This is a genomic window from Aeromicrobium sp. P2_G6, from assembly GCF_056403535.1.
Map to the genome: position 1 here is coordinate 277,530 of NZ_JBFUFH010000002.1, position 54,319 is coordinate 331,848.

Annotated in this window: 61 protein-coding genes (2 of these 61 only partly in view); 45 read left to right on the top strand and 16 right to left on the bottom strand. The window is 68.2% G+C overall.

Going from position 1 to position 54,319, the window contains the following annotated elements; genetic code table 11:
• The 14 genes from prmC to AC1DVU_RS07855 all read left to right on the top strand — a co-directional run.
• On the top strand, positions 1-543 hold the 3' portion of the coding sequence (gene prmC, locus AC1DVU_RS07790) for a peptide chain release factor N(5)-glutamine methyltransferase (protein ID WP_476921868.1). Its footprint begins 309 nt before the window's first position; the window shows 543 of its 852 coding nt (coding positions 310-852); its start codon lies off the left edge, out of view; the stop codon is at positions 541-543.
• Between the two features lie 13 nt (positions 544-556).
• Positions 557-1,099 (top strand): VTT domain-containing protein, encoded by a 543-nt coding sequence (locus AC1DVU_RS07795; RefSeq protein ID WP_476921869.1) that lies wholly within the window; start codon positions 557-559, stop codon positions 1,097-1,099.
• A gap of 41 nt (positions 1,100-1,140) precedes the next feature.
• Positions 1,141-1,803 carry an L-threonylcarbamoyladenylate synthase gene (locus AC1DVU_RS07800; RefSeq protein ID WP_476921870.1) on the top strand — a complete coding sequence of 221 codons (663 nt, stop codon included), beginning with the start codon at positions 1,141-1,143 and terminating at the stop codon, positions 1,801-1,803.
• 79 nt (positions 1,804-1,882) lie between these two features.
• The gene (locus AC1DVU_RS07805; protein ID WP_476921871.1) at positions 1,883-3,007 is read left to right on the top strand and encodes a glycosyltransferase family 4 protein; all 1,125 of its coding nucleotides are present in this window, start codon (positions 1,883-1,885) and stop codon (positions 3,005-3,007) included.
• Entirely contained in the window at positions 3,004-3,399 is a 396-nt protein-coding gene (locus AC1DVU_RS07810; RefSeq protein ID WP_476921872.1) for a hypothetical protein, read from the top strand. Before AC1DVU_RS07805 ends, AC1DVU_RS07810 begins: the two co-directional genes overlap by 4 nt.
• A gap of 137 nt (positions 3,400-3,536) precedes the next feature.
• Positions 3,537-4,340: a F0F1 ATP synthase subunit A gene (gene atpB / locus AC1DVU_RS07815; RefSeq protein ID WP_476921873.1), complete on the top strand. Its 804-nt coding sequence runs from the start codon at positions 3,537-3,539 to the stop codon at positions 4,338-4,340.
• A 74-nt stretch (positions 4,341-4,414) separates the two neighbouring features.
• A complete protein-coding gene (locus AC1DVU_RS07820) occupies positions 4,415-4,624 on the top strand; it encodes a F0F1 ATP synthase subunit C (protein WP_476921874.1) in 210 nt (69 codons plus the stop codon).
• Positions 4,625-4,645: 21 nt separating this feature from the next.
• Positions 4,646-5,191 (top strand): F0F1 ATP synthase subunit B, encoded by a 546-nt coding sequence (locus AC1DVU_RS07825; RefSeq protein WP_476921875.1) that lies wholly within the window; start codon positions 4,646-4,648, stop codon positions 5,189-5,191.
• Positions 5,191-5,991 carry a F0F1 ATP synthase subunit delta gene (locus AC1DVU_RS07830; RefSeq protein WP_476921876.1) on the top strand — a complete coding sequence of 267 codons (801 nt, stop codon included), beginning with the start codon at positions 5,191-5,193 and terminating at the stop codon, positions 5,989-5,991. Before AC1DVU_RS07825 ends, AC1DVU_RS07830 begins: the two co-directional genes overlap by 1 nt.
• A 32-nt stretch (positions 5,992-6,023) precedes the next feature.
• A complete protein-coding gene (atpA, locus tag AC1DVU_RS07835; protein ID WP_476921877.1) occupies positions 6,024-7,670 on the top strand; it encodes a F0F1 ATP synthase subunit alpha in 1,647 nt (548 codons plus the stop codon).
• Between the two features lie 2 nt (positions 7,671-7,672).
• Positions 7,673-8,605: a F0F1 ATP synthase subunit gamma gene (locus AC1DVU_RS07840; RefSeq protein ID WP_476921878.1), complete on the top strand. Its 933-nt coding sequence runs from the start codon at positions 7,673-7,675 to the stop codon at positions 8,603-8,605.
• Positions 8,606-8,610: 5 nt separating this feature from the next.
• A complete protein-coding gene (gene atpD / locus AC1DVU_RS07845; protein ID WP_476921879.1) occupies positions 8,611-10,083 on the top strand; it encodes a F0F1 ATP synthase subunit beta in 1,473 nt (490 codons plus the stop codon).
• Positions 10,083-10,460: a F0F1 ATP synthase subunit epsilon gene (locus AC1DVU_RS07850; protein WP_476921880.1), complete on the top strand. Its 378-nt coding sequence runs from the start codon at positions 10,083-10,085 to the stop codon at positions 10,458-10,460. The genes atpD and AC1DVU_RS07850 overlap by 1 nt, the downstream gene beginning before the upstream one ends.
• A gap of 19 nt (positions 10,461-10,479) precedes the next feature.
• A complete protein-coding gene (locus AC1DVU_RS07855; protein WP_476921881.1) occupies positions 10,480-10,926 on the top strand; it encodes a DUF2550 domain-containing protein in 447 nt (148 codons plus the stop codon).
• A 284-nt stretch (positions 10,927-11,210) separates the two neighbouring features.
• Here AC1DVU_RS07855 and AC1DVU_RS07860 read toward each other — a convergent pair whose 3' ends face one another.
• Entirely contained in the window at positions 11,211-11,786 is a 576-nt protein-coding gene (locus AC1DVU_RS07860; protein ID WP_476921882.1) for a cob(I)yrinic acid a,c-diamide adenosyltransferase, read from the bottom strand.
• 80 nt (positions 11,787-11,866) lie between these two features.
• Here AC1DVU_RS07860 and AC1DVU_RS07865 point away from each other — a divergent pair, with 80 nt between their 5' ends.
• Complete coding sequence (locus AC1DVU_RS07865; RefSeq protein WP_476921883.1) at positions 11,867-13,855, top strand: protein meaA; 1,989 nt, start codon at positions 11,867-11,869, stop codon at positions 13,853-13,855.
• Between the two features lie 105 nt (positions 13,856-13,960).
• On the opposite strand, the gene AC1DVU_RS07870 is transcribed toward AC1DVU_RS07865, so the two are convergent.
• On the bottom strand, positions 13,961-14,737 hold the full coding sequence (locus AC1DVU_RS07870) for an isocitrate lyase/PEP mutase family protein (protein WP_476921884.1): 777 nt from the start codon (positions 14,735-14,737) through the stop codon (positions 13,961-13,963).
• The gene (locus AC1DVU_RS07875) at positions 14,734-15,933 is read right to left on the bottom strand and encodes a YbfB/YjiJ family MFS transporter (protein WP_476921885.1); all 1,200 of its coding nucleotides are present in this window, start codon (positions 15,931-15,933) and stop codon (positions 14,734-14,736) included. The genes AC1DVU_RS07870 and AC1DVU_RS07875 overlap by 4 nt, the downstream gene beginning before the upstream one ends.
• A gap of 70 nt (positions 15,934-16,003) precedes the next feature.
• On the opposite strand from AC1DVU_RS07875, the gene AC1DVU_RS07880 reads away from it, so the two are divergent.
• Positions 16,004-16,999, top strand: coding sequence for a GlxA family transcriptional regulator (locus tag AC1DVU_RS07880; RefSeq protein WP_476921886.1), 996 nt, complete (start codon positions 16,004-16,006; stop codon positions 16,997-16,999).
• Positions 17,000-17,060: 61 nt separating this feature from the next.
• Here the strand turns inward: AC1DVU_RS07880 and AC1DVU_RS07885 are convergent, their stop codons facing one another.
• Positions 17,061-17,228 (bottom strand): hypothetical protein, encoded by a 168-nt coding sequence (locus tag AC1DVU_RS07885; RefSeq protein ID WP_476921887.1) that lies wholly within the window; start codon positions 17,226-17,228, stop codon positions 17,061-17,063.
• A gap of 62 nt (positions 17,229-17,290) precedes the next feature.
• On the opposite strand from AC1DVU_RS07885, the gene AC1DVU_RS07890 reads away from it, so the two are divergent.
• On the top strand, positions 17,291-17,815 hold the full coding sequence (locus AC1DVU_RS07890) for a ferritin (protein ID WP_476921888.1): 525 nt from the start codon (positions 17,291-17,293) through the stop codon (positions 17,813-17,815).
• Entirely contained in the window at positions 17,808-18,215 is a 408-nt protein-coding gene (locus AC1DVU_RS07895) for an SSI family serine proteinase inhibitor (protein ID WP_476921889.1), read from the top strand. The genes AC1DVU_RS07890 and AC1DVU_RS07895 overlap by 8 nt, the downstream gene beginning before the upstream one ends.
• Before the next feature lie 11 nt (positions 18,216-18,226).
• On the opposite strand, the gene nucS is transcribed toward AC1DVU_RS07895, so the two are convergent.
• Both nucS and AC1DVU_RS07905 read right to left on the bottom strand, forming a co-directional pair.
• Positions 18,227-18,904: an endonuclease NucS gene (nucS, locus tag AC1DVU_RS07900; protein ID WP_476921890.1), complete on the bottom strand. Its 678-nt coding sequence runs from the start codon at positions 18,902-18,904 to the stop codon at positions 18,227-18,229.
• A 1-nt stretch (position 18,905) separates the two neighbouring features.
• Positions 18,906-19,283, bottom strand: a complete 378-nt coding sequence (locus AC1DVU_RS07905; RefSeq protein WP_476921891.1) for a hypothetical protein — start codon at positions 19,281-19,283, stop codon at positions 18,906-18,908.
• Positions 19,284-19,365: 82 nt separating this feature from the next.
• Between AC1DVU_RS07905 and AC1DVU_RS07910 the strand changes: the two genes are divergently transcribed.
• The 4 genes from AC1DVU_RS07910 (at position 19,366) to AC1DVU_RS07925 (ending at position 22,112) form a co-directional block, all read left to right on the top strand.
• Entirely contained in the window at positions 19,366-20,559 is a 1,194-nt protein-coding gene (locus AC1DVU_RS07910; protein WP_476921892.1) for a 3-hydroxyacyl-CoA dehydrogenase family protein, read from the top strand.
• A 112-nt stretch (positions 20,560-20,671) separates the two neighbouring features.
• Entirely contained in the window at positions 20,672-21,016 is a 345-nt protein-coding gene (locus tag AC1DVU_RS07915; protein ID WP_476921893.1) for a hypothetical protein, read from the top strand.
• Positions 21,017-21,045: 29 nt separating this feature from the next.
• On the top strand, positions 21,046-21,315 hold the full coding sequence (locus AC1DVU_RS07920) for a hypothetical protein (protein WP_476921894.1): 270 nt from the start codon (positions 21,046-21,048) through the stop codon (positions 21,313-21,315).
• Positions 21,316-21,329: 14 nt separating this feature from the next.
• The gene (locus AC1DVU_RS07925; protein WP_476921895.1) at positions 21,330-22,112 is read left to right on the top strand and encodes an alpha/beta hydrolase; all 783 of its coding nucleotides are present in this window, start codon (positions 21,330-21,332) and stop codon (positions 22,110-22,112) included.
• 10 nt (positions 22,113-22,122) lie between these two features.
• On the opposite strand, the gene AC1DVU_RS07930 is transcribed toward AC1DVU_RS07925, so the two are convergent.
• The 3 genes from AC1DVU_RS07930 to mce form a co-directional block, all read right to left on the bottom strand.
• On the bottom strand, positions 22,123-23,355 hold the full coding sequence (locus AC1DVU_RS07930; protein ID WP_476921896.1) for a prolipoprotein diacylglyceryl transferase: 1,233 nt from the start codon (positions 23,353-23,355) through the stop codon (positions 22,123-22,125).
• A gap of 172 nt (positions 23,356-23,527) precedes the next feature.
• Positions 23,528-24,865: a crotonyl-CoA carboxylase/reductase gene (gene ccrA, locus AC1DVU_RS07935; RefSeq protein ID WP_476921897.1), complete on the bottom strand. Its 1,338-nt coding sequence runs from the start codon at positions 24,863-24,865 to the stop codon at positions 23,528-23,530.
• Positions 24,866-24,942: 77 nt separating this feature from the next.
• Positions 24,943-25,389 (bottom strand): methylmalonyl-CoA epimerase, encoded by a 447-nt coding sequence (mce, locus tag AC1DVU_RS07940; RefSeq protein ID WP_476921898.1) that lies wholly within the window; start codon positions 25,387-25,389, stop codon positions 24,943-24,945.
• A gap of 132 nt (positions 25,390-25,521) precedes the next feature.
• Between mce and AC1DVU_RS07945 the strand changes: the two genes are divergently transcribed.
• From AC1DVU_RS07945 to AC1DVU_RS07980, 8 genes are all read left to right on the top strand, one after another.
• Positions 25,522-26,712, top strand: a complete 1,191-nt coding sequence (locus tag AC1DVU_RS07945; RefSeq protein WP_476921899.1) for an acetyl-CoA C-acetyltransferase — start codon at positions 25,522-25,524, stop codon at positions 26,710-26,712.
• A 10-nt stretch (positions 26,713-26,722) separates the two neighbouring features.
• Complete coding sequence (gene meaB / locus AC1DVU_RS07950; RefSeq protein WP_476921900.1) at positions 26,723-27,685, top strand: methylmalonyl Co-A mutase-associated GTPase MeaB; 963 nt, start codon at positions 26,723-26,725, stop codon at positions 27,683-27,685.
• Positions 27,686-27,761: 76 nt separating this feature from the next.
• Complete coding sequence (locus AC1DVU_RS07955) at positions 27,762-27,920, top strand: hypothetical protein (protein WP_476921901.1); 159 nt, start codon at positions 27,762-27,764, stop codon at positions 27,918-27,920.
• A gap of 7 nt (positions 27,921-27,927) precedes the next feature.
• Positions 27,928-28,476, top strand: a complete 549-nt coding sequence (locus AC1DVU_RS07960) for a PH domain-containing protein (RefSeq protein WP_476921902.1) — start codon at positions 27,928-27,930, stop codon at positions 28,474-28,476.
• A 46-nt stretch (positions 28,477-28,522) separates the two neighbouring features.
• Positions 28,523-29,431, top strand: a complete 909-nt coding sequence (locus tag AC1DVU_RS07965) for a co-chaperone YbbN (RefSeq protein ID WP_476921903.1) — start codon at positions 28,523-28,525, stop codon at positions 29,429-29,431.
• Between the two features lie 105 nt (positions 29,432-29,536).
• Entirely contained in the window at positions 29,537-30,586 is a 1,050-nt protein-coding gene (locus tag AC1DVU_RS07970; RefSeq protein WP_476921904.1) for a hypothetical protein, read from the top strand.
• Entirely contained in the window at positions 30,583-31,536 is a 954-nt protein-coding gene (locus AC1DVU_RS07975) for a DUF8094 domain-containing protein (RefSeq protein WP_476921905.1), read from the top strand. The genes AC1DVU_RS07970 and AC1DVU_RS07975 overlap by 4 nt, the downstream gene beginning before the upstream one ends.
• A 170-nt stretch (positions 31,537-31,706) precedes the next feature.
• Entirely contained in the window at positions 31,707-31,910 is a 204-nt protein-coding gene (locus tag AC1DVU_RS07980) for a cold-shock protein (protein ID WP_056208020.1), read from the top strand.
• Between the two features lie 81 nt (positions 31,911-31,991).
• On the opposite strand, the gene AC1DVU_RS07985 is transcribed toward AC1DVU_RS07980, so the two are convergent.
• Positions 31,992-32,852 carry an NUDIX hydrolase gene (locus AC1DVU_RS07985; protein WP_476921906.1) on the bottom strand — a complete coding sequence of 287 codons (861 nt, stop codon included), beginning with the start codon at positions 32,850-32,852 and terminating at the stop codon, positions 31,992-31,994.
• A 42-nt stretch (positions 32,853-32,894) separates the two neighbouring features.
• Positions 32,895-34,082, bottom strand: a complete 1,188-nt coding sequence (locus AC1DVU_RS07990; protein ID WP_476921907.1) for a S1C family serine protease — start codon at positions 34,080-34,082, stop codon at positions 32,895-32,897.
• 106 nt (positions 34,083-34,188) lie between these two features.
• On the opposite strand from AC1DVU_RS07990, the gene AC1DVU_RS07995 reads away from it, so the two are divergent.
• The 7 genes from AC1DVU_RS07995 to AC1DVU_RS08025 all read left to right on the top strand — a co-directional run bounded on the left by AC1DVU_RS07995 (position 34,189) and on the right by AC1DVU_RS08025 (position 39,294).
• On the top strand, positions 34,189-34,650 hold the full coding sequence (locus AC1DVU_RS07995) for an aminoacyl-tRNA deacylase (RefSeq protein ID WP_476921908.1): 462 nt from the start codon (positions 34,189-34,191) through the stop codon (positions 34,648-34,650).
• 49 nt (positions 34,651-34,699) lie between these two features.
• Positions 34,700-35,086: a nuclear transport factor 2 family protein gene (locus AC1DVU_RS08000; RefSeq protein ID WP_476921909.1), complete on the top strand. Its 387-nt coding sequence runs from the start codon at positions 34,700-34,702 to the stop codon at positions 35,084-35,086.
• A gap of 57 nt (positions 35,087-35,143) precedes the next feature.
• Positions 35,144-35,554, top strand: coding sequence for a hypothetical protein (locus AC1DVU_RS08005; protein ID WP_476921910.1), 411 nt, complete (start codon positions 35,144-35,146; stop codon positions 35,552-35,554).
• A 76-nt stretch (positions 35,555-35,630) separates the two neighbouring features.
• Positions 35,631-36,317: an SDR family NAD(P)-dependent oxidoreductase gene (locus tag AC1DVU_RS08010; protein WP_476921911.1), complete on the top strand. Its 687-nt coding sequence runs from the start codon at positions 35,631-35,633 to the stop codon at positions 36,315-36,317.
• A 1-nt stretch (position 36,318) separates the two neighbouring features.
• Positions 36,319-37,440 carry an S-adenosylmethionine:tRNA ribosyltransferase-isomerase gene (locus tag AC1DVU_RS08015; protein ID WP_476921912.1) on the top strand — a complete coding sequence of 374 codons (1,122 nt, stop codon included), beginning with the start codon at positions 36,319-36,321 and terminating at the stop codon, positions 37,438-37,440.
• 49 nt (positions 37,441-37,489) lie between these two features.
• Positions 37,490-38,032, top strand: coding sequence for a helix-turn-helix domain-containing protein (locus AC1DVU_RS08020; RefSeq protein WP_476921913.1), 543 nt, complete (start codon positions 37,490-37,492; stop codon positions 38,030-38,032).
• Positions 38,029-39,294: an MFS transporter gene (locus AC1DVU_RS08025; protein ID WP_476921914.1), complete on the top strand. Its 1,266-nt coding sequence runs from the start codon at positions 38,029-38,031 to the stop codon at positions 39,292-39,294. The genes AC1DVU_RS08020 and AC1DVU_RS08025 overlap by 4 nt, the downstream gene beginning before the upstream one ends.
• Here AC1DVU_RS08025 and AC1DVU_RS08030 read toward each other — a convergent pair.
• Both AC1DVU_RS08030 and AC1DVU_RS08035 read right to left on the bottom strand, forming a co-directional pair.
• Positions 39,242-39,442, bottom strand: coding sequence for a DUF6458 family protein (locus AC1DVU_RS08030; protein WP_476921915.1), 201 nt, complete (start codon positions 39,440-39,442; stop codon positions 39,242-39,244). The genes AC1DVU_RS08025 and AC1DVU_RS08030 overlap by 53 nt on opposite strands.
• A 73-nt stretch (positions 39,443-39,515) precedes the next feature.
• Positions 39,516-40,547: a LacI family DNA-binding transcriptional regulator gene (locus AC1DVU_RS08035; protein WP_476921916.1), complete on the bottom strand. Its 1,032-nt coding sequence runs from the start codon at positions 40,545-40,547 to the stop codon at positions 39,516-39,518.
• A 95-nt stretch (positions 40,548-40,642) separates the two neighbouring features.
• Here AC1DVU_RS08035 and AC1DVU_RS08040 point away from each other — a divergent pair, with 95 nt between their 5' ends.
• From AC1DVU_RS08040 to AC1DVU_RS08060, 5 genes are all read left to right on the top strand, one after another.
• Positions 40,643-41,728: a substrate-binding domain-containing protein gene (locus AC1DVU_RS08040; RefSeq protein ID WP_476921917.1), complete on the top strand. Its 1,086-nt coding sequence runs from the start codon at positions 40,643-40,645 to the stop codon at positions 41,726-41,728.
• Between the two features lie 73 nt (positions 41,729-41,801).
• Complete coding sequence (locus AC1DVU_RS08045; protein ID WP_476921918.1) at positions 41,802-42,854, top strand: ABC transporter permease; 1,053 nt, start codon at positions 41,802-41,804, stop codon at positions 42,852-42,854.
• Entirely contained in the window at positions 42,851-43,630 is a 780-nt protein-coding gene (locus tag AC1DVU_RS08050; RefSeq protein ID WP_476921919.1) for an ATP-binding cassette domain-containing protein, read from the top strand. Before AC1DVU_RS08045 ends, AC1DVU_RS08050 begins: the two co-directional genes overlap by 4 nt.
• On the top strand, positions 43,627-44,547 hold the full coding sequence (locus AC1DVU_RS08055) for a carbohydrate kinase family protein (protein ID WP_476921920.1): 921 nt from the start codon (positions 43,627-43,629) through the stop codon (positions 44,545-44,547). The genes AC1DVU_RS08050 and AC1DVU_RS08055 overlap by 4 nt, the downstream gene beginning before the upstream one ends.
• A gap of 97 nt (positions 44,548-44,644) precedes the next feature.
• The gene (locus tag AC1DVU_RS08060; RefSeq protein ID WP_476922465.1) at positions 44,645-47,083 is read left to right on the top strand and encodes a glycoside hydrolase family 32 protein; all 2,439 of its coding nucleotides are present in this window, start codon (positions 44,645-44,647) and stop codon (positions 47,081-47,083) included.
• Between the two features lie 20 nt (positions 47,084-47,103).
• Here the strand turns inward: AC1DVU_RS08060 and AC1DVU_RS08065 are convergent, their stop codons facing one another.
• Positions 47,104-47,361, bottom strand: a complete 258-nt coding sequence (locus AC1DVU_RS08065; protein WP_476921921.1) for an HPr family phosphocarrier protein — start codon at positions 47,359-47,361, stop codon at positions 47,104-47,106.
• Positions 47,362-47,478: 117 nt separating this feature from the next.
• On the opposite strand from AC1DVU_RS08065, the gene AC1DVU_RS08070 reads away from it, so the two are divergent.
• The 3 genes from AC1DVU_RS08070 (at position 47,479) to treY (ending at position 52,739) form a co-directional block, all read left to right on the top strand.
• Positions 47,479-48,297 (top strand): enoyl-CoA hydratase/isomerase family protein, encoded by an 819-nt coding sequence (locus tag AC1DVU_RS08070; RefSeq protein WP_476921922.1) that lies wholly within the window; start codon positions 47,479-47,481, stop codon positions 48,295-48,297.
• Positions 48,298-48,528: 231 nt separating this feature from the next.
• Positions 48,529-50,472: a 4-alpha-glucanotransferase gene (malQ, locus tag AC1DVU_RS08075; protein ID WP_476921923.1), complete on the top strand. Its 1,944-nt coding sequence runs from the start codon at positions 48,529-48,531 to the stop codon at positions 50,470-50,472.
• A complete protein-coding gene (gene treY / locus AC1DVU_RS08080) occupies positions 50,469-52,739 on the top strand; it encodes a malto-oligosyltrehalose synthase (protein ID WP_476921924.1) in 2,271 nt (756 codons plus the stop codon). The genes malQ and treY overlap by 4 nt, the downstream gene beginning before the upstream one ends.
• 3 nt (positions 52,740-52,742) lie before the next feature.
• Here treY and AC1DVU_RS08085 read toward each other — a convergent pair whose 3' ends face one another.
• Entirely contained in the window at positions 52,743-53,588 is an 846-nt protein-coding gene (locus AC1DVU_RS08085) for a carbohydrate ABC transporter permease (protein ID WP_476921925.1), read from the bottom strand.
• Positions 53,585-54,319, bottom strand: the 3' portion of a protein-coding gene (locus AC1DVU_RS08090; protein ID WP_476921926.1) for a carbohydrate ABC transporter permease. 228 nt of this gene lie beyond the right edge of the window; only the last 735 of its 963 coding nucleotides appear in the window; the start codon falls outside the window, past its right edge; the stop codon is at positions 53,585-53,587. Before AC1DVU_RS08090 ends, AC1DVU_RS08085 begins: the two co-directional genes overlap by 4 nt.

The following is a 54,319-nucleotide window of genomic DNA, read 5'->3' on the forward strand; positions in this document are numbered from 1 at the left end:
GCCGGCTGGGCGATCGAGCACGCCAAGGCCCTGCCGTCTCCCGTGGTCGTCGAGCTGTGCGCCGGTGCCGGCGCGATCGCGCTCTCCGTCGTGCACGAGGTGCCCGGGGCGTCGGTGCACGCCGTCGAGCTCGACGAGCCGGCCTACGAGTGGGCGCAGCGCAACCTTGCCGGCACGGGCGTCGACCTGCGGCTCGGTGACATGGCCGACGCGTTCGCCGACCTCGACGGCGCGGTCGACGTCGTCGTGGCCAACCCGCCCTACATCCCCCTCGACGCCTGGGAGAGCGTGGCGCCCGAAGCGCGCGACCACGACCCTGCGCTGGCGCTGTGGTCCGGCGACGACGGCCTCGATGCGATGCGTGTCGTGGAGCAGGTCGCCTGGCGGCTGCTCAAGCCCGGCGGCGTCGTCGGTGCTGAGCACGCGGACGTGCAGGGCGAGTCCGCTCCCGAGGTGTTTCGTTCCCGCTGGGACGGCGTACGGGACAACCTCGACCTCGCCGAACGTCCCCGTTACGTCACGGCCGCCAAGCCTCGCGGCTAGGGTTGGTTCCCTTATGGGCGGCGAAGAACTGGCACTGATCGGTGCTGCCATCGCCGTCGGGATCGGCGCGGCTCTGCTGCCGGTTTTCGTCAATGCCGAGGTCTACGTCGTCACGATGGGCGCCACGGTCAACAGCCGGCCGTTCCTCGCGCTCCTGATCGTCATTCACGTCCTGGCGACGACGACGGGCAAGGCGTTCGTCTTCCAGCTCGCCCGGCGAGGCACCAACAAGATCCGGATGGTCACTCCCAAGCCGCCGCGCAACCGGGTTGCCGCGATGTCGCGGCAGATCGGGCACCGGTTTGCCCAGACCCGGTTCGCCCGGTGGATCAAGAAGGTCAGCGACTGGCTGCTCTCGCTGCTGGACCGGCCCTACTCCGGCGGGCTGACCGCGTTCATGTCGTCGCTCATCGGTGTTCCCCCGCTCGCGATCGTCACGATCCTGGCCGGCGCCTCGAAGCAGCCGCAGTGGCTGTTCCTGACCACGGTGTTCACCGGGCGACTGCTCCAGTTCCTCGCGATCGCCTTCCTGCTCCACCAGGTGAGCTGGTTCTGACCCGTGCCTCCATCTCGTGTGGCCGCGCCTAGTATGACCGGGTGAAGTTCGACTGCAGCGTGGACGAGGAGTTCGAACGCGGCCTGGCCGCGGCGCAGGCGGCGCTCGAGGAGGGCAAGCTCGTCGTGCTGCCCACCGACACCGTCTACGGCATCGCCGCCGACGCGTTCAACCCGCGAGCCGTGCAGAACCTCCTCGACGCCAAGGGCCGTGGTCGTCAGATGCCTCCACCGGTGCTGGTCGGCGCTCCCACGACGCTCGACGCCCTCGCGATCGACATCCCGTCATGGCTCCGCTCGACCGTCGAGGCGCTGTGGCCCGGGCCGCTGACCGTGATCTGCCGCCAGCAGCCCTCACTGACGTGGGACCTCGGCGAGACCCACAACACCGTCGCCGTACGCATGCCGTCCGATCAGCGTGCCCTCGCGCTGCTCAAGCAGACCGGACCGCTCGCCGTCAGCAGCGCCAACACGACCGGCGATCCCGCTGCCACGACGGTCGACGAGGCCGAGGACATGCTGGGCGGACGGGTCGCGGTCTACCTCGACGGCGGACCCAGTCCCTCGGGCGTGCCGTCGACGATCCTCGACGCCACCGGCTCGACCCCACGCATCCTGCGCGCCGGCTCGATCACCCTCGACCAGCTCCACGCGTTCAACAACACGATCGAGCCACCCGACGTGCCCGACGAGGAACCCGCGTGAGCGAGCGCCAGCGAGCTCACCATGAGGCAGAGTTCATGCCGTCGCCTTCGTATCGTGGGCTTTTCAGGAAGGTGACGGCATGAGGGAGTACCTGGTCGTCTTCGGCATCGCCCTCGGGGTGACGTACCTCCTCGCGTCGATCGCCCGCATGCTGGCCTACCGCTTCGGCGCCGTGGCGCGGGTCCGCGACCGCGACGTGCACGCGATCCCGACGCCCTACTTCGGCGGCCCGGCCATGCTGGGCGGGCTCATCGCCGCCTACCTGGTCGCCACGCACCTGCCATTCCTCTCGATGGCCGACGACGGGGTCTTCAAAGACGCCCGGGCCGTGGTGCTCGGCGGCGCCGTGGTCTGCGTGGTCGGCATCGTCGACGACCTCTACGAGCTCGACGCGCTGAGCAAGTTCGCCGGTCAGGTGCTGGCCGGGGTCATCGTCGTCGCGCAGGGGGTGCAGTTCGTCTACCTCCCGCTCTACGGCAACTACATCGGCCTCGACCAGGCGCAGGCGTTGATCTTCACGGTCCTGCTGATCGTCGGCACCGCCAACGCGGTCAACTTCGTCGACGGCCTCGACGGTCTCGCGGCAGGCATGGTCGCGATCGGCGCCGTGGCCTTCTTCGCGTACGCCTTCGTGCTCGCGGTCGAGAACGGCGAGACCCGCGCGATAGCGGCCGCGCTGCTCACTGCGGCCCTCGCCGGCGCCTGCATCGGCATCCTGCCGCACAACTTCTTCCCCGCCCGGATGTTCATCGGCGACTCGGGCTCGATGCTGATCGGCTTCGTGCTCGCATGCTCGTCGATCAGTCTCACCGGCCAGTTCCCAGCGACGAGCATCTCCGAGGGCATCGGGGGAGCGCAGAACAGCTTCCTGCCGGCGCTGCTCCCATTGATCCTGCCGTTCGCGATCCTGGTCGTGCCGTTCGTCGACCTCGCGCTTGCCGTGGTGCGCCGCACCCGGGCCGGACGGTCGCCGTTCAGCCCCGACAAGATGCACATCCACCACCGGTTGCTCGAGATCGGCCACTCGCACCGCCGCGCCGTGCTGCTGATGTACGCCTTCGCGGGCCTCGTCGCGTTCGGCAGCGTCGTCATCAGCTTGTTCAGCGGCTGGCAGTCGATCGCCGGGTTCGCCACCCTCGCCGTCATCACGATCGCAGCGGTGTTCCTGCTGCCCAAGCTCGAAGAGAAGGTCTGGTCCTCATGAAGAGCCTCGCACTCGTCACGTCTGTCGTCGTGACGATCATCGGAGCCGTGGTCGCGACGATCGTGACCGGCACGGACGGAACGCTGGGGGCGCTGGTCGGCGGGCTCGTGGTGGTGGCCTTCCTCGGATCGACCCCGCTCCTGCTCAAGCCGGTCGTCCGCGCCAGCACGACGTTCTCTCCGGTGGCCGCGCTCGGCTTCTTCACGGTCAAGGCCGTCGCCATCGTCGCCCTGCTCGTCCTGCTGTTCGACGTGGGAGGTGCGTCGGACCAGGTCGACCGCACCTCGCTCGGACTCACGGCCATGGCGGTGTCGCTCGCGTGGACCGCAGCGCAGACAGTGGCTTTCCGGCGGGACCGGACCCCCACGTACGACCTGGATGGCAACGACTGAGGTGAGCCTGATAACCTCGCGACTGCAGCCTTGATCCGCGTCTGACGCCTGGGCAGGTTGCATGACAATGACGCTGGCCGAAGGCCCGATCGACGATGAGTCGCGGGCGACCACGCCATGACAACGAAGGTGACCGAGTGTCTCTCGCCTTGACGACCATCGCGACGTCCGCTGAGCCGCCGAGCCCGGGGCCTGCCGACTTCGAGCTGCCCGCCGTCTTCCACCTCGGTGACCTGGCCGTCACCAAGCCGATGCTGCTCGTGGTGCTCTCGGTGTTCGTGATCATCACCGTCTTCGGCGCGATGGCCCGCCCTGCGGCAGTCGTGCCCGGCCGGCTGCAGTTCGCCGGCGAGATGGTCTACGACTTCGTGCGCAACTCGGTCGCTCGCGACTCGATCGGCTCGGCCGACTTCATGAAGTTCGTGCCCTACCTGCTGACGGTGTTCCTGTTCGTCCTGGTCAACAACTTCTACGGCGTCATCCCGTTCCTGCAGTTCCCCGCCACCTCGCACATCGGCTACACCGCTGCTCTCGCGGGCGTCTCGTGGCTGGTCTACAACATTGTGGGCATCGCGCGGCACGGCTTCTTCGGTTACCTCAAGCACCAGACGGTGCCGAGCGGTGTCTCCGGCGCGATCCTCATCGCCCTGGTGCCCCTGGAGTTCTTCTCCAACATCATCGTCCGACCGTTCACGCTGGCGCTGCGACTCTTCGCCACGATGTTCGCCGGCCACCTTCTGGTGATCCTCTTCGCCCTCGGCGGCGAGTACCTCATCCTGCACTACACGCCGCCCGCGATCGGGATCCCCGCAGGCGTCATCTCGTTCATCCTGGCCATCGGCGTCAGCTTCCTGGACATGCTGATCATGTTCCTCCAGGCCTACGTCTTCACTCTGCTCTCGGCGATGTACATCGGCCAGGCTCTCGCCGAAGAGCACTGACAAACCCCCAAGTCCTACAACTCCATAGAACTTCCCAATCCGATGCACCTCGCATCACAACGAAAGGAAATGCCGTGGGAGGCACTCTCAACATGATCGGTCTCGGCCTGGCCGCGATCGGTCCGGCCATCGGCGTCGGTCTCATCTTCGCCGCGTACGTCACCGGCGTCGCGCGCCAGCCCGAGGCCCAGAGCAAGCTTCAGGGCATTGCGATCTTCGGCTTCGTCCTCGCTGAGCAGTTCTTCATCATCTCCCTTGCCCTGGCTTTCGTCCTCAAAGCCTGACCTCGAAAGAGCTGAGATCTCATGATCGTGTCACGTCTCGCCCTCGCGGCGGCGGAACCGGAGGACACCAATCCTCTGATCCCGCACACCGCCGAGATCATCCTCGGGCTCGTCGTCCTCGGGCTCGTGTACGTTCTGGTCTCCAAGTTCGTCGTTCCGAACTTCGAGAAGGCGTATGCCGACCGCACCGCGGCGATCGAGGGTGGCATCGAGGAAGCCCAGGCTGCCCAGAAGGAAGCCAAGGCTGCACTCGACAAGTACACCGAGCAGCTCGCCGGAGCCCGTCACGAGGCTGCGGCGATCCGCGAGGAAGCCAAGGAGCAGGGCGCGCAGATCATTGCCGAGCTCCGCGCCCAGGCGCAGGCCGAGGCCGAGCGCATCACCTCGACGGCGCACGCGCAGGTCGAGGCCGAGCGTGCTCAGGTGCTGGCTCAGCTCAAGGGTGAGGTCGGCTCGATGGCCACGCAGCTGGCCGGGCGCATCGTGGGCGAGTCCCTCGATGACGACGCTCGCCAGAAGCGTACGGTCGAGCGCTTCATCGCCGAGCTCGAGGAGTCGGCCAACTGATGCGAGGCATTTCAGCGAAGTCCCTGGTCGACGTCCTCGCCGCAGTCGATGCGGCGAAGGGCGCGGCAGGCGACCTCGGAGCCGAGCTGTTCGGCGTCGTCTCGACGCTGGACGGCGCTCCGGCACTTCGCCGCGTGCTGACCGACCCGTCCACCGAGGCCGCGGCCAAGGTGGGGCTTGCCAAGCAGGTCTTCGGCGGCCAGGTCAGCGCAGACACCCTGGCCGTGCTCACGGCCGCGGTCAGCGGGCGTTGGGCGTCGATGCGAGACCTGACCGACGGGCTCGAGACCGCCGGTGTTGCTGCTGAGGTCGCCGCCGCTGACGCTGCTGGTGAGCTCGACGCGCTCGAGACCGAGCTGTTCGAGGTCGAACGGCTCGTCCGCTCTGACGCCGACCTGCGCCAGATCGTCTCGGACCGGGGCGTCCCGGCCGAGGCCAAGGGCAGCCTGCTGGCGACCCTCCTCGAGGGCAAGGTCACCGGCTCCACGCTGGCGCTGGCGACCCAGGCCGCTGCGGCCCGCACCGGGTCGTTCGAAAAGGCACTGTCGAGCTTCGGCGACACCGTCGCCGCACGCCGCAGCCGGGTGCTCGCCGAGGTTCGGGTGGCATACGAGCTGGCGGACGAGGAGAAGACCCGCCTCGCCAAGGCGCTCGCCAAGAAGTACGGACGCGACGTCCACCTCAACATCATCGTCGATCCCTCGGTCGTCGGAGGCATCGCTGTCTCCGTCGGTGACGAGGTCGTCGACGGCACCATGTCCACTCGCCTCGAAGTCGCCCGCCGGCGTCTTGCAGGCTAGATCACACACCGAACAAGAAGGCAGGCACACACATGGCGGAACTCACGATCCGTCCGGAGGAGATCCGCGACGCATTGCAGAAGTTCGTGGCCGACTACAAGCCGAGCGCCGCTGCGACCGAAGAGGTCGGCGTCGTCGCCGAGGCCGGTGACGGCATCGCGCGCGTCGAGGGACTGCCCTCGGCGATGGCCAACGAGCTGCTCGAGTTCGAGGACGGCACGCTGGGCCTCGCGCTCAACCTCGACGTCCGTGAGATCGGTGTCGTCATCCTGGGTGAGTTCTCCGGCATCGAGGAGGGACAGACCGTACGCCGCACCGGTGAGGTGCTCTCGGTCCCCGTGGGCGACAACTACCTCGGCCGCGTCGTCGACCCGCTCGGCAACCCGATCGACGGCCTCGGCGAGATCGAGACCACCGAGCGCCGCGCGCTCGAGCTCCAGGCCCCCAACGTCATGCAGCGCAAGAGCGTGCACGAGCCCATGATGACCGGCCTCAAGTCGATCGACTCGCTGACGCCGATCGGCCGTGGCCAGCGCCAGCTGATCATCGGTGACCGCCAGACCGGCAAGACCGCGATCGCGATCGACACGATCATCAACCAGAAGGAGTTCTGGGCGTCGGGCGACCCGGACAAGCAGGTCCGCTGCATCTACGTCGGGATCGGCCAGAAGGGCTCGACCATCGCGGGCATCCGTGGTGCGCTCGAGGAGGCCGGCGCTCTGGAGTACACGACGATCGTCGCTGCCCCCGCGTCCGACTCGGCGGGCTTCAAGTACCTCGCGCCCTACACCGGCTCGGCCATCGGCCAGCACTGGATGTACGCCGGCAAGCACGTCCTCATCGTGTTCGACGACCTGTCCAAGCAGGCCGAGGCCTATCGCGCCGTGTCGCTGCTGCTGCGCCGCCCGCCGGGCCGTGAGGCATACCCCGGCGACGTGTTCTACCTGCACTCGCGGCTCCTCGAGCGTTGCGCCAAGCTCAGCGACGACCTGGGCGCCGGCTCGATGACCGGCCTGCCGATCGTCGAGACCAAGGCCAACGACGTGTCGGCCTACATCCCGACCAACGTCATCTCGATCACCGACGGCCAGATCTTCCTGCAGTCGGACCTGTTCAACGCCAACCAGCGTCCTGCTGTCGACGTCGGCATCTCGGTGTCGCGAGTCGGCGGCGCGGCGATGACCAAGTCGATGAAGGCCGTCACTGGTTCGCTCAAGGTCGAGCTCGCGCAGTACCGCGCGATGGAGGCCTTCGCGATGTTCGCGTCCGACCTCGACGCCGCGTCCAAGCAGCAGCTCGCCCGTGGTCAGCGCATCATGGAGCTGTTCAAGCAGGGCCAGTACGCGCCGTTCCCGACCGAGAACCAGGTCGTCTCGATCTGGGCCGCCACGACCGGAAAGCTCGACCCCGTGCCGCTGCAGGACGTCAGCCGCTTCGAGACCGAGTTCCTCGACTTCCTGAAGCGTTCGCACGGTCCCGTGCTCGACGCGATCCGTGAGTCGGGCAAGTTCGAGGACGACAACGAGCAGGCGCTCGAGGATGCCTACACCGAGTTCCTCAAGCAGTTCGAGACCCACGAGGGCGAGCAGATCATCGTCAAGGCGGGTCACGAGGAGTTCGAGGCCCTGTCCGACGAAGACGTCGAGCAGGAGCAGATCGTCAAGCAGAAGCGGGGCTGACGATGGCAGCGTCCGTACGCGAGCTTCGCGCGAAGATCAGGTCGACACAGGCGACCAAGAAGATCACGCGCGCCATGGAGCTGATCGCTGCGTCGCGCATCATCAAGGCGCAGCAGCGGGCAGCGGCGGCAGCGCCGTACGCCCGTGAGCTCACCCGCGCCGTCTCTGCCGTCGCGACCTTCTCCAACGTCGACCACCCGTTGACGACCGAGAAGGAGAACCCGACCAAGGCCGCGGTGCTGGTGATCGCCAGCGATCGCGGGCTTGCGGGTGCCTACTCGTCATCGGTGCTCAAGGAGGCCGAGCGACTGGTCGAGAAGCTGCGCACCGAGGGCAAGAAGGTCGACCTCTACCTCGCGGGCCGCAAGGCGGAGGCCTACTACAACTTCCGCAGCCGTGAGTTCGTCGACTCGTGGACGGGGTTCTCCGACAAGCCGGAGTACTCGCACGCCCGCATGATCGGCAACACCCTCGTCAAGATGTTCAACGTCGACGAGAGTGACGAGGAGGCTGTCGATCCCGAGCGCGCGGTCGACGAGCTCCACGTGGTGTTCACGCGCTTCAAGTCGATGCTGATCCAGGAGCCCGACGTCATCCGGCTGCTTCCGCTGGAGGTCGTCGAGGGCACCGAGGCACCCGAAGAGCACGAGATCCTGCCGCTCTACGAGTTCGAGCCCTCGGCCCACGAGGTGCTCGACGCGCTGCTGCCGAAGTACATCCACAGCCGGATCTACTACTGCCTGTTGCAGGCCTCCGCATCGGAGCTCGCATCACGGCAGAAGGCGATGAAGTCCGCAACGGACAACGCCGAAGACCTGATCCAGAAGTACACCCGAACCGCCAACCAGGCCCGTCAGGCCGGTATTACCCAGGAGATCAGCGAGATCGTGGGCGGCGCCAACGCGCTCGCCGACGCCACCGCTGGGAGTGAGTGAGAGAGATGCCAACCGCCAAGAAGACCGCAGACACCAAGAAGTCCGACGAGTCGGGCAAGAACCTGGCCGACGGCCGGGTTGCGCGCGTCATCGGCCCGGTGCTCGACATCGAGTTCCCGAGCGACGCGATCCCCGAGATGTACAACGCGCTCAAGGTCGACACCGAGCTGGACGGCGTCAAGGAGACGCTGACCCTCGAGGTCGCCCTGCACATCGGCGACGGCCTGGTCCGCGCGATCAGCCTGCGGCCGACCGACGGCATCGTCCGTGGCGCCAAGGTCACCAACACCGGCGGACCCATCACGGTCCCCGTCGGTGACCAGACGCTCGGCAAGGTGTTCAACACCACCGGCGACGTCATGAACCTCAAGGACGGCGAGAAGTGGGAGGTCAACGAGCGCTGGGGCATCCACCGCAAGGCGCCCGCGTTCGACCAGCTCGAGTCCAAGACCGAGATGTTCCAGACCGGCATCAAGGTCATCGACCTCCTGACGCCGTACGTGCTCGGTGGCAAGATCGGCCTGTTCGGCGGTGCCGGTGTCGGCAAGACCGTGCTGATCCAGGAAATGATCGCCCGTGTGGCCCGTGACCACGGTGGTGTGTCGGTGTTCGCCGGAGTCGGCGAACGTACGCGTGAGGGCAACGACCTCATCGCCGAGATGGAAGAGGCCGGCGTCCTCGGACAGACCGCCCTCGTCTTCGGCCAGATGGACGAGCCGCCGGGAGCGCGTCTTCGCGTCGCCCTGTCGGCCCTGACGATGGCCGAGTACTTCCGCGACGTCCAGAACCAGGACGTGCTGTTGTTCATCGACAACATCTTCCGCTTCACGCAGGCCGGATCCGAGGTCTCCACGCTGCTCGGCCGCATGCCGTCCGCCGTGGGCTACCAGCCGACGCTGGCCGACGAGATGGGCGTGCTGCAGGAACGCATCACCTCGACCCGCGGTCACTCGATCACGTCGCTGCAGGCCATCTACGTGCCGGCGGACGACTACACCGACCCGGCTCCGGCCACGACCTTCGCCCACCTCGACGCGACGACCGAGCTCAACCGTGAGATCGCGTCGATGGGCATCTACCCGGCCGTGGACCCGCTGACCTCGACGTCGCGCATCCTGGACCCGCGCTACATCTCGGACGCTCACTACACGACCGCCAACCGGGTCAAGAGCATCCTGCAGCGCAACAAGGAGCTCCAGGACATCATCGCGATCCTCGGTGTCGACGAGCTCAGCGAAGAGGACAAGACGCTCGTGTCCCGCGCGCGTCGCATCCAGCGCTTCCTGTCCCAGAACACGTACGTGGCCAAGCAGTTCACCGGCATCGAGGGCTCGACCGTCTCCATCGACGAGACGATCGACGGCTTCACCAAGATCTGCGACGGCGACTACGACCACGTGGCTGAGCAGGCCTTCTTCATGTGCGGCGGTCTCGAAGACGTCGACAAGAAGTGGGAAGAAATCCAGAAGAGCCTCTGATGGCAGACCTCTTGCAGATCGAGCTCGTCGCCGCCGACCGCGTGGTGTGGTCGGGGCAGGCGAGCCAGGTCATCGCCCGTACGGTCGAGGGTGACCTCGGCGTGCTGGCGGGTCACGCTCCGCTGCTGTCGCTGCTCGTGCCGGGTGTCGTCGAGATCAAGCCGCCGGACGGCCAGGTCGTACGCGCTGCGGTCGCGGAGGGCTTCCTCTCGGTCGCCGATGACCACGTGTCTATCCTGAGCGAAGACGCTTTCCTCGCCTCGGAAGTCGATGCGAGTGCAACGCGTGCCGAGCTCGAGGCCGCCCAGTCAGAGGGCGACCAGGACGCGGTGCTGCGAGCCGAGGCCAAGCTGCGTCTCATCGACAAGGCGTCCTGACGAACGGAGGGAGATCGTGATGCCACTGTGGATGTGGTTCGTGGACTCCCTGGTGTTCGTCCTCGCCCTGCTGGTCCTGCTGATCGTCGGGCTGCTGGTGCGCCGCCGCATCCTGGCGCGCTCCGGCGGCACGTTCGAGATGAGCGTCAACCGGTCACCGGAGGCTCAGGCCAAGGGCTGGATGCTGGGCCTCGCGGTCTACAAGGACACCGAGCTCGAGTGGTTCCGTACGTTCTCCCTGTCACCGCGGCCGACCTACCGGTTCACCCGCGGTGACGTGTACATCGACGGCCGGCGCGAGCCGGTCGGCCACGAGGTCCACGCAATCCATGCGGGCCACCTGATCGTGGCCACCGAGAACGCCGCCGGAGTGCGGCAGTTCGCGATGAGCGCCAACGCCTTGACCGGCCTGCTGTCGTGGCTGGAGTCGTCGCCGCCCGGGCAACGGGTCAACAACGTCCTCTGAGGCGTACGTACAGGTTTTCACATTCGGTTGACGCTCGCGCAGGGCCGGGAGAGAATCAACGGAAGAGATCGGGACCTCACGGTCCTCAGGGAGTAGGTGCACATCGTGTTCAAGCGTCTAGTAGCCGCAGCATTTGTGACGGTCCTGACCGTCGTCGGAGTTGCCCCGGCAGCTTCCGCCGCTCCGGGTCATGGTGGCGGACACGTCGTCCAGCAAGCCATTGACTGGGACTGACCTGCACAAGATCCTGATGGCACCCACTTCGGTGGGTGCCATCGGCATGTTCAGCCCCGCTCGCCACCCGGCACCCAGAGCACGTCTCCGGCTTCGCGGTTCGCATACCGGCCGAGGATGAACAGCAGGTCGCTGAGCCGGTTGAGGTACTTCGCAGTCAGGACGTTCATGGTGTCCCCGTGCTCCTCCAGGGCCGCCCAGGCTGACCGCTCCGCGCGGCGCGTCACGGTGCACGCGATGTGCACGGCCGCGGCCGCAGGCGTACCGCCGCGCAGGATGAACGACCGCAGCTTGGGGAGCTGCTCGTTGTAGTGGTCACACCAGCCCTCGAGCCGATCGATGTAGTCGGGCTCGACCCGTAGCGGGGGGAACTCCGGGTTGTCGACCACGGGGCACGACAGGTCGGCGCCGACGTCGAACAGGTCGTTCTGCACGTGCGTGAGCACCGCGACGACGTCCTCGTCGAGCGTCCCGAGGGCAATGGCGAAGCCGATGTGGGCGTTGGCCTCGTCGACGTCCGCGTAGGCGGCCAGGCGCAGGTCAAGCTTGCTGGTCTTGCTCATGTCGCCCAGGTTGGTGGTGCCGTCATCGCCGGTTCGCGTGTATATCCGCGTCAGATTGACCATGACCACACTCTACGAGTGTGAGGAGGAACGCCCTCGCGAGGCAGTGACCGCGCAGGTTAACGGGAGGTAACCTGACGCTCATGCCTGACAAGAACGTGTCCGACAAGCCCTGGGTGATGCGCACATACGCCGGTCACAGCTCGGCGGCGGAGTCCAACGCGCTCTACCGCCGCAACCTGGCGAAGGGGCAGACCGGACTCTCGGTCGCCTTCGACCTGCCGACGCAGACCGGCTACGACCCTGATCACGAGCTGAGCAGGGGAGAGGTCGGCAAGGTCGGCGTGCCGATCCCGCACCTCGGTGCGATGCGGCAGCTGTTCCACGACATCCCACTCGACGAGATGAACACGTCGATGACGATCAACGCGACCGCGATGTGGCTGCTCGCGATGTACCAGGTCGCCGCCGAGGAGCAGGGCGTCGATCCCGCAGCGCTGTCGGGCACGACGCAGAACGACATCATCAAGGAGTACCTCTCCCGCGGCACGTACGTCTTCGGGCCGGCGCCGTCACTGCGCCTGACGACCGACATGATCGCCTACACCGTCAGCGCGATCCCGAAGTGGAACCCGCTCAACATCTGCAGCTACCACCTGCAGGAGGCGGGCGCGACGCCGACGCAGGAGCTCGCGTACGCCCTCACGACCGCGATCGCCGTGCTCGACGCCGTCCGCGACTCGGGGCAGGTGCCGGAGGACGAGTTCGAGAACGTCGTCGGACGCATCTCGTTCTTCGTCAACGCGGGCGTGCGATTCGTCGAGGAGATGTGCAAGATGCGCGCCTTCGGACGGCTGTGGGACGAGATCACCCGTGAGCGCTACGGCGTGCAGGACCCGAAGATGCGCCGCTTCCGCTACGGCGTGCAGGTCAACTCGCTGGGCCTGACCGAGGCGCAACCCGAGAACAACGTCCAGCGCATCGTGCTGGAGATGCTCGGCGTGACCCTCAGCAAGGACGCCCGGGCACGTGCCGTCCAGCTCCCGGCGTGGAACGAGGCGCTCGGGCTGCCGCGTCCGTGGGACCAGCAGTGGTCGCTTCGCCTGCAGCAGGTCCTGGCGTTCGAGTCCGACCTGCTGGAGTACGACGACATCTTCGAGGGCTCGGTCGTCGTCGAGGCCAAGGTCGCCGAGCTGATCGACGGAGCCAAGGCCGAGATCGACCGGGTCCAGGCGATGGGTGGCGCGGTTGCCGCCGTCGAGTCTGGCTACATGAAGCAGGCCATGGTGGCGTCCCACTCGGAGCGGCGCGCCCGCATCGAGGCCGGGGAGATGAAGGTCGTGGGGGTCAACTCCTACACGGAGACCGAGCCGTCACCCCTCACGGCTGACCTCGACACCGCGATCATGACGGCCGACCCGGAGGCCGAGGCCAATGCGATCGCCGACGTCAAGGCCTGGCGCGAGCAGCGCGACCAGGCTGCCGTCGACGAGGCGCTCAACCGCCTGCAGCGCGAGGCCAAGTCCGACACCAACCTGATGGAGGCGACGCTCGACGCCGTACGCGCGGGAGCAACCGTCGGCGAGTGGGCCGGCGCGTTGCGCCAGGTGTTCGGCGAGTACCGAGCGCCCACGGGCGTCAGCGGAGTCGGCAGCATCGCCGAGGCCGGCGCGGAGCTGTCGGCCGTACGCGAGAAGGTGCGGCGCACCGGCGAGGAGCTCGGCACGCGCCTGCGTTTCCTGGTCGGCAAGCCCGGGCTCGACGGTCACTCCAACGGTGCCGAGCAGATCGCCGTACGTGCGCGCGACGCCGGCTTCGAGGTCATCTACCAGGGCATCCGCCTGACGCCCGCGCAGATCGTCGCGGCTGCTGTGGCCGAGGACGTGCACTGCGTCGGGCTGTCGATCCTGTCCGGCTCGCACATGGAGCTCGTCCCCGACGTCCAGAAGGCCATGGCCGAGTCCGGCATCGGTGACATACCGCTGATCGTCGGCGGCATCATCCCCGAGTCCGACGCGCGCAAGATGGAGGCCGCCGGCGTTGCTGCCGTCTTCACGCCCAAGGACTTCGGCATGACCACGATCATGGACCGCATCGTCGACGAGATCCGCAAGGCCAACGATCTGAGCTGACGAACGTGGCTGTTTACCAGGAGAACCTGGTAAACAGCCACTCCTCCGGGCAAATTTGCCCGGTGAAGTGTTGGTTTACCAGGTTCTCCTGGTAAACCGCGCAGGTCAGTTCAGGCCGCGGAAGTCGGACGGCAGGCCGCCTCCCGCGACGATGTCGGTCGTGAGGTCCTGCAGGGCCATGAGCGCGACCGACTGGGCCCACGGGCCGTACGAGACGCGGGCCACGCCGAGCTCCTCCATGCGCGCCAGCGGCACGGATCCGACGCCACCCATGAGGCTCAGCTTCTGCGGTCCCCACGCGTCGACGAACGCCTTGATGTCGTCCTCCGACACCTTGCCGGGAACGAACACCACGGGAGCACCCGTGGCGAGGTAGGCGCGGCCGCGCTCGATCGCATCGGCGAGCACCTCGTCATGCGGCTTGTCTCCGGCGCGGAGGAACGCGTCGGTGCGCGCGTTGAGCACGAAGTCGATGCCCTCCTGCTGCGCCGCGTTGAGCACGGCCTCGACCGCGTCGACAGCCTCGTGGATCGGCTTCATCTGGTCCTCGAGGTTGCACCCGACGACGCCGACCCCGATGGCCTTGAGCGTGGTCTCCCGCGGGTTGCCGTAGCCGGCCTCGAGGTCCGCCGTGACGGGCAGGTCGGTGGCTGCGACGATGCCGCCGACGGCCTCGATCATGAGCTCGACGGGGATGTTCTCACCGTCGGCGTATCCGTACGACGCGGCGATCGAGTGGCTCGCGGTGGCCAGGGCGGTCACGCCCTCGACCTCGGAGACGACGCGAGCGCTGATGGCGTCCCACACGTTGACGAGCTTGAGCAGCTTGGGGTCGGTGTGCAGGGCGAGCAGGGTCTGGGCCTGGGCAGCGAGTTCAGTCATGACGACAACGGTACGGTCACGCCCGCTGGCTGGCGACGCTCGCCCACGTGACGGCCTGGTCGGCACGCGATCGTTGCGAGGGCCACGGCGGCCGTCGCGGCGAAGGCACCACGCAGGCCGAGAACGCCGGACGCAGCACCCACGACGGCAGGACCCGCGATGCCGCCGAGGCCCAGGAAGAACACGACCATGCTGAATCCCGCGGCATGGTCGCGGTCGAAGGTGTGGAAGCTCCACAACGCCAACAGGGCGGCGGTGGCCATGAACGTGGGGCCGAAGACAACTGCGGAAGCCACGACGACCACGACCTGCCCGGGCGCGATGGACAGCAGCGCAATACCGGCGGCGAGAAGCCCGAACAGGACCAGATGCGATCCGCGCAGGCCGAGGCGGCGAAAGAGCACGGGAGCTGCGACTCCCGCCGTACCTGCGACGCCCAGAAGCGTCCAGAACGCGGCCCCCGTCGATCCCGTGCCGATGAGGTCGACCGCGAACGTCCAGTAGACGGAGCCGACCGCCCCGTACGAGAGCGCGGCGATGCACAAGGGAATCGCCGCGCGACGGCGCAAGCGGGCCAAGGTCGCACCGAGCGTTGACGACTCGCGTGAGCCGGTGACGCCCTTCGGCAGGACGACCGCGTTGATCACCGTCACGGCGACAGCGATCAGCGTGAACGCGGCCCACGTCATGCGCCAGTCTTCGGACGGTGTGGCGAGCGCGAGCCCCCCGGCCACCGCGACGCCGAACGCGGTTCCGGAGGAGATGATCGCCAGAGCGCGTTCGGCACGTTCGGACGTCAGCATCGCGGGCGCCACCTCCGAGTACGGCGCCCAGACCCAGCCGGCGCTCGTCCCGGCCAGCACGACGCCGATCACCATGACGACGACGGAATCGGCGAGCGCGACAAGCGCCATGCCGATGGCCGCCGAGGCTCCTGCGCTGAGGATCATGAGGCGCGGGCCGAACCGACTGACGAGGGTGCCCACCAGGACGACCGCGGCCAGGTATCCGACATAGCTGAGGCTGCTGATCAGGCCGAGCTGCGCCGTCGAGAGCCCGAACTCGCGCCGCAGCTCCGGGAGGAAGAGCCCGTAGCCGTAGCGCGCAAGGCCGAAACCCACACCGATCGCGGACAGGCCCGCGACCACGAGTCGTACCTCCTGGCGTCGTCCACCTGCCGCGAGTGAGTTGTCCATACCTCCATGGTGGGTGCGCGCTCCGGCCTCAACCAGTGGCGTAAATGACACGATCCGATAGATTTACGCCATGGCCACCATTGACCCCATACGCGTCGTGGTGCCGGTTCTGGAGCACACCTCGTTGTTCGAGCTGGCCGTCCCGGTCGGGGTCTTCGGGCTCCCTCTGGGAGCGGACGGCGGCGGGTGGTACGACCTGACGATGTGCTCGACCAGTCCGGCGACGCATCATGCCGTGGGCGGGTTGCGCCTCCAGACCGAGCGAGGCCTCGACGCGATCCTCGACGCCGACCTCGTGGTGGTTCCTGCCCCCTTCATGAAGGGCTACGAGCAACCACGCGCCCTCGTCGAGCACCTGGCCGAGGCGCATGCCCGTGGGGCGCGCATCGCGGGGATCTGCTCGGGGGCTTTCATCCTCGCCGAGGCGGGGCTGCTCGACGGCCGCGAGGCGACGACCCACTGGATGTACGCCGAGGAGCTGCGTCGCCGCTTCCCCGCGGTGCGAGTCAGCGAGGATGCCCTGTACGTCGACGAGGGGTCGGTCCTGACCAGCGCCGGCACCGCGGCCGGCCTCGACCTGTGCCTGCACATCGTGCGCAAGGACTTCGGATCGGCGCGCGCCATGGAGGTGAGCCGCAGGATGGTGGTGGCGCCTCACCGGGAAGGTGGGCAGAGCCAGTACGCCCCGGCGCGGCTGCCCGAGTCCGACGACGCCTCGGGGCTGGCGCCGGTCCTGGACTGGGCCTCGAACCGGCTGGCAGAGACGATCACCGTCGACGACCTCGCTGCCCAGGCAGGGATGAGCACCCGGACGCTGGGGCGGCGCTTCGTCGAGCAGATCGGCACGACGCCGGTGCGGTGGCTCAACCAGCAGCGACTGGACCGGGCGCGGGCGCTGCTGGAGACCACCAACTTCCCGATCGATCGCGTCGCGCGCGAGAGTGGGCTCGGCACCGAGAGCAACCTGCGCCAGCACTTCAGAGACCGGCTCGACACGACACCCTCGGCGTACCGCCGGGCGTTCAGCCAGCCGGTCAACCAACCGGGTGTGACGACCAGGGGATGACTTTGGCCAGCCACACCTTCGTGGTCCCGCACACGGCGGTGCCCTAGGCTCGGGCTACCGCTCAGGCGGCGATCTGGTCGCTGGTCTTCTGCTTCTTCTTGACCTTGACGAGCTTGCGCTTCTTGACGGTGTAGCCCTCGGGAAGTGTGCCCTTCTTCATCATGCGGATGGGACACCGTTTGCAGGCAGGCTTGCTGCTGCAGCACTTCTTCTTGGGTGTCGGGGGCACAGGCCTAGGATACCAGCGTGAGGTGAGGCTCGCCTAAGGCGAGAGAATGGGAGTTCGGACACATGGCAGCACCAGCGTTCGTCGCGAAGCTCAATGAGCAGCTCGGCCACGAGTTCAGCGCGCACCAGCAGTACGTCGCGATCGCGGCCTACTACGACGCTCTGACGATGCCGCAGATGGCTGGGCTCTTCTACCAGCAGGCGATCGAAGAGCGCGACCACGCGATGATGATGGTGCAGTACCTCCTCGACGCTGACGAGACGCCCATCATCCCCGCGCTCGATGCCCCCAGGGTCGACTTCGCCGATGTCGTGGAGCCGGTCACCGCCGCGCTCGCGCAGGAGAAGCGCGTCACGGACCAGATCAACGAGCTGACCCGCATCGCCCGCGACAACCACGACTACGCGTCCGACCAGTTCATGCAGTGGTTCATCAAGGAGCAGGTCGAAGAGGTCTCCAAGATGAGTGACCTCCTGGCCGTTGTCACGCGATCCAAGGACGACTACGAGCGCATCGAGGACTGGGTTGCCCGTGAGGAGAAGGACGCCGGTGGCGACCCGACCGCACCGCCCATCGCCGGTGCCTAGAGCCCTCCTCATCTGCTGCGTCGTCCTCGTGGCGACGTTGTCGGCCTGCGGCAAGGACGCCGAGAGCTCCTCGTCGGACGCCACGGATCTGACGATCACGGTCGTCGCTGACGAGGGTGCCGACCCCCAGACGTACGAGCTGAAGTGCGACCCGCCCGGCGGCGACCACCCGCAACCGGCCCAGGCCTGCAAGGCGCTCGATGCCGCCGGCGCGAAGGTGTTCGAGCCGGTCGCGAAGGATCAGGCCTGCACGCAGCTCTACGGCGGCCCGCAGACCGCGACGGTCAAGGGCACCTACCAGGGCGACGACATCGACGCCGACTTCGCACGCACCAACGGCTGCGAGATCGACCGCTGGGAACAGCTCGGCACCACGTTCTTCAACGTCCCGTTGCAGTAAGCCGCCGGCGGCTAGAACAGCCTGAGGCTCGGGTCGTCGATGCCGCGGAGCTCGTCGTAGTTCACGACCACACACTCGATGCCGCGGTCTGTCGCGAGCGTGCGCGCCTGGGGCTTGATCTCCTGGGCCGCGAAAATCCCGCGGACGGGTCGCAGCGAAGGATCCCGGTTCATGAGCTCGAGGTAGCGCGTCAGCTGCTCGACGCCGTCGATGTCGCCGCGGCGCTTGATCTCGACTGCGACGGAGCTGTTGGAGCCGTCCTTGCAGAGCAGGTCCACCGGCCCGATCGCGGTCATGTACTCCCGGCGTACGAGGCTCATGCCGGCCCCCAGCGCGGTCGTGTGCTCGGCAAGGAGCTCCTGGAGGTGCTTCTCGACGCCGTCCTTCTGGAGTCCGGGGTCGATCCCGAGCTCGTGTGCCGAGTCGTGCAGGACCTCCTCGATGCGTATGCGCAGCGTGTCGTCGGTCTTGCCGGCGGTCACGGTCCACTCGGTGACACCGTCGTCGGCGAGTCCCTCGCGCAGCGTGCATGGCGGGCTCATCCAGTTGAGCGGCTTGTAGGAGCCGCCGTCGGAGTGGATCAGCACCGAGCCGTCGTTCTTGACCATGATGAGTCGGGTGGCGAGGGGGAGGTGGGCGGCGAGCCGGCCGGCGTAGTCGACCTGGCATCGCGCGATGACGATCCTCAAGTCACATCCTCGTGAGCGTGCCGAGCTTGAACACGAGGGTCTCGCCCTCGATCTTGCCGGGGTCGGTGTTGCCGTCGTCCCCGATGAGGGAGACCGTCGACCCGTCCACGGTGTACTTGCCGACGCGGAAGTCGGTCACGCCCTCGAAGTCCTCGACGAACGTGCCATCCTCGTGGAAGTGCACGACCCACTTGGCATCGACGTCGTGCCAGTCGCCCACGAGCTCGGATGCGGCATCGCTCGTCGGCTCCGACGTCGGCGTCGCCGCGCTGCCGGTGGTCGTCTCGGTGGCGGTCGGCTTGTCCGTCGGGCTGTCACTCTTGCCACACGCGCCCAGCACTAGCAGAGCAAGGCCCACGATGGCTGTAACCATCGTCATACGTCGATTCATCGTTCTCCCATGGAGCCAACGGCAGGGTCAGGTTAGTCTGACACGACCCGCTTATTACTCAGGAGTAGCCATGCAGGAAATCGTCGAAAGACTCGGCGCGAGCGACCGCAACGCCGACATCGCCCGCACCTTGCTGCTGCCCTACCTCAACCACGCGGCCACGATGTACGAGAGTGGCTACGCGACTCACGACGACATCGACGCCGCCATGCGCTTTGGCTGCGGCTACCCGATCGGCCCGTTGGCGTTGATCGACGCGCTCGGCCCGCAGGCCGTCGCGACCGGTCTGGAGAAGCTCTACGCCGAGACCGGCGACGAGCTGCACCAGCCCGTCAGCATCCTGACGCAGATGGCCTCCGACGACACGACCTTCGCGCAGGCCGTCGGCGAGGACGAGGTCGATGCACCCCAGCTGCGCCACGACATCGAGACGGTCGGCGTCGTGGGCACCGGCACGATGGCGTCAGGCATCGTCGAGGTCTTCGCCAAGGCCGGCTATGACGTCGTGTACGTCGGGCGCAGCGCCGACAAGCTCGACGGCGTCCAGGCCCGCATCACCAAGAGCCTCGACAAGGCGATCTCGCGCGGCAAGCTCGACGAGGACGGCAAGTCGGCGGTGCTCGCGCGGCTCAGCGGATCGACGGAGCGTGAGGCGCTGGCCGGCGCCGACATCGTCGTCGAGGCGATCGCCGAGGACCTCGACGTCAAGCTCGAGCTGTTCCGCGATCTCGACCGCATCGCCAAGCCCGGCGCGATCCTTGCCACCACCACGTCCTCGCTGTCGATCACCTCGTGTGCAGAGGTCACCGCGCGGCCGCAGGACGTCATCGGCATGCACTTCTTCAACCCGGCCCCCGTCATGAAGCTCGTCGAGGTCGTGACCGCCGACGAGACGACGCCTGAGGTCGCCGAGACCGTACGCGCGCTGTGCCTGTCGATCGGCAAGCACCCGGTCTCCTGCGGTGATCGGGCGGGCTTCATCGTCAACGCGCTGCTGTTCCCCTACCTCAACGACGCGATCAAGCTCCACGAGGCCGATGGCGGTTCGCTCACCGAGATCGACGACGCCATGAAGGCGAGCAAGCTGCCCATGGGACCGTTCGAGCTGCTCGATGTCGTCGGCAACGACGTGTCGCTCGCGATCCAGGAGACCTTGGTCAGCACGTTCGGCCACGCGGGCTGGTTGCCGGCACCGACTCTGGAGCGTCTGGTCGCTGACGGAAAGCTCGGTCGCAAGACCGGAGCAGGCTTCCACACGTACTGATCGGCCAAAAGTTACGCGGATCGGGAAAGAGTTCTTTTTCCTGCGACGCCGGTAACTACCGCGTGCTCACCTCGTTGCACTGTCCATAGGGGTTCTCGGACAGGAGCAAGCGATGATCGGCATGTCACCCGTGATCGTGGCTGCGCGCATGGTGCGCATCGCAGCCGCAGTCTGCGCGGTTGGTTTGCTGATCGGCTACTTCGCGGTCGCGTCGTTCGCGAGCCGATACGGCTCCACGACACCGATGATTCTCGACAGCAAGAGCAGCGAGACGGCGTTGTCGACGGCGATCGCCGCACAGGAGTCAGCCGGGCTTCGGTGCAGCGAGAAGCCCACCCTGACTGACGTCGTGCTGTTCCAGGCTGAAGGGGCGGACGAGGTCACGATCCTCACGTTCGAGCAGGCGATCAAGGCGTCGAGCGCCCGAGAAGGCTGGATCAGGCGCTACTGCGCCTGACGCTGTTCGCGGCTCCGTAGACTGGGTTCATGTCCCGTCGTCGCGTCGCCCACCGCGTGCACCCGCCGCTGCGGACCACGACGGAGCAGGTCGAGGACAAGTCCGACGGCTCCTGGTACGTCCGGAAGCTCCGCGGCTCGGGCGCGGCCAAGGACTATCGCTGTCCGGGTTGCGACCAGCTGATCCGGCCGGCGACCCCGCACGTCGTGGCGTGGCCGGTCCAGAAGGCGCTGCTGAGCGAGGCAGCGATCGACGAGCGCCGGCACTGGCACACGGCCTGCTGGGCCAGGAAGCACTGAGAGGCACGCCCCAGATGACCGAGAAGATCCGAGGCAACTCCGTCCTGCCCGCCCGGCGGGAGCCGATCACCCTCGAGACTGCTGACGGCGTCAACCTCGTGGGGGAGCTGGCGCTGCCGCTGGAGGGCGATCCCGTGGCGACGATGATCTGCCTGCACCCGCTGCCGACGCACGGCGGCATGATGGACAGCCACCTGTTCCGCAAGGCGTCCTACCGGCTTCCTGCGCTCGCCGGCATCGCCGTCCTACGGTTCAACACGCGCGGCACGTCGAGTGTGCAGGGCACGAGTGGCGGGACCTTCGACAATGCCGTCGCCGAGCGCTTCGACGTCGCCGCCGCGGTGGAGTACGCCGAGTTCGCCGACCTGCCACACGTATGGCTCGTGGGCTGGTCGTTCGGCACGGACCTCACGCTGATGTACGGTCTCGAGCCCGTCGTCGAGGGTGCCGTGCTGCTGTCGCCGCCGCTGCGGAACGCGACTCCCGAGCACCTCCAGGCCTGGGCCGACTCCGGCAAGCCGGTCACAGCGCTCATCCCGGAGCACGACGACTACCTGCAGCCGGCCGCGGCCCGCGAGGGCTTCGCCGCGATCCCGCAGGCGGAGATCATCGCCGTCGACGGCGCCAAGCACCTGTGGGTCGGCGACTCCGAGCGCGTGCTTGACGAGATCACCCGCAAGCTGGCGCCGGGCGTCCCGGTGCCGCTGCCGGACACCTGGGACGGCCCGATGGAACGTGCCGATTCCTCGGCCTACCGCGACCGCACGGTCGCAGCATTCAAAGACGTTCCCCGCTGAGCCCAGCTGACTAGCGGGTCTTCTCCTCGACCTCTTCGTCGACGGCCTCGAACACGGCAGTGTCATCGGAGTCGTCCTCGGCAGCCTTGGACTGCTCGGACTTCGGCTCTGCCTTCGTCTCAGCCTTCGGCTCGGACTTGGCCTCCTCAGCCGCGGGCTTGTCGGCCTTGGGCTCTGCCTTGTCCTTGGGGTCGCTGTCCTGGACGGCAGTCGGTGCGAACGTCGAGACGATGTCGCGCAGCTGACCCATCTGGGCCATGATCCCGTCGCGCTTGCGCTGCAGCTCCTCGACCTCGGACCGCAGGACCCGGGTCTGGCGCTCCGCGTCAGTCGTCGCGCTGACCCGGATGTGCTGGGCCTCGGCGCTTGCGCCGGACACGAGCTGGCTGGCCTCGGCCTTGGCGTTGTCGAGCAGGCGAGCGGCTTCAGCGCTGGCGTTGTCCCGGGCCTTGGCGGCCTGGTCCATGATGTCGCGCGCGCGGTCGTCGGCAGCCTTGGCTCGGGTCTCGGCGTCCTTGACGAGCTTGGCGGTCTGCTCGGTTGCGGACGCGTGGTTCTCGGAGGCTTCGCGGGCGAGGCGCTCCTTCTCGACGGCGAGCACGCGGCGGGCCTCGGTCACCTCGCGGTCGGCGGCGGCACGAGCCTGCTCGACCTCGCGGGTCGCACCGAGACGCATGTTCTGGGCGTCCTGCTCGGCAGCGAGCTTGAGCTGGGCCGCTTCGCGCTCGGCGTGAGCGCGGAGGTCCTCGGTGTGGGCGATCGCGTCGGCGTGCATCGCCTCGGCGTCCTCGAGGAGCTGCTTGCGCTTCTCCTCGAGCTCGATGACGGCGCGGCCGCGCATCTCCTCGGCCTCGTGGTTGGCGGTGGCGCGGACGATCGCGGCTTCTTCCTCTGCCTTCTTGACCAGCTCGTCGGCCTCGCGCACGGCGCGGTTGCGTACGTCCTCGGCCTCCTGCTCGGCGAGGCCGAGCAGCTGGGCGGCGTGGTTGCCCAGGCCGGTGTAGGTCGGCTTCTCGACGGCTTCGACGCGGTCCTTGAGCTTCTCGATCAGGTCGCGCAGGTTGCTGTTCTCGGACTGGACCGCCTTGAGGCTCTCGGCGGCCTTCTGGAACTCGGCGGACTGGGTGCGAACCCAGGCGTCCACGGCATCGCTGTCGTAGCCGCCGCGGCGGGCGAGCGGGAAGGAAGCGTCGCCGGACTTCTCGGCGGCGTCGAAGATGGACAATCCGGACTGGTCGGACATGCTGTTCCCATTCGTGAAAGAGAGGGGGTTGTCAGGTGTGGGGTCCACCATACCTGCCGGAAAGGAGCATCAACACGGCCGATCTGCCCCTTCCCGACACGGCCGTCCAGAGTACGGACAGAGGCCTCAGACCCCTCGACAGCGCCGATGTGTTCCTCGGGGTCTTCGTTCCTCAGATCCCTCGGAACCTGTTGATCTTGTCGAGGTGCACGGCCCGCTTCTCGGCGTCGCGGACGCCCAGACCCTCCTCGGGAGCCAGGCACAGCACGCCGACCTTGCCCTGGTGGAGGTTGTGATGCACGTCGAGCGCGGCCTGGCCGGTCTCGGCAAGGGGATAGACCTTCGAGACCGTCGGGTGGATCAGACCCTTGTCGATCAGACGGTTGGCCTCGAAAGCCTCACGGTAGTTCGCGAAGTGCGAGCTCTTGATCTGCTTGAGGTTCATCCAGAGGTAGCGGTTGTCGTACTGGTGCATGTAGCCCGACGTCGACGCACACGTGATGATCGTGCCGCCCTTGCGCGTGACGTAGACGCTGGCACCGAACGTCTCGCGGCCCGGGTGCTCGAAGACGATGTCGGGGTCCTCGCCGCCGGTGAGCTCGCGGATCTTGGACCCGAGGCGCTTCCACTCCTTGGGGTCCTGGTTGTTCTCGTCCTTCCAGAACTTGTAGCCCTCGGCGGAGCGGTCGATCACGTGCTCGGCGCCGAGCGAGCGCACGATGTCGGCCTTCTCGGGCGAGGAGACGACACACACCGGGATCGCGCCGCCGTTGAGTGCCATCTGCGTGGCGTACGAGCCGAGGCCGCCGGACGCCCCCCAGATCAGGACGACATCGCCCTGCTTCATGTTGGCGCCGTTCTTGCTGACCAGCTGGCGGTACGCCGTGGAGTTCACCAGGCCGGGGCTCGCGGCCTCCTCCCACGAGAGGTGGTCGGGCTTGGGCATGAGCTGGTTGGACTTGACGATCGCCAGCTCGGCGAGGCCGCCGAAGTTGGTCTCGAATCCCCAGATGCGCTGCTGGGGGTCCATCATCGTGTCGTCGTGGCCGTCGGGTGACTCCAGCTCGACCGAGAGGCAGTGGGCGACGACCTCGGCGCCGGGCTTCCACGCCGTGACGCCGGGGCCGGTGCGGAGGACGACGCCGGCCAGGTCGGAGCCGACGACGTGATACGGCAGGTCGTGACGCTTGGTGTACTCGCTCAGGCGGCCGTAGCGCTCGAGGAATCCGAACGTCGACACGGGCTCGAAGATCGAGGTCCACACGGTGTTGTAGTTGATCGCGCTCGCCATCACCGCGACGAGTGCCTCCCCGGGGGCGAGCTCGGGAATCGGCACGTCGTCGAGATGGAGGCTCTTGCGCGGGTCCTTGTCGCGGCTCGCGAGGCCTTCGAACATGCCGACCTCGTCCTTGTGGACGGTGATCCCCTGGTACGTCTCGGGGAGCGCGATGTTCGCGAAGTCCTCGGGGGAGGTGTCGCCGGCCTGGATGGCGTCAAGAATGTTCTGCACGTCTGAAGTCCTTCGGTCGGGGTCTCCGCGATGTTACTAAGCGTTAACTTTCCCGGCTATGGACTGTGATCCGGAACTCAGTGTGATGCGGCCGGTTCCACCAGCTCGACCAGCACGCCCCCGGCGTCCTTCGGGTGCACGAAGTTGACGCGTGAGTCGGAGGTGCCGCGCTTGGGGGCGTCATAGAGGAGCCGGACGCCGCGTTCGCGGAGGATCGCCGAAACCGCTTCGATGTCGGCCACGCGGTAGGCGAGCTGCTGGATGCCCTGGCCGTTGCGCGCGAGGAACTTGGCGATCGTGGACTCGTCGCTGAGCGGCGCGAGGAGCTGGATGCGCTGGTCGGAGTCGCCGACCGCGAGCATCGCCTCGCGTACGCCCTGCTCCTCGTTGATCTCCTCGTGCACGGAGTGCAGTCCGAACGTCGAGGCATAGAACTCGAGGGCGTCGTCGAGGTCAGGCACCGCGATGCCGACGTGGTCGATCGCGAGGAGGAGGTGGTCTGGAACAAGGGGACTGTCGGGCATGGAGACGAGGGTATGGCACCCGACTGGCATCGCGGCGTGATCCATCGCACAGAAACCGGCACGGACGTTACCTCTGAGTAAAGTGGAGATCACGGTCTTTACGAAAGACGTGTCTTGCGAAGGAGCAACCCCATGACCCAGTCCGTGATCGTCGCCGGTGCGCGAACCCCGATCGGCCGCCTCCTCGGTGGCCTGAAGACCCTCTCGGGCTCGGACCTCGGTGGTCTGGCCATCAAGGGAGCCCTCGAGAAGGCGGGCGTGACCGGCGACCAGGTCGACTACGTGATCATGGGGCAGGTTCTCGGCGCCGGAGCCGGCCAGGTGCCGGCCCGCCAGGCCGCGTTCAAGGGCGGCATCCCGCTGACGACACCGTCCATCACGATCAACAAGGTGTGCCTGTCGGGCATCAACGCGATCGCGCTCGCCGACCAGCTGATCCGCGCGGGCGAGCACGAGATCATCGTCGCCGGCGGCCAGGAGTCGATGACGCAGGCACCGCACATGCTGCTGGGATCGCGTGAGGGCACCAAGTACGGCGACACCAAGCTGACCGACCACATGGCGTACGACGGCCTGTGGGACGCGCTCACCGACCAGGCCATGGGTGGTCTGACCGAGCAGATCAACGCCGACGGCACCAAGCTCAGCCGCGAGGAGCAGGACGCGTTCAGCGCCCGCTCGCACCAGCTCGCCGCGACGGCGCAGAAGAACGGCGTCTTCGACGAGGAGATCGTCCCGGTCGAGATCCCGCAGCGCAAGGGCGATCCGATCGTCGTCAGCGCCGACGAGGGTGTCCGCGGTGACACCACGGTCGAGTCGCTCGGCAAGCTCCGCCCCGCCTTCAGCAAGGAGGGCACGATCACCGCTGGCTCGGCGAGCCAGATCTCCGACGGTGCCGCCGCGGTCGTCGTCATGAGCAAGGCCAAGGCCGAGGAGCTCGGACTGTCGTGGATCGCCGAGATCGGCGCCGCCGGCGTCGTGGCCGGCCCCGACTCGAGCCTGCAGCTGCAGCCTGCCAACGCGATCGCCAATGCCGCAGCCAAGGAGGGCATCGCGGTCAGCGACATCGACCTGTTCGAGCTCAACGAGGCATTCGCCGCGGTCGGCATCGAGAGCACCCGCGCGATGGGCATCTCCGAGGACAAGGTCAACGTCAACGGCGGGGCCATCTCGCTGGGCCACCCGATCGGCGCGAGCGGCGCCCGGATCGTCCTGCACCTCGCGCTCGAGCTGGGCCGCCGCGGTGGCGGCATCGGCGCGGCCGCGCTGTGCGGCGGCGGCGGCCAGGGTGACGCCCTGATCATCCGCGTCCCCAAGAAGTAGTCCCCAGACGGTGAGCCGAGGCAGCCGCGCCATTCCCGTCGCCGAGCTCGTGGAACGTGCGCGAGCCGGCGAAGCCCGGGCCGTGGCGCGGCTGATCTCGTTGGTCGAGGACCGTTCGCCGTCCCTGCGCGAGGTCAGCGCAGCGCTGACTCCGCACACCGGCTCGGCGCACATCGTCGGCATCACGGGGTCACCGGGCGTCGGGAAGTCGACCTCCACCTCGGCCCTGGTCACCGCGCTCCGCGCCCAGGGCAAACGGGTCGGCGTGCTTGCGGTCGACCCCACGTCGCCGTTCTCCGGGGGAGCGCTGCTCGGAGACCGCGTACGCATGCAGGATCACGCGACGGACCACGGCGTCTACATACGCTCGATGGCGAGTCGGGGACACCTCGGCGGGCTCTCGGCGTCGGCGCCGCAGGCGTTGCGGGTGCTGGACGCCGCGGGCTGCGACGTCGTACTCGTCGAGACCGTCGGCGTCGGCCAGTCGGAGGTCGAGATCGCCGGGCTGGCCGACACCACGCTCGTGCTGCTGGCTCCGGGCATGGGCGACGGCATCCAGGCGGCCAAGGCCGGCATCCTCGAGATCGGTGACATCTTCGTCGTCAACAAGGCCGATCGGGACGGCGCCCAGTCGACCCGTCGCGAGCTGCGCTCGGTCATCTCGATGACGGAGCGGGACGACAGCGCGTGGAAGCCGCCGATCGTGCTGACCGTGGCGACCAGGGGAGAAGGTGTCGACGAGGTGGCGGAGCAGATCGCCGCGCATCGCGAGCACCTCGGCGGGTCAGGGGAGCTCGAGCGCCGGCGCCTGGCGCGGCTGCGGCGGGAGATCGAGGCGCTCGCGCTGACCGAGGTGCAGTCCAGGTTCGCCGGTCTGTCGGGTGACGCCCGCCTCGACACGCTCGCTGAGCAGGTCCTGGCCGGCGAGACCGACCCGTTCGCGGCCGCCGACACCCTCGTCGAGCACGTCTGACGGGGCCTTTCGACCCGGACTCGCCGCCTCGGCGCGCCTTCGCGGCATGTCCAGGGGTCTTCGACACAATGGTCGGGTGCTCAAGAAGGTCTTCCTCCTGCTGCTCGTCGGCTTCGTGATCTATTACTTGTTGTCGACCCCAGCCGATGCTGCCGACTTCGTGAGCAGCTCCTTCGGCGGGATCATGGACGCCTTCCAGCGGGTGGGCGTGTTCGTCAACGAGCTCGTCAACTAGGTCTCTGATGTTCCGGGCGCTGCTCGACCGACTGCCCGACCAGGAGATCGACAGCCATCTCCTCGCCGACGAGGGCGAAGTCGTGATCGACCTCGTACGCCACCACAACATCGTGTTCTGGAAGCCCATCGCCGAGGGCGTCGGCACCGTCGTGCTGTGGACCCTGGCCGTCATCGGCCCGATCCAGCTCGGCTGGCTGTTCATCGTCGGCGGCCTGGGCCTCGCGCTGCACGCGCTCTACCTCGCGATGCGCGAGCGGCGCGACGTCTTCGTCGTCACCAACATGCGCGTGTTCAGGGCGACCGGAGTGTTCTCGGTTCGCATCGCCACGATGCCGATCACCCGCATCCTCGACATCACGGTCGAGAAGCCGCTGCTCGGCCGCCTCCTCGGCTACGGCCATTTCATCTTCGAGTCCGCAGCCCAGGCCCAAGGGCTCCGCCACATCCGCTACATCGGTGATCCCGATGCGCGTGACCTCACCATCCAGCGAGTCGTACAGCGCTCGGGTCTGCGCGGCCGCACGATCGAGCAACGCCTGTTGGAAGGGAGCTGATCGACACCCGCCACGCCCCGTTCGCGCCAGTTCATACACTGGGCGCATGAACTTCTCGCGCCCCGGCGCCATCGACCTGTCCGCGCTGAAGCAGCCCGCGGCTCGTCCCGGCCAGCCCGCATCCGGCAGTGGGTCGTACGTCGTCGACATCACCGAGCAGAACTTCCAGACCGAGGCCCTGCAGGCCTCGATGAACTACGTGGTCGTCCTGAGCCTCTGGTCGCCACGCTCACCGCAGAGCGAGAGCTTCAACGCCCTGCTCGGCAACCTGATCTCCCAGTACGGCGGCCAGATCGTCCTGGCGCAGGTCGACATCGACGCCAACCCCACGATCGCGCAGGCGCTCCAGGCCCAGGCCGTGCCCCTGGTCGTCGGACTCGTCAAGGGGCAGCCCGTGCCGCTGTTCCAGGGCACGGTCGACGAGGCGGAGGCGCGTCGCTACTTCGACGAGCTCGTCAACGTCGCCGCACAGAACGGTGTGACCGGGCGGGCGCAGTCGAACGGTGAGAGCGCCGACGCCCCGGAGGACGTCGAGGAGCCTGAGGACCCCAGGTTCGCCGCGGCCGATGAGGCGTTCGCCGCGAGCGACTTCGACACCGCGGTCGCCGAGTACGAGAAGCTGCAGGCGCAGTACCCCGCCGACACCGAGATCTCCGAGCGGCTGGCCGGCGTCAAGCTCCTCGCTCGCACGCAGGGAGCCGACCTGCAAGCTGCTCGCAAGGCGGCAGCCGACGCGCCTGACGATCTTGACGCGCAGATGCTGGTGGCCGACCTCGATGTCAGCGGCGGCCACGTCGACGACGCCTTCGACCGGCTGATCCAGCTCGTCAAGCGAACCTCCGGTGACGATCGGGAGCGCGTACGCCAGCGACTCCTCGACCTGTTCACTGTCGTCGGCGTCGCCGATCCGCGCGTCGCGACGGCCCGCCGGGCTCTCGCCTCGGCGCTTTTCTGACCCGTTCGGCGGACGCCGCCAACGTCAACCTGTCCGGTCGGGGGCTCGATCCCCGATAGGCTCACGGCGGCGTCAGTCGTTGGTGCCCCGAGAGGGAGTGTGGAGATGCGCAAGAGGCTGGGTTGGGCACTTTCCGTGCTCGGCGTCCTCGTCGCGATCCTCGGACTCGCCGTCATGGTGCTGCTCGGACCGGACAGCCGGTTCTCGACCGGCCCGCACCCGGTCGACACCGACGGGATCGCGATCGTCACTGCCCCCAAGGTCATCTCCTGGGCCGATGTGCAGGTCGACCTGCTCGCCGAGGTGCCGGTGCGGAAGCCGGTCTTCGTCGGCATCGCCAACAGCGTCGACGTGCAGAACTACGTCGGCAAGACCCAGCGCCTCGAGGTCACCGGCTTCGAGACGCCTTGGAACGTCCACACCCGCGAGGTCAAGGGCAAGGCCAACCTGCCGAGCGCCCCGACCGCGATCGACTGGTGGATCGAGCAGTCGGCCGGACTCGGCGGCGCCAGCATCAGCACGCAGCTGCCTGATGAGACGGTCTCGGCCGTGATCCTCTCGGTCGGCTCGACCAACCTCTCGGGTGTCGAGGTCACGCTGGCGTACGGCCTCAAGGGCGGCTTCTACAAGGGCATCGCCCTGCTGCTGCTCGGGCTCGCAGCGATCTGGTCCGGCTGGTGGCTCCGTCGCGACGCCGGGATGTGGCTGGCCCCCGCCTACGAGGAAGGCCCGATCATCGAGGAAGAGGTCGTCTACGTCTACGTCGACGAGGAGGGCGTCGAGCACGAGATGTCGGCGGAGGAAGCGGAGCAGTACGACGTCGTCGACGAGTCCGTCGAGATCGTCGCCGATGCGCCTGAGGACGCCGAGCCCGAAGCCGAGCCCCAGGAGCCCGAGGCCGAGCCGGATGCCGAGCTCGAGGAACCTGAGCCGGAACCGGCCAAGCCCCGGATCCCCGGCGTCATGACGGCCGCAGAGATCGCGGCCGGCGCCGAGCCGGAACCTGTGTCCATACCGGAGCCCGAACCCGCGCCGGAGCCGGCCGGCGACGACCGGGTGGTCTACATCTTCGTCGACGAAGACGGCGTGGAGCACGAGGTGAGCGCGGACGAGCTCGGCGACTTCGAGATCGTCGACGAGGAGGAGGAGCCATGAGACGACTGGCCCTGCTCGCGCTGACCTGCGCGCTGGTGCTGTCGGCGTGCGCCGTCCCGCACCGTCGCGGCGACGTCACGCTCGAGAAGACCGCGGCGCGCAAGTCCGAGGTGACGGCGGTGTTCAACCAGTACCGGAAGGTCCGCAACACCGCGATCGAGCTGCTCGACGCCAAACCCCTGTCGATCGTCGAGAGCGGACCGGTGCTCGCGATCGACTCCGGCTCGTTTGCCGTGTCGCAACGGCTCGCCAAGACGCAGAAGCAGGACACCGCCTCGGTCGAGGTCACTGACGTGCAGACGCCACGGTTCGGCACGTACCCCTTGTGGTTCTTCGCGGTCGTGCGCGACGCCAAGGCCGGCGTCAACCGGGTCCAGATCTTCGAGCGTGAGACGGCAGTCGAGCCGTGGCTGCTGGTGGCGAGTCCGGAGACGCTGGCCGACACGCCGATCCCGGACATTCGCCGTGAAGGCTCCCAGGCGATGACCGTCAAGCCTGGTGACGGTGTCGGGATGTCGATGTCAGCGACCGAGGCCGCCAAGGCGTACGCCGCATCGCTAGCCAACCCTTCCTCGCCCGACGCCGCCAAGGTGGCTGACGACGCGTTCATCAAGCAGATGCGCAAGACGGCGGAGAACAACTCCAAGCTCGGCGGCGTGAAGTTCACGCAGTCGTGGGCCAGCGATGACGTGAAGTTCGTGCTGCGCACCACCGACGGGGGAGCGCTGGCGTTCGTCACGTTGCTGCGGCTCGACACCTACGAGGTCAAGGATGGCCTCACGGTCAGCTGGCCTGATGGCACCCCGCAGAAGGCATTTCTTTCCTCGGGCATCTCCAGCTCGGGCAAGCTGCGCTACTACCACCAGGTGCTGATGTACATCCCCGGCGGGAGCGGAAAGCCCCGCGCGATCGGCCAGTACGGCGGCGTCGTGAGTGCCGATGCGCAGTGAGATGCGGATGGGGGCCCTCACCCGCTACGATGGTCGAGTTGCACGACGTTGGATTCTACGGCTGATCGAGTTCCGCAAGGTAGCTAGTTCTTCTCGCAGGTTTTAAATGTGTGTCGCGACAGTCGCTCGCGAAAGACGTGAGCGGCACTCGCCAAAGAGGAGAAACAAACATGGCTACAGGAACCGTCAAGTGGTTCAACGCTGACAAGGGCTTTGGATTCATCGCCCCCGACGACGGCAGCGAAGACGTTTTCGCGCACTTCAGCGCCATCGCGACCAGCGGCTACCGCTCGCTGGACGAGAACCAGAAGGTCGAGTTTGACGTCGAGCAGGGCCAGAAGGGCCTGCAGGCGACGAACATCCGTCCCCTCTGATCTTCTTGATCTGAAGTAGCACCTACGAAGGCCCGGGAGCTTGCTCCCGGGCCTTCGTCATGCCCGGACACTCCAGCGGGGTTATTCGGCGGCTTTGGGGGCTTCGCGGTAGGTCGGCAGCGATCCGGACTCGACCGCGTCGAGCAGCTCGATGGCGGCCGCGGCAGCGTTCGCGCGTACGGTCGCCGGGTCGCACCACCGTACGGACTTGATCTCGGTGGCCTGCAGCGTCATGCCCTCGGTGATCGAGCTGTCGACGACTCCGAGGTCGAACAAGAAGATGCATGCGTCGTCCCACCCGCGCCACGCCGGCAGCCAGTTGACCGTGATGAGGTCGCGGACCTCGACCGTGATGCCGAGCTCCTCCTCGAGCTCGCGGACGAGCCCGAGCGAGGGCGCCTCCCCGACCTCGACGACGCCACCGGGCAGGTCCCATTCCCGTTTGTAGGTCAGCTCGCAGAGCAGGACCCGGCCGCGCTCGTCGCGGAGCAGGCCCTGGCTGATGACCCGCTTGGTGGGCAGCCCCGCATTGAGGATCGCGATGAACCCGTCGCGGCTGTGCGGCTCCGGGTCGCCGACGATCCGCGCGAGCAGCGCCCGGTCGGGATCGTCGCCGGCGCCGCGGAGGACACCTTCGCGCCGCATGCCGGCGATCGACGCTGCGCGGACGTCGCTGAGTCGCTCGATCGGGACACGGGCCTCGACCCGCGTCATGCCGAGGTCGTCGAAGGCGTACGCCAGGGCGAGGCGGAGCGCCCGGACCGCGACCGGGATGTTGTCGGTGCCGGCGTTCCAACGGATCGACGCGGTGCGTCCGTCCTCGCCGCGGAGCGCGACGGTGCCGACCCGTTCGCCGTCGAGCATGATCGCGAATCCGGTGAACTCCTCGGAGCCGGACGTCGGCTCGAGCACGAGGTCGCCGTCGCGGAGGGTCTCGGTCACGCGTTCAGGCTACCGACCCTCCGCGGGCGACTCTCTGCGTACCTAGCCGATCGGGCCCGCCTTGAGGGTGACCGTCGCGGTGTGGTTCGTGCCGGAGGAGTCGGTCCACGACACGTTGACCGACTTCCCGGCCTCGACGCCGGCCACGAGGTTGGACAGCTGTGACGCGGACGTGATCGACGAACCGTTGAACGCGGTGATCGTGCTGCCCCGGGTGATGCCGGCGGACTCGGCCGCCGATCCGTCGACGGTGCCGGCCACGAGCGCTCCGTCGGCCTCGCCGAAGGCCTGCGCCATCTGCACGCCGAGGAATCCGGTGCTCCCGACGTGCACCGTGCTGCTCTCGTTGCCGTTCTCGATCTGTGCGGCGATCGTGAGTGCCTGCTCGATCGGGATGGCGTACCCGGTCACGTCGGTGCTACCGCTCGAGGCCGCGGTGTTCATGCCGATGACCTCGCCGTCGCTGTCGTAGAGCGCACCGCCGGAGTCGCCGGCAATGATGTCGGCGGAGACCTTGATCAGACCGCTGAGCCGCTCCGATGCGCCGCCGGCATCCGACCGCACCGTGATCGACTGGTTGAGGGCCGCCACGGTGCCGGCCGACGCGCTGGCCGGGCCACCGTCACCGTTGGCGTTGCCGACGCCGGTGACCTTGTCGCCGACCTGCACTGCGCTGGACGTGTCGGGCTTGATCGTGGTGAGCCCGGAGGCGTTCTGGAGCTGCAGCACCGCGACGTCGTGCGCGGAGTCGTAGCCGATCACCGCGGCGCGGTACGTCTTGCCGGTCGACACGACCTGGACGCTGATCGCCGTGGCACCCGCGACCACGTGGTGGTTCGTCAGGATCTCGCCGTCTGAGGTCAGGATCATCCCGGTCCCCGCCGCCTGGCCGACGCCGTAGTCGACGGTCGTGTTGATGTAGACCAGGCCGGCTTCCTGCGCCGCCGTGGCGTCAGTCGTGCCCTGGAGGGTCTCCAGCGACCGAGCCTGCGGATCGAGCGGCAGGACCGTGGCATCCCGATGTGACTGGTTGCCGGTCGGCAGCTGGGCCTGGGTCGACGCGGTGGTCGTCGAGCTGTCGTCCGCCTGTGCGGCGTACGCGAGTCCCGAGACCCCGAGGATTGCCGCGCCGGCCATGGCGGCGATGCCGGCGCGACCCGGACGTCGATGCGTACGCGCGTGCGTGGGCGGTTGGGGGTTGGATGTCTGGGTGTCCGGCTGATCGTTCATGGCGTGCTCCTCATTGAGTCCTGTCCTCGACTCAAGTCCGGATTGGTATGGGAACGCTGTGAGCCGGCACAACTTGTGGTGAGAGTTGGTTGCGTACGCTCGTGGGATGAGTGAGGAGCGAGCAGTCGCCGCCGTCGAGGACACTGGAATCGCGTACGAGGTGACCCGTCACGGCCCGGTCGGCTCGCTCGCGGAGGCGGCAGCCGCACGCGGCATCGAGCCGAGGCAGCTGGTCAAGAGCCTGGTCGTCCGCCGTGCGGATGACGACTTCCTGTTCGTTCTGGTGCCGGGCGACCGGACGATCTCATGGCCCAAGCTGCGCCAGCTCCTCGGCGTGTCCCGGCTGTCGATGCCAGACGCGGCGATCGCGCTGGAGGCCACGGGCTACGAGCGCGGGACTATCACGCCATTCGGGTCCCTTCGCGCGTGGCCCGTCGTTGTCGACGAGCGGGTGAGCGGGACCATCTCGGTCGGTGGAGGGGCCCATGGCGTCGGCATCACGGTCGACGCAGCGGACCTGGTCCAGGCACTGGATGCGCAGGTCGCGGACGTCTCCGAACCGCAATAGGCCCTGCTGTTTCCGCGCCCGCGGAGCCGAGACGGTGCGATGATCGACCATGACCGACACCGAGCTCGACACCGCCTGCGCGGAGTTCGATCGCGCCGTCACGCAGCGCGATCACGACGTCGCGGAGCGCATCCTGCACCCGGAGTTCGCACTTGTCCTGGTGCATCCGACCCCCGCTGTCATGCCTCGCCAGCGATGGCTCGAGACGCTCGACGGCTACATCGTCGACGAGTGGGAGGTCGAGGAGGCGCTTCTGGACTCGAGTGACGACATCGCGTCCGTGCTCCGACGGGTTCGTATGCAGGCCACGGTGCTCGGCGAGGACCGCAGCGGCACGTTCATCGTCAGCGACACCTGGCTCCGCACAGGGCTCGGATGGCAGGTCTGGCGACGCCACTCGACCCCGCTCCAGGCGGGACGCATGCCCGGGGCGTGAGCACCTCTGACGTACTCGCAGTATCCCGTGGACCGTGACCTGTGCCACGATGCCACGGTGGAACTCGACGACCTGCTCTGGATGCTGACGGCCCTGGCCGCTGTCGTCGTCCTTCTGACGCGGATGCGACTGTCCGCGACGGGCCGGCAACCAGGCCATGCCCAGATCCCCGGAACGATCCTCAACGCACACACTGTGCTCGGTGTGGCCGCACTTGCGGTCTGGATCTACTACCTGACCTCACCGAGTGACGTGCTCGGCATCCTGGCCCTGGTCGTGTGGTGGGTCGAGGTCGTCGTCGGCATCCTGATCCTGGCGCGGTGGCTTCCTGGCACGGGCAGGCACGCAGCCCCGGCAGTTGATGACAGCTGGGCCGAGGGGCCGTACCTCTCGATCCTGGGGCATGTGGGTCTGTTGTTCGGTGTCATCTTCTTCACGTACTGCGTGCTCGCGGGACAAGTCAGCTAGGTTCATGCTTGACCTCAACCTTGGTTGAGGTTGTTGGCTGGTGTCGAGATCATCGGACACCACCAAGGAGCACCACATGCCCCGAGCACTCATCACCGGCGGTTCGGCCGGCCTCGGCCACGCGCTGGCCGCAGGCCTGGTCGCACGTGGCTGGGACGTCGTCATCACCGGCCGCGACCAGGCCCGGGTCACGACCGTCGCCCGACAGCTGGGCCCTCACGTCATAGCCGTGTCAGGCGATGTGACCGACGCCTGGCACCGAGCCGCGCTCGCGGAGGTCGCGACCGATGGCCTCGACCTGCTCGTCAACAACGCGAGCACCCTTGGCGTGAGCCCGCTCCTGCCGGTGCTCGAGCTGGACGATCAGGTGTGGCGTGACGTCTGGGAGACGAATGTCGTCGCGCCGACGGCGCTGATCCGTGCGCTCCGCCCATCCCTCAATCCTGGGGCGGCGGTCATCAACATCACGTCGGACGCCGCGGCGGAGCACTACGAGACGTGGGGCGCGTACGGGGCCAGCAAGGCTGCGCTCGAGCACCTCACGCTGACCCTTGCCGCGGAGGAACCGGATGTGCGGTGGTGGACCGTCGACCCGGGCGACATGCGTACGCAGATGCATCAGGACGCCTTCCCCGGCGAGGACATCTCGGACCGACCACTGCCAGAAAGCGTCGTGCCGGCCTTCCTGGCGCTGCTCGACCAGCGGCCACCCAGCGGGCGCTACCGCGCGGCCGAGCTCGTTCCGGCGAATGCAGGCGTCTGACATGACGAAGCTCGACATCTCGCCCCTGACGACGTTCGCGCCACCCGGCAATCGCACGGCACCCTCGCCGGCCGAAGCGCGCGGGCTGCACCGCGACGACGTACGCCTGCTGGTGGCGCACGGCGACCGGTTGAGGCATGCCAATTTCGGCGACCTGGCCGAGCATCTGGAGCCGGGCGATCTCGTGGTCGTCAATGCGTCGCAGACCGTCGCAGGCGAGGTCGACGCCGTGCTGGCGGGCCACGGGGCGTCGAACGGCGAGGTCGTGGTGCATGTCGCGACCGACCTGCGTGACGGAACCTGGGTCGTCGAGGTGCGTACGGCACCCGACGCCGCGTGGGCCGTGCTCGACGCCGCGGCCGGCCAGAGCTTGACGCTGACGGGTGTCGGCGAGCGGGCCGTGCTCACCCTGCTCGAGCCGTATCCCCGCGAGGACTCATCACCCACCGGCACCGGCAACCGGCTCTGGCGCGCTGGGTCCGCCGGGGAGACCGATCTGCCGGCGCTGCTCGCACGCGTCGGGCGCCCGATCGCGTACGGGTATCTCGACCGGCGGTACCCGATCGACGACTACCGGACGATCTTCGGCACGACGCCGGGCAGCGCGGAGATGCCGAGCGCCGCCCGGCCGTTCACCCCGGAGGTCGTGACCCGGCTCGTGTCGCGCGGCATCGCGATCGCGCCGATCCTGCTGCACACCGGCGTCTCGTCGCAGGAAGCCGGAGAGGCGCCGCAACCCGAGTGGTTCGAGGTCAGCGAGTCGACCGCGCGACTGGTGAACGCCACGCGGGCCGGGGGAGGGCGCATCATCGCCGTCGGCACCACCGTCACCAGGGCGCTCGAGTCTGCCGTGCAGGGCGCGGCCGGCCGCGCGCAGGTCCGGGCGAGCGAGGGCTGGACCGATCGTGTCGTGACGCGTGACGCGCCGCCGCTGGTGGTCGATGGGCTCATCACGGGCTGGCACGATCCTGCGGCGTCCCACCTGCTGCTCGTCGAAGCCGTCGCGGGTCCACGTGTGACCCAGGTGGCGTACGACGCCGCGGTGGAGCACGGCTACCACTGGCACGAGTTCGGCGACTCGGCGCTGCTGCTGCCCGAGCGGGCTGAGGCCCTCGCCGCCTGACCGCAAAGAATTGTTTGCAAAGAGTCCTTTGCAGTCGTACGCTCGCGGGATGAGCCTCACCAACAAGGTCGTCGAGGACCTGGACACCCTCAAGGCAGTCTCGCACCCGCTCCGGATGCAGCTGCTCGGCGCGCTGCGTCGACTGGGACCCTCGACGGCATCCGAGCTGGCCCGTGAGCTGGGGGAGTCGAGCGGCTCGACGTCGTACCACCTGCGCCAGCTCGAACGCTTCGGCTTCGTGAGCGACGACGACGAGCAACCGTCGGGCCGGGAGCGGCGCTGGAAGTCGTTGTACGACCTGACGACCTATCCGGCAGCGTTGGCCGATCTCGACGGCGGCCGGGAGTATCTCGACGTCGTCCGTCGGCGTCAGGAGGAGCACCTTCGGGAGGGGCTCCGGGCGTGGACCGAGCACCGCCCCGGCATCGGCATGAGCGACTACTCGCTGGCGCTCGATCCGGACGACCTCGAGGCGCTGGAGCAGGAGATCTTCGCGGTCGTGCAGCGGTACGCCGCCAAGAAGGGCTCAGAGCGAGTCACCCTGCACGTCCTCACCCTTCCCAGGACCTCGATGAGCGAGCGCGGCGAATGACTCTGCGGACGCGCTTCTGGCTGCTCGCGGCGCTGCGCTGGCTGCCGACAGGGTTCATCATCCCGGTCAGCGCGCTTCTGCCGCTCGAGCGTGGCCTCACGATCGCGGAGTATGGCGCGGTGGCCGCGACCCAGGGGTTCGTCGTGCTGCTGCTCGAGCTGCCGACCGGCGGCTTTGCCGATGCGCTCGGTCGCAAGCCCGTCTTCGTCGCCTCGGCGGCGGTCGCCCTCGCGTCGTACGTCATGTACGCCCTCGCGCACGCGCCGCTCGCTTTCATGGCCGCGAGCGCGCTGAGCGGGGTCTTCCGTGCGCTCGACAGCGGCCCGCTCAGTGCGTGGTTCGTCGACGCCGTCCATGAGGACGAATCAGTCACGAACCGCAGCAAGACGGTCGTTCGGGGGCTGTCGGGCTATGCCAGCGTCGTCGGCGCGTCGATCGCAGCGGGGGCGGTCATCTCCGGACTTTTCATCGCGTGGGCACCGCTGGGCAGGGAGAACTCGCTCGCCCTGCCGTTCTGGATCGCCGCGGCCCTCGCGGTCGTCCAGATCATCGTCGCCTCGGTGATCATGCATGAGGACCGATCGGCCCGGGTCGCAGGTGTTTCCCGTTCGATCCGGGCCACACCACGGGTCGTGCTCGACGGCGTACGCCTGTTGTGGCGGTCCCGAGTGCTGCGAGCGCTCGTCGCGGTCGAGCTGTTCTGGGGCTTCGGCATGATCGCGTTCGAGTCGTTCATGCCCATCCGGCTGTCCGAGCTGCTCTCCGACCGCGACCAGGCCGCGGCGATCATGGGCCCCGTCACGGCCGCGGCATGGGGCGTCTCCGCAGTCGGCGCCGCAGCGGTGCCCCTGCTGCTGCGCCGCTGGAGCATGGTCGGTGTCTCGGTCGCGCTACGACTCGCGCAGGGCGCCACCGTCGTCGGCATGGGCCTGGCAATGGGCCCCGTCGGTCTGATCCTGGGGCTCTTCGCGACGTACGCCGTGCACTCCGCGGCCGGCGCGATCTACGAGACGTTGCTGCACGAGCAGGTCGGCAAGGAGAACCGGGCGACCGTGCTGTCGCTGGCGTCCATGGCGATGCAGCCGGCCGGATCGATCGGCGCGATCACGCTGGGCATGATCGCGACCGGCGCGTCGACAGGATTCGCGATCGTCGTCGGCGGGATCGTGCTCGCGCTGGCAGCGCCGCTGTTCCTCGTACGGGAGCCGGTCAGCGCGGGGGCGGCAGGTCGTCGCGACGGCGCTCGGTCCGCTGACCGTTGATGATGAGGCTGACGATGATGCCGAGGGCGCCAGCAGCCATCAGGATCCAGCCGACAGTCGTGAGCTCCACGTCCTGGATGTTGTCCCGCACCGCGAAGGCGAGGATGCCGCCAAGGGCCAGGAGAAATATGGATCCACCGATGTACATGTGCGTTACCTTCCCTCAGGGAACTTCCCTTCGACGGTAGCGCCGGGCCGGCAGGCTCGCATTCCGGAGAGCGTCAGGGTGGCGGGATCTCGCCGGAACCGCGGACGAGAAACGACGTCGGCACGACGATCTGCTGAACCGGTTCGGTGTCCCCGCCGATGCGGGCCAGGAGGCGTTCAGCGGCCATCCGCCCGATGAGGTGCGGATCCTGGGCGATGACGCTGATCGCGGGGGAGACCAGGTCGCCGAGCGAGATGTCGTCGAACCCGACGACGGCGATCTCGTGCTCGAGGCCGAGGCTCCGCAACGCGCGTACGACGCCGATCGTCACGAGGTTCTGCGCCGCGAAGATCGCCGTCGGCGCCGGGCTCGACTGCAGCATCGCGCGGGTCGCGGTCTCGGCGAGGTACTCGTTGGACAGGTCCTGGACGACGTGGGTCGCGGCGCGGGCGGCCCAGCACGCCTGGCGATAGCCCTCAAGGCGCAGGCGGGCGGTGGGCAGGAACTGCCGGTCGCCCATGAACGCGATGTGCCGGTGACCGTACGAGATCAGGTGCTCCGTTGCGAGCCGGGCGCCGCTCTCGTTGTCGACCACGACGGTGTCGGTCTCGATGCCGTCCACCCCACGGTCGACCAGCACGATGGGCATGCCGGCGTCCATCTCGTGTTGCAGTGCCGTCGGGTCGGGACCTGCGGGCATCACGATGAGGCCGTCGACCTGGTACGACCCCATGGTCGGCACGAGCTCCCGCTCCCGCTCGGGATCCTCGTCGAGGCTGGCCGAAAGCACCGCGAAACCGGCGGCGCCCGCGGCGTCCTCAACGCCACGGTGGACCTGGGCGTCGAACGGGTTGGACACGTCGCCGAGCAGGAGGCCGATGCTCAGGGTGCGGCGATCCGCACGACGGAGTGAGCCCGCGCTGACGTCGCGCCGGTAGGCGAGGCGTTCGACGGCAGCGCGTACGCGAGCGGCCGTGGCCTCGCCGACGTAGCCCTCGCCGTTGACGACGCGCGAGACCGTCTTGATGCCGACGCCGGCTTCACGCGCGACGTCCTTCATCGTGGCCCGCTGTCGCGGGGCTGGTTTGGGTGACAACGGTGTCATGCATCACACCCTACCCTTGACGGCGGGCAAACGTGTGAGGTAGAACACTGTATGACAACGATGTCAGACGGTCTGGCGTTGTGAGAGGAATCATCGTGAAAACACCATCTGCCCACCGGCGCCGTTTCGCAGCCGCCGCGGTTGCCGTGCTGGCATCCACGCTGGTGCTCTCGGCGTGCGGCGGCTCCGACTCCGGCTCGGGCGGCAAATCGTCCGACGTCGGCGTCTCGCTCATCGTCAAGACGACCAGCAACCCGTTCTTCGTGGCGATGCAGAACGGCGCCAAGAAGGCCGCCAAGGAGAACGGCGTCGACCTCAAGCTCGCTGCCGGCAAGACTGACGGCGACGAGGACACCCAGATCCAGGCCATCGAGAACGCGATCTCGCTGGGCCAGAAGGGCATCCTCATTACGCCCAACGGTCCCGCCGTCGTCGACGCGATCGAGAAGGCCCGCGACGCCGGCCTGTTCGTGATCGCCCTCGACACCCCGCCCGACCCGGCTGACGCGGTCGACATCACGTTCGCGACCGACAACTTCAAGGCCGGCGAGTCGATCGGCTCCTGGACCGCCAAGAAGCTGAATGGCGAGAAGGCCGTCATCGCGATGCTCGACCTGTTCAACGACAAGGTCGTCTCGGTCGACTACAACCGCGACCAGGGCTTCCTGACCGGAATGGGCATCCCCACGAAGGACAAGAACAAGAACGGCGACGAGGCCAAGGCCGGCAGCTACAGCGGCGGTGACTACCAGATCGTCTGCAACGAGGCGACCAACGGCGCCGAGGACGGCGGCACGACCGCCATGGAGACCTGCCTGTCGAAGAACCCCGACATCAACGTGGTCTACACGATCAACGAGCCCGCGGCCTACGGCGCGTACCAGGCGCTGAAGAGTGCGGGCAAGGAGAAGGGCGTCACGATCGTGTCGGTCGACGGCGGCTGCGCCGGCGTCGGCTACGTCAAGGACGGCATCATCGGCGCGACTGCTCAGCAGTACCCGCTGGAGATGGCGGCCAAGGGCGTCGCGGCGATCGCGAAGCTGGCGAAGGACGGCGAGAAGCCCAAGACCACTGAGGGTCTGGACTTCTTCGACACCGGCGTCAAGCTCGTGACGGACGACCCGCAGGACGGTGTGGAGAGCGTCGACACCGCAGCAGGCAAGTCGACCTGCTGGGGCTGAGTGCTCAAGGCGGGGTGCCCTCCCGGGCACCCCGCCGCCCCGCCCCTGACCCAGATCGAGAGGAACACCCGTCATGACCACCGAACCTGAAGACACCGCGCTCGTCGACCACCCGCTCGAGGTGCTGACCGAAGCCGGCCTCACCCGGCCTCCGAGTCCGCTCGACCGGGTACGCACGGTGCTCCACCGCTATCCGGCACTGAGTCCCGCCCTCGTCCTGATCATCTCGATGATCGTCTTCGGCCTGCTCAACGACCGATTCCTGAGCACCGCCAACCTTTCGCTCGTCGTGCAGCAGGTCGCCGTCATCGGCGCGCTCGCGATCGGGCAGACGCTGATCGTGCTGACCGCCGGCATCGACCTGTCCGTCGGCGCCGCGATGATCCTGTCGACGCTCGTGGCCGCCGGTGTGGCAACCGACCACGGCTGGCCCGGCCCGCTGGCACTGCTCGCCGCGCTGGTCGTCGGTGTCGCCACCGGCGTCATCAACGGTGTGCTGGTCACCCGCCTCAACCTGCCGCCGTTCATCGTCACGCTCGGCACGTTCAACATCTTCACCGCGGTCGCGCTGCTCTACTCCGACGCCGCAACGACTCGCGGCATCGAGATGCCGTCCCTCCTGACCTGGACCGGCAAGTCGTTCGACGTCGCGGGTGCCCAGATCACGTACGGCGTCGTGCTGATGATCCTGCTCTACGTCGCAGTCGCGTTCGCCCTGAGCCAGACCTCGTGGGGTCGCCACGTCTACGCCGTCGGCGACGACGCAGAGTCGGCCCGCCTGAGCGGCATCCACGTCACGCGCGTCATCCTGAGCGTGTACGTCACCGCCGGCGCGCTGTTCGCCGCTGCCGGCTGGATCCTCATGGGTCGCGTCAACGCCGCCAGCCCCAACGCGGGCGTCGACGCCAACCTCGACTCGATCACGGCAGTCGTGATCGGCGGCACGAGCCTCTTCGGTGGCCGTGGCGCCCTGTGGGGCAGCCTCATCGGCGCCCTGATCGTCGGGGTGTTCCGCAACGGGCTCAGCCTCGCAGGACTCGACGTTCTCTACCAGACCCTTGCCGTCGGTGTGCTCGTCATCATCGCGGTCTCCGTTGACCAGTGGATCAGGAAGGCACGCGCATGACGACCACCACAGCCACCAGCACCCCCGTCCTGCAGGCCCGTGGCCTCGTCAAGACATTCGGGCACGTCGTCGGCCTGGCCGGCGTCGACCTCGAGCTGCACGCCGGCGAGGTGCTGGCCGTCATCGGCGACAACGGCGCCGGCAAGTCGACGCTGATCAAGTGCCTGTCGGGCGCCTACACGCCGGACGCCGGCGAGATCCTCGTCGAGGGCAAGCCGGTCTCGTTCGACAGCCCGGACGACGCGCGCAGGTCCGGCATCGAGACGGTCTACCAGACCCTCGCGGTCTCGCCCGCGCTCGACATCGCGAGCAACCTGTTCCTCGGCCGCGAGCAGCGACTGCCGGGCATACGCGGATCGGTGTTCCGGATGCTCGACAAGAAGGGCATGCGCGACCGCGCCAAGCAGCAGGTCGAGGACCTCGGGATCTCGACCCTGCAGTCCATGACGCAGGCCGTCGAGAACCTCTCGGGTGGCCAGCGCCAGGCCGTTGCGGTCGCCCGCGCGGCGGCGTTCGGCTCCAAGGTCGTGATCCTCGACGAGCCGACGGCAGCGCTGGGCGTACGCGAGTCGGCGCAGGTGCTGCAGCTCGTGCGCGACCTGCGCGACCAGGGCATGCCGGTGATCCTCATCAGCCACGACATGCCCCAGGTGTTCGAGGTCGCGGACCGCATCCAGATCCAGCGACTCGGTCGGCGCGCGGCGGTCATCACGCCCAAGACGCACACGCCGCAGGAGGCAGTGGCGATCATGACCGGCGCCATGGTCGTCACGTGATCCTCGTCGTGGGGGAGTCGCTCGTCGACATCGTGGTCAGGTCCGACGGCCGGCGCAGCGAGCACCCGGGCGGCAGCCCGGCCAACGTTGCCGTCGGCCTCGGCCGCCTGGGCCACCCCGTCATGCTGGCGACCAGCCTCGGTGACGACGAGCGCGGCAAGGTCGTCCGCGCCGCGCTCGAGCGAAGTCACGTGCAGCTCGCACCCGACACCGTCAGCACGGCTCCGACGTCGACGGCCACGGCGTGGCTCGACGCGCGCGGTGCCGCCCGTTACGACTTCGACATCACGTGGGACCCGGCGGGGCTCGACTCCGTCCCGATCGGGCCGCTCGTGCACACGGGCTCGATCGCTGCCTACCTCGAGCCCGGAGCCGACGCGGTGGAGGAGCTCGTCAAGCGGGCGTCCGAGACCGCGCTCGTGACGTTCGACCCCAACATCCGGCCGCGGCTGCTCGACGACCGCGAGGCGGTGCTCGACCGGCTGACCCGGCTCGTGGCGTCCTGCGGTGTCGTGAAGGTCAGCGACGAGGACCTCGACTGGCTCTATCCGGGGATCGCGCCCACCGCCGTGGCGCGCAGCTGGATCGCCCTCGGCGCCGGTCTGGTCGTCATCACCGCGGGCGCGCGCGGCTCGTTCGCGGTGCACGCCGCGGGTGAGGTGCACGTGGCCTCCTCGACGACGCCGGTCATCGACACGGTCGGCGCCGGCGACTCGTACATGTCCGGCCTGATCGACGCCATGACGACGACCGGGCTGGTGGGCTCCGGCGGCACCGATCCGGCGGGAGGCGTGCGCGAGCTGTCGCTGTCGGACCTGCGCTCGTTCATGCACCACGCCAACATCTCGGCGGCGATCACGGTGGGCCGCGCCGGCGCCGAGCCACCCACGCGGGACGAGCTGCCGCCGATCTCCTGAACGCGGCCTCAGTGGGCCGAGTTTCAAACCTGATCTATTCGCCCACGTCATGAGCTTGTTCGGGCCGTGACGCCGTCGCAAAGGATTTCTGCACGTGATGCTCCGTCCCTTCCTCGTCCTGCTCGCGGCCGTGGTCGCCACGGCGTTCGGCGTACCGGCCGTCGCGGTCTCCGCTGACGAAACCAGTCAGTGGCGTCCGGCGTACCACCTCACGCCTGCGGCGAACTTCATGAACGACCCGGTCGGCATGATTCGCCACCAGGGGGTCTACCACCTCTTCTACCAGTACAACCCCTCTGGGAGCACCGCCGGAAACGGTTCCTGGGGTCATGCCACGAGCACGGACCTGGTGCACTGGTCCCAGCGCCCGATCGCGATGGCGGCAGATGAGGACGAGGAGATCTGGTCGGGAAGCGTCGTGCTCGACCAGGCGAACTCCACCGGGTTCGGCACGGCGGCCAAGCCCCCGCTGGTGGCGATCTACACCAGTCGCAACCGCCACACGAACCTCCAGCGGCAGGCCCTGGCGTACAGCCTGGACGCCGGCGAGACGTGGACGAAGTACAGCGGCAACCCGGTCCTCGACATCGGCTCGACGGACTTCCGTGACCCCAAGGTCAGCTGGAACGCGCAGACGCGTCGATGGGTGATGGTCGTGGCGAAGTCGGCTGAACGGAAGGTCGGCATCTACTCCAGCACCAATCTGAAGTCCTGGCGCCACGAGAGCGACTTCGGTCCTGCGGGAGCGGCCGGCAGCGTCTGGGAGTGCCCCGAGCTGTTCCAGCTCTCCTACAAGAACGCCGCGGGAGTCACCACCAAGAAGTGGGTGATGACGGTGAGCGTCGCCGGCAAGGTGCAGTACTTCGTCGGGACGTTCGACGGCAAAACTTTCACGTCGCCGGACGCGTCGTACACACCTCCCGCCGGGAAGGTGATCAGCGACTTCGAGGGCAGCACCTGGGATCCCGGGTGGACCACGACCGGCGCGGCTTTCGGTCCCGGGCCGGACACTCCGCCGGCCGACGTGTTCGGTGCATCGGGCAGCAAGTACGCCGACAGCTACGGCGACGGTGACTTCCAGACCGGCACCCTCAGCTCGCCGGACTTCGTCATCGACAAGCGGTACCTCAACCTGCTCGTCGGAGGGGGCAACTTCCCTCACGTCGAGGGTGGTTCAACCGCCCCGCCGGAAGGCGAGGTGTTCGCCGACTTCGAGGCCGACGGGCTCCAGGCGGGCTGGACCGGCACGGGCAGCTTCACCGACCTCGGCAACACGACGTGGAGCGACCTCCCGGGTCGAGTCGGCCGTGGCGTCCTCGACACCTGCTGGGCAGGCTGCGACCCGGCCGTCGGCACGGTGCGCTCGCCCGACTTCACCATCGAGCGCGACCACATCAATCTGCTCGTCGCGGGTGGCAACCACCCCCTGTCCGGTCCGGAGCCGACCGCAGTGTCACTCGTGGTCGACGGCGAGGTGGTGAAGACCGCGACGGGGGACAACTCGCCCAACATGAACTGGCGGGCCTGGGACGTCAGTGCCTGGCGGGGCCATTCTGCGTACATCGAGGTGACGGATCAGCGCACCGCCGACTGGGGTCACATCATGGTCGACCACGTCGTGTTCTCGGACACGGGCGCAGAACCGTGGAGCCAGGAGACCACGGCCAACCTGGTCGTCGAGGGCAAGGTCGTGCGCTCAGCCACCGGCACCAACAATCCGTCGCTCGACTGGAGGTCGTGGGACCTGGCCGATCTACAAGGCAAGACCGGACACCTGGAGCTCATCGACAACGCGACCGGCGGCTGGGGCCACCTGTACGCCGACCAGGCGATGCTCGCCGATGCGCCGGCGCTCGACTCCGTCAGCCGGACCCGCTGGGTCGACCACGGCGCGGACTACTACGCCGCGGTGACCTTCGAGAACCTTCCGAACGACCGGCGGGTGCAGATGGGGTGGCTCGGCAACTGGGACTACGCCAATTCCACACCGACCTCGCCGTGGCGTGGGGCGCAGTCCATCGCTCGAGAGCTCGCGCTCGCGGACGTGGGCGGACGGCCAACGCTTCTGCAGAAGCCGGTGGTGGAGCTCAACACGAGCCTGGGCAAGCCTGCTGCCGAGAGCGTCAAGGGGGTCAGCGGCAGCCGAGCCCTTGGCCTTCGCGGTACGGCGGTCGACCTCGATGTCACGCTCACTCCCCATGGGACGAGCGACGCCGGGGTGGTGGTCCGCAAGGGGGCCGGCCAGGGCACCCGGGTCGGCTGGTCCGACGGTCAGCTGTACATCGACCGGACCGACTCCGGCGAGGACTCGTTCAGCCCGGCGTTCCCAGGGACGCAGCGCGTCGCGGTGCCTCTGGTCGACGGCAAGCTGAGGCTGCGCATCCTCGTGGACCGGTCCTCGGTCGAGGTGTTCACGAGCGACGGTCGGGTGGCGATCACCGATCTGGTCTATCCCGACCTGTCGAGCGACGGGATCGCGGCGTACGCCGTGGGTGGCACCGTCGACGCGAAGGTCGTGGCACGGAAGGTGAGCTGAGCCGACCGCCGCGCCCGGCGCTAGGCGTCGAGGTCCTGCTCGACGAGGTCGGCGATCTTGGCCAGCACGGCCTCGTCGGCACTCTCGACGACGACCTCGGCGCCCGCCTTCGCGCCGAGCGTCATGATCATCAGCGCCGAGCCCGCGTCGACGGGCGTGCCACCGGGGGTGGCGATCGTGACCGGGACGCCGGCCTCGGTCACGGCTTGGGCGATCAGCGCTGCGGGTCGGGCGTGCAGGCCGACGGCCGAGCCGACGACGACATTCTTGGTGGGCATTCGAGATCCTTCGGAGCGTCAGTGTGAAATTGCGTGTATTCGTGTGGCTTTGTGTTGATTCGACCGTGCCAGCGCCTCGATGTCAAGGGTTCGCGCGTGACATCTATGCTCGACGCGATGGCGGAGACGACCGCCGACGACGCAGCTGGAGGCACGATGGGTGAGTTCGTACGACTCGAGGTCAGCGACGGGGTGGGTACGATCCGGCTCGACCGTCCCAAGATGAACGCCCTGGATGCGCAGATGCAGGAGGAGATCGTCGAGGCGTGCGCCGAGGCCGACCGGCGAGACGACGTCGCTGCGGTCGTCGTCTACGGCGGGGAGCGGGTCTTCGCGGCCGGCGCCGACGTCAAGGAGATGGCCGCGATGTCCTTCCAGGAGATCACGCGACATGCACACCTGCTGCAGTCGTTCACGCGCTCGATCGCCGCCATCGGCAAGCCCACGGTCTCGGCCATCACGGGATTCGCCCTCGGCGGCGGCTGCGAGGTGGCCCTCGCGACCGACGTACGTTTCGCGGCGGACGACGCGAAGCTCGGCCAGCCCGAGATCCTCCTGGGCATCATCCCCGGTGCGGGCGGCACCCAGCGGTTGTCGCGCCTGGTCGGCCCGGCCAAGGCCAAGGAGCTGATCTTCACGGGTCGATTCGTCGCCGCTCAAGAGGCGGTCGCGATCGGTCTGGTCGACGAGCTGCATCCTGCCGATGAGGTCTACACCAAGGCCGTCGAGTGGGCGGCGCAGTTCGTCGGCGGACCCGCGCTCGCCCTGCGCGCCGCCAAGAACGCCGTCGACCGCGGCCTCGAGGTCGACCTGCAGACCGGACTCGACATCGAGCGCACGGAGTTCGCCGCGCTCTGGGCGACCGACGACCAGTCCGCGGGCATGAGCTCGTTCATCGAGAACGGTCCCGGCAAGGCAACCTTCAGCGGCAGCTGAGAATGGGCACTGCCAGCGGCAGCTGAGAATTGGCACCCCCGCTGGGAGCTGAGGGGTTCACACCGCGCGAACGGGGTACCCGCATCTCCATGCACACGGCACTTCTCCTTGCCCGCAAGCTCGCAGCACTCAGCCTGGCGGTGTTCGATCCGCCTCGACCGTTGCGCACCCGGGCGGCCTATCTGGACGCCGGTTTGGAAAGCCGCACCGTGACCGGCAATGCTGGACCGCATGGCCGTGACCGACGACGTTGACGCGCTGAGCCGGCTCGCCGCCGCCCACGGCGTCGCCATGGCATACGAAGGGTCCGACCGCGAGATGGTCACGGTCGACGACGAGATCGTCATCGCCGTGCTGGCGCGCCTCGACGTCGACGCCAGCAGCGCCGAGTCGATCCAGCGCGAGCTGCAGCAGGTCGAGGCAGATCGTGCGCGGCGACCGCTGCCGGAGACGATCGCCGTGACGTACGGCTCGGGGCGCCACCTGGGCGTCACCGGCCAGCTGCGGCTCGAGGACGGCACGACGCGTGAGGTCGACGGTGACCTCCCGGCCGATCTGCCCCTGGGCTGGCACCGCCTGATCGCCGGCGAGCAGCAGATCACCGTCGTCGTCGCCCCGGCCCGTATGCCCGACGTCCCGCGCACGTGGGGCTGGATGCTGCAGCTGTACGCCCTGCGGTCCGCCGAGTCGTGGGGGATGGGCGACTACGGCGACCTGGCCGAGATGGCCCGGCGAGCCGGCTCCGAGCAGGGGGCCGGTGTCCTGCTGGTCAACCCGGTCCAGGCCTTCATGCCGTCGCACCCGCTCGAGCGCTCGCCGTACTCGCCGGCCAGTCGCAGGTTCGCCAACCCGCTCTACCTCCGGGTGACCGACGCCGCGCTTGCTGCCGGGGTCGACGGTGCGACGTACGACGAGATCGTCGCCCTCGCACCCGATCGCGACACCGAGCTGATCGACTACGACGCCGTGTGGGAGGCCAAGCTTGCTGCACTCGAGCTGATCTGGCCTCGCGTCGCGCCTCCTGACATCGACGAGGACCTCGAGGCCTTTGCCACCTTCGCCGCCCTCGCCGAGCTGCACGGCGCGGACTGGCGTGAATGGCCCGAGGAGCTGCGGGATCCCGCTGGTGACGCCGTCGCCGCGGCCCGGTCGACGCTGTCGGACCGCATCGCCTTCCACGCGTGGCTTCAGCTGCTGTGCCGCGAGCAGCTCGACGCGGCTCGCGCCGCCGCTCACGACGCCGGCATGCCGGTCGGCATCGTCCACGACCTGCCGGTCGGTGTGCACCCAGGCGGGGCCGATGCCTGGGCGCTGCAGGACGCGTTCGCCTCCGACGTACGCGTGGGGTGCCCCGCCGATGCGTTCAACCCGCTCGGCCAGGACTGGGGCCTGCCACCGTGGCGCCCCGACCGGCTCGCCGAGTCTGGCTATGCGCCGTTCCGTGACGTGATCCGCAGCGTCCTGCGACACGGCGACGGCATCCGCATCGACCACATCGCAGGCCTGTGGCGGCTGTGGTGGATCCCGCCGGGCGAGCCCGCGCACCGTGGGACGTACGTGCACTATGACTCCGACGTCATGCTCGCGGTGCTGACCCTCGAGGCGCATCGCGCGGGCGCGATCGTCGTCGGCGAGGACCTGGGCACGGTCGAGGAGATCGTGACGGAGACGATGCACGAGCGCGGCATCCTGAGCTCGGCCGTGCTGTGGTTCGAGCGTGACTGGGACGCTCCCGGACAGCCGCATGTTCCGCCGCAGGACTGGGAGCCCGAGACCATGGCCAGCATCAGCACGCATGACCTGCCGACCGTCACGGGGTGGCTGCAGGACGAGCGCATCCGCGTGCAGGCGGACCTCGGCCTGCTCGACGGGCCGGCCGACGACGCGTACGCCCAGGCGAAGTCCGACCGCGAGGCGCTGTTCGACCTGCTGCGTGCGGAAGGCATACCCACCGATGACGCCGTCGTGGCGCTGCACGCCGTGATCGCCCGGGCGGCGTCGCGGCTCGTGCTCAGCTCACCCGCCGACGCGGTCGGCCAGCTGCAGCAGCCCAACCTGCCGGGCACAGTCGACGAATATCCCAACTGGCGCATCCCGCTCCCGGTCGACCTCGACGCCTTCTTCGCGGACGATCGCGTCCGCGCGGCCGTGGCCCCACTGCGAGCTGCCCGATGATCCCGGCCTCGACCTACCGGCTGCAGCAGCGGCCGGACTTTGACTTCACCGACGCGCGCGAGGTCGTCGGCTACCTCCGTGACCTCGGGGTCGGCGCGATCTATGTCTCTCCGGTGCTCGAGGCGACGCCCGGGTCGACCCACGGCTACGACGTGACCGATCCGACGCGTATGCGCGAGGAGCTGGGCGGCGAGGACGGCTTCCGCTCGCTGACCGCCGCGGCCCGCGAGGCCGGGCTCGGCGTCATCGTCGACATCGTCCCCAACCACATGTCCGTGGAAGTCCCCGCCGCCAATCCGTGGTGGCACAGCGTGCTCCGTGAGGGCGAGGCGTCCGCGTACGCGCACCATTTCGACATCGACTGGTCGCGCGGCCGGGTGCTGGTGCCGGTGCTCGGCGACGACGCCGATCTCGAGAAGCTGACGGTCGAGGGCGACGAGCTCGTCTACTTCGACCACCGGTTCCCGATCGCGCCGGGCACAGCGGATGGCACGCCCCAGGAGGTCCACGACCGCCAGCACTACGAGCTCGTGGACTGGCGGCGTGGCAACACCGAGCTGAACTACCGCCGGTTCTTCGACATCACGACGCTGGCTGCCGTGACCGTCGAGCGACCAGAGGTGTTCGACGACACCCACCGCGAGATCCTCACCTGGGTCAACGCCGAGGAGGTGACCGGCCTGCGGGTCGACCACCCCGACGGGCTCGCCGACCCCGGGGCGTACGTTCGCCGGCTGCGCGACGCGGCGCCGCATGCGTGGATCGTGATCGAGAAGATCCTGCATCCCGGCGAGGAGCTGCCCGCGAGCTGGCCGGTCGAGGGCACGACCGGCTACGACGCGATGCGCGAGATGTTCGGTGTGCTGCTCGACCCGGCGGGGGAGTCGGCATTCACGAAGCTGGCCGATCGTCTCGGCGTGCGTACGGACTACGCCGCGGTCGAGGAGGCGGCCCGGCGCCTCGTCACTGACAAGATCCTCGTCGCCGAGGTGCGGCGGATCGCGTCGTTGCTGCTCGGAGTCGATGCTGAGGCAGCGCGCGCGGCGGTCGCCGAGACGATGATCGCGTTCGGCGTCTATCGGTCCTACCTTCCCGAGGTCACGTCGACCTGGACCGATGCGATCACGCGCGCGCGCTCCCGTCGGCCCGACCTCGACACCGCTTTGGTGGCGCTCGACGAGCAGGTGCGCGCCGATCCGCAGGGAGAGCTGGCCACCCGTGTCCAGCAGACCTCCGGGATGGTTGTCGCCAAGGGCACGGAGGACACGACGTTCTATCGGTTCACCCGCTTCGCGGCTCTCAACGAGGTCGGTGGATCACCGGATCACTGGGGGATGGACGTCGACGAGTTCCATCGGCTCGCCGCTGAGCGTGACGCCGGCCGCCCGGCGACGATGACTGCGCTGACGACCCATGACACCAAGCGGTCGGAGGACACGCGCGCCCGGATGGCCGTGCTGTCAGAGGTCGCGGACGAGTTCGCCGAGGCCGTCGCCTCGTGGAGCGAGCGCTGTGGCCTCGACGAGCCCTCACTCAACCTCCTCGCCTGGCAGACGATCGTCGGCGCGTGGCCGATCAGCGACGAACGACTCGGCGACTACCTCCTCAAGGCCGCGCGGGAGTCGAAGCTGCGGACGACCTGGACCGAGCCCGACGTGGAGCTCGAAGAAGCGATCGCGGCGTGGCCAGCGCGCGTACGCGACGAGCTCGGCGAGGAGGTCGAGGCTTTCGTCCGCCGGATCCAGGCCCCCGGCTGGTCCAACTCCCTGACGCAGAAACTGGTCCAGCTCACTGCCCCTGGCGTCCCGGACGTCTACCAGGGCACGGAGCTGTGGGACTTCTCCCTCGTCGATCCCGACAACCGCCGCCCGGTCGACTACGACCTCCGGCGCGAGATGCTCGCGCGATTCGACGAGGGACTCGTGCCCGACCTCGACGTCTCGGGGGCGACCAAGCTCTTCGTGGTCAACCGCACCCTCACGCTGCGGCGCGATCGACCTGAGCTGTTCCGGGGCTATCGCGCGCTGCAGGCCGAGGGTCCCGCCGCTGCCCACGCGTTGGCGTACGCGCGCAGCGACGATCTGGTGGTCGTCGGTACGCGCCTGCCGGTCGGCCTGGAGTCCGCCGGTGGCTGGCGCGACACGACGCTGCACCTCGCCGAAGGCGGGTGGACCGACGTCATCACCGGCGCTTCGGTGAACGGCGGGGCGGTGGAGCTCGCCGACCTGCTCGACCGCTATCCCGTCGCGCTGCTCGTCAGGGCCTGACCGTCACTTCACCGCACCGCCGGTGATGCCGGAGATTATGCGGCGCTGAGCGACGACAAACACAACCAGCAGCGGAATGCTCATCTGCACGACATACGCGAAGATCAGGTTCCAGTTGTTGAGGTAGACGCCCGCGCTCGCCACCTGGAACAGGTTGAGCGGGAGGGTGTCCATGCGGCCGCCGATGACGAAGAACGCGAAGAAGACGTCGTTCCAGATGTAGAGGCAGATCAGGATCGTCGCCGTGGCGAGGACCGGCCGCAGCAGCGGCAGGATGATCGTGAAGAAGATGCGCACGGGTCCGGCGCCATCGACACGCGCGGCCTCCTCGAGCTCGTGCGGGATCGTGCGGATGAACCCGGTGATGAAGAAGATCGCCGTGGACATGTAGATGCCGACGTAGACCAGCACCATGCCGGCCAGCGTGCCGGCGAGGCTGATCTGCCGGAGCAGCAGCACCAGCGTGATGACGGCGGGAGGGATCACGATGCCGCTGATCGCCACGGCGTAGATCGTCGAGAGCCACGCACTGCTGCGTCGCGCGAGGACCCATGAAGCCATCGAGCCGAACAGCAGCACGATGATCACGGCGGGCACCACGATGGCGACGCTGCCGAGGAATGCGTCGATGACCCGGCCGTCGGTGAACGCGTGCCGGTAGTTGCCGAGGAAGTGCCACCCGTCCGACGGGAGCGCCAGCGACGGGTTGAGGGCATCGCCCTGCGACTTCGCCGACGTGACCACGACCAGCCAGAGCGGTATGCCGATCACGACTGCGACGAGGGTCAACGCCGCGATCGGCTGGACCAGCTTCGTACGGCGACGGTTGGTGACTGCGCGGGTGCTCACAGCACACGCTCCCTTCGGCGGAGCAGCATGATCGTGGGGAAGGCCATCAGGGACACGACGATCACCAGGACGAGGCTCATGGTCGTGGCCTGGGCGAAGAGGCCCTGCCCGAATGTCCGGTAGATGAAGATGTTGAGGATCTCCGTCGTCTGCCCGGGCCCCCCACCCGTCGTGGCCTGCACGATGTCGAAGCTGTTCATCGAGCCGAGCAGGGCCGTCGCGACGTTGAACGTCACCGCGGGGGCGAGGTAGGGGAACTTGACGAGGCGGAAGGTCTGCCAGCGGCCCGCGCCATCGAGGCGAGCGGCCTCGAGCACGTCGCTGTTGATGGTCTTGAGGCCGGCGAGGTAGATCAGCATCGCGAGACCCATCCACTTCCAGGAGTGGATGATCGTCAGCCACAACAGGGTGAGGTGGGTGTCGCTCAGCCAGCCGTACGTCACGTCCTGCCCGGAGATGAACGACAGCGCGGCGTTGACGGAGCCCTCGGGCTTGAGCAACGCCTGGAAGACATAGCCGACGGCGAGTGCGGACATCAGCACCGGGATGAAAACCATCGTGCGGGCGAACCGGTTGACCTTGGTGTCGGCCTCGAGCAGCAGCGCCAGGCCCAGCCCGAACAGGTTCTGGAACAGCGCCACCAGGACGGCGTAGATCAGGTTGATCTTGAGGTCATTGAGCAAGACGCCGTTGTTGAGGACGTTGTCGAAGTTGCGCAGACCGACGAGGTT

What these genes read in the sequence shown, in the direction of transcription:
- AC1DVU_RS07795 (WP_476921869.1), top strand. Translation starts at nt 557, where the DNA reads ATGGGCGGCGAAGAACTGGCACTGATCGGTGCTGCCATCGCCGTCGGG.
- AC1DVU_RS07805 (WP_476921871.1), top strand. Translation starts at nt 1,883, where the DNA reads ATGAGGGAGTACCTGGTCGTCTTCGGCATCGCCCTCGGGGTGACGTAC.
- AC1DVU_RS07810 (WP_476921872.1), top strand. Translation starts at nt 3,004, where the DNA reads ATGAAGAGCCTCGCACTCGTCACGTCTGTCGTCGTGACGATCATCGGA.
- AC1DVU_RS07825 (WP_476921875.1), top strand. Translation starts at nt 4,646, where the DNA reads ATGATCGTGTCACGTCTCGCCCTCGCGGCGGCGGAACCGGAGGACACC.
- AC1DVU_RS07830 (WP_476921876.1), top strand. Translation starts at nt 5,191, where the DNA reads ATGCGAGGCATTTCAGCGAAGTCCCTGGTCGACGTCCTCGCCGCAGTC.
- atpA (WP_476921877.1), top strand. Translation starts at nt 6,024, where the DNA reads ATGGCGGAACTCACGATCCGTCCGGAGGAGATCCGCGACGCATTGCAG.
- AC1DVU_RS07840 (WP_476921878.1), top strand. Translation starts at nt 7,673, where the DNA reads ATGGCAGCGTCCGTACGCGAGCTTCGCGCGAAGATCAGGTCGACACAG.
- atpD (WP_476921879.1), top strand. Translation starts at nt 8,611, where the DNA reads ATGCCAACCGCCAAGAAGACCGCAGACACCAAGAAGTCCGACGAGTCG.
- AC1DVU_RS07850 (WP_476921880.1), top strand. Translation starts at nt 10,083, where the DNA reads ATGGCAGACCTCTTGCAGATCGAGCTCGTCGCCGCCGACCGCGTGGTG.
- AC1DVU_RS07855 (WP_476921881.1), top strand. Translation starts at nt 10,480, where the DNA reads ATGCCACTGTGGATGTGGTTCGTGGACTCCCTGGTGTTCGTCCTCGCC.
- AC1DVU_RS07860 (WP_476921882.1), bottom strand. Translation starts at nt 11,786, where the DNA reads ATGGTCAATCTGACGCGGATATACACGCGAACCGGCGATGACGGCACC.
- AC1DVU_RS07865 (WP_476921883.1), top strand. Translation starts at nt 11,867, where the DNA reads ATGCCTGACAAGAACGTGTCCGACAAGCCCTGGGTGATGCGCACATAC.
- AC1DVU_RS07870 (WP_476921884.1), bottom strand. Translation starts at nt 14,737, where the DNA reads ATGACTGAACTCGCTGCCCAGGCCCAGACCCTGCTCGCCCTGCACACC.
- AC1DVU_RS07875 (WP_476921885.1), bottom strand. Translation starts at nt 15,933, where the DNA reads ATGGACAACTCACTCGCGGCAGGTGGACGACGCCAGGAGGTACGACTC.
- AC1DVU_RS07880 (WP_476921886.1), top strand. Translation starts at nt 16,004, where the DNA reads ATGGCCACCATTGACCCCATACGCGTCGTGGTGCCGGTTCTGGAGCAC.
- AC1DVU_RS07890 (WP_476921888.1), top strand. Translation starts at nt 17,291, where the DNA reads ATGGCAGCACCAGCGTTCGTCGCGAAGCTCAATGAGCAGCTCGGCCAC.
- AC1DVU_RS07905 (WP_476921891.1), bottom strand. Translation starts at nt 19,283, where the DNA reads ATGACGATGGTTACAGCCATCGTGGGCCTTGCTCTGCTAGTGCTGGGC.
- AC1DVU_RS07910 (WP_476921892.1), top strand. Translation starts at nt 19,366, where the DNA reads ATGCAGGAAATCGTCGAAAGACTCGGCGCGAGCGACCGCAACGCCGAC.
- AC1DVU_RS07915 (WP_476921893.1), top strand. Translation starts at nt 20,672, where the DNA reads ATGATCGGCATGTCACCCGTGATCGTGGCTGCGCGCATGGTGCGCATC.
- AC1DVU_RS07920 (WP_476921894.1), top strand. Translation starts at nt 21,046, where the DNA reads ATGTCCCGTCGTCGCGTCGCCCACCGCGTGCACCCGCCGCTGCGGACC.
- AC1DVU_RS07925 (WP_476921895.1), top strand. Translation starts at nt 21,330, where the DNA reads ATGACCGAGAAGATCCGAGGCAACTCCGTCCTGCCCGCCCGGCGGGAG.
- AC1DVU_RS07930 (WP_476921896.1), bottom strand. Translation starts at nt 23,355, where the DNA reads ATGTCCGACCAGTCCGGATTGTCCATCTTCGACGCCGCCGAGAAGTCC.
- mce (WP_476921898.1), bottom strand. Translation starts at nt 25,389, where the DNA reads ATGCCCGACAGTCCCCTTGTTCCAGACCACCTCCTCCTCGCGATCGAC.
- AC1DVU_RS07945 (WP_476921899.1), top strand. Translation starts at nt 25,522, where the DNA reads ATGACCCAGTCCGTGATCGTCGCCGGTGCGCGAACCCCGATCGGCCGC.
- AC1DVU_RS07960 (WP_476921902.1), top strand. Translation starts at nt 27,928, where the DNA reads ATGTTCCGGGCGCTGCTCGACCGACTGCCCGACCAGGAGATCGACAGC.
- AC1DVU_RS07965 (WP_476921903.1), top strand. Translation starts at nt 28,523, where the DNA reads ATGAACTTCTCGCGCCCCGGCGCCATCGACCTGTCCGCGCTGAAGCAG.
- AC1DVU_RS07970 (WP_476921904.1), top strand. Translation starts at nt 29,537, where the DNA reads ATGCGCAAGAGGCTGGGTTGGGCACTTTCCGTGCTCGGCGTCCTCGTC.
- AC1DVU_RS07975 (WP_476921905.1), top strand. Translation starts at nt 30,583, where the DNA reads ATGAGACGACTGGCCCTGCTCGCGCTGACCTGCGCGCTGGTGCTGTCG.
- AC1DVU_RS07980 (WP_056208020.1), top strand. Translation starts at nt 31,707, where the DNA reads ATGGCTACAGGAACCGTCAAGTGGTTCAACGCTGACAAGGGCTTTGGA.
- AC1DVU_RS07990 (WP_476921907.1), bottom strand. Translation starts at nt 34,082, where the DNA reads ATGAACGATCAGCCGGACACCCAGACATCCAACCCCCAACCGCCCACG.
- AC1DVU_RS07995 (WP_476921908.1), top strand. Translation starts at nt 34,189, where the DNA reads ATGAGTGAGGAGCGAGCAGTCGCCGCCGTCGAGGACACTGGAATCGCG.
- AC1DVU_RS08000 (WP_476921909.1), top strand. Translation starts at nt 34,700, where the DNA reads ATGACCGACACCGAGCTCGACACCGCCTGCGCGGAGTTCGATCGCGCC.
- AC1DVU_RS08010 (WP_476921911.1), top strand. Translation starts at nt 35,631, where the DNA reads ATGCCCCGAGCACTCATCACCGGCGGTTCGGCCGGCCTCGGCCACGCG.
- AC1DVU_RS08015 (WP_476921912.1), top strand. Translation starts at nt 36,319, where the DNA reads ATGACGAAGCTCGACATCTCGCCCCTGACGACGTTCGCGCCACCCGGC.
- AC1DVU_RS08020 (WP_476921913.1), top strand. Translation starts at nt 37,490, where the DNA reads ATGAGCCTCACCAACAAGGTCGTCGAGGACCTGGACACCCTCAAGGCA.
- AC1DVU_RS08025 (WP_476921914.1), top strand. Translation starts at nt 38,029, where the DNA reads ATGACTCTGCGGACGCGCTTCTGGCTGCTCGCGGCGCTGCGCTGGCTG.
- AC1DVU_RS08030 (WP_476921915.1), bottom strand. Translation starts at nt 39,442, where the DNA reads ATGTACATCGGTGGATCCATATTTCTCCTGGCCCTTGGCGGCATCCTC.
- AC1DVU_RS08035 (WP_476921916.1), bottom strand. Translation starts at nt 40,547, where the DNA reads ATGACACCGTTGTCACCCAAACCAGCCCCGCGACAGCGGGCCACGATG.
- AC1DVU_RS08045 (WP_476921918.1), top strand. Translation starts at nt 41,802, where the DNA reads ATGACCACCGAACCTGAAGACACCGCGCTCGTCGACCACCCGCTCGAG.
- AC1DVU_RS08050 (WP_476921919.1), top strand. Translation starts at nt 42,851, where the DNA reads ATGACGACCACCACAGCCACCAGCACCCCCGTCCTGCAGGCCCGTGGC.
- AC1DVU_RS08060 (WP_476922465.1), top strand. Translation starts at nt 44,645, where the DNA reads ATGCTCCGTCCCTTCCTCGTCCTGCTCGCGGCCGTGGTCGCCACGGCG.
- AC1DVU_RS08065 (WP_476921921.1), bottom strand. Translation starts at nt 47,361, where the DNA reads ATGCCCACCAAGAATGTCGTCGTCGGCTCGGCCGTCGGCCTGCACGCC.
- AC1DVU_RS08070 (WP_476921922.1), top strand. Translation starts at nt 47,479, where the DNA reads ATGGCGGAGACGACCGCCGACGACGCAGCTGGAGGCACGATGGGTGAG.
- malQ (WP_476921923.1), top strand. Translation starts at nt 48,529, where the DNA reads ATGGCCGTGACCGACGACGTTGACGCGCTGAGCCGGCTCGCCGCCGCC.
- treY (WP_476921924.1), top strand. Translation starts at nt 50,469, where the DNA reads ATGATCCCGGCCTCGACCTACCGGCTGCAGCAGCGGCCGGACTTTGAC.